General features: G+C 61.2%; 38 protein-coding genes and 2 pseudogenes. 18 read left to right on the plus strand and 22 right to left on the minus strand.

The annotated features are described in order from the left end of the window. Positions 1 to 489 (minus strand): arginine deiminase family protein (locus ACTQV4_RS08980; RefSeq protein WP_441569673.1); only part of this gene is annotated, 489 nt, incomplete at its 3' end. Between the two features lie 557 nt (positions 490 to 1,046). On the opposite strand from ACTQV4_RS08980, the gene ppk1 reads away from it, so the two are divergent. Together ppk1 and rlmD are read left to right on the plus strand one after the other, a co-directional pair. Further along, positions 1,047 to 3,449: a polyphosphate kinase 1 gene (gene ppk1, locus ACTQV4_RS08985; RefSeq protein ID WP_441569674.1), complete on the plus strand. Its 2,403-nt coding sequence runs from the start codon at positions 1,047 to 1,049 to the stop codon at positions 3,447 to 3,449. 86 nt (positions 3,450 to 3,535) lie between these two features. Next, the gene (gene rlmD, locus ACTQV4_RS08990; protein ID WP_441569675.1) at positions 3,536 to 4,864 is read left to right on the plus strand and encodes a 23S rRNA (uracil(1939)-C(5))-methyltransferase RlmD; all 1,329 of its coding nucleotides are present in this window, start codon (positions 3,536 to 3,538) and stop codon (positions 4,862 to 4,864) included. A 219-nt stretch (positions 4,865 to 5,083) separates the two neighbouring features. On the opposite strand, the gene ACTQV4_RS08995 is transcribed toward rlmD, so the two are convergent. The 3 genes from ACTQV4_RS08995 to ACTQV4_RS09005 all read right to left on the minus strand — a co-directional run bounded on the left by ACTQV4_RS08995 (position 5,084) and on the right by ACTQV4_RS09005 (position 9,098). Beyond that, positions 5,084 to 6,532: a PTS transporter subunit EIIC gene (locus ACTQV4_RS08995; protein WP_441540631.1), complete on the minus strand. Its 1,449-nt coding sequence runs from the start codon at positions 6,530 to 6,532 to the stop codon at positions 5,084 to 5,086. A gap of 31 nt (positions 6,533 to 6,563) precedes the next feature. Beyond that, entirely contained in the window at positions 6,564 to 7,994 is a 1,431-nt protein-coding gene (locus tag ACTQV4_RS09000) for a 6-phospho-beta-glucosidase (RefSeq protein ID WP_441044763.1), read from the minus strand. A 123-nt stretch (positions 7,995 to 8,117) separates the two neighbouring features. Then, on the minus strand, positions 8,118 to 9,098 hold the full coding sequence (locus ACTQV4_RS09005; protein ID WP_441569676.1) for an EamA/RhaT family transporter: 981 nt from the start codon (positions 9,096 to 9,098) through the stop codon (positions 8,118 to 8,120). A 580-nt stretch (positions 9,099 to 9,678) separates the two neighbouring features. Between ACTQV4_RS09005 and ACTQV4_RS09010 the strand changes: the two genes are divergently transcribed. The 3 genes from ACTQV4_RS09010 to ACTQV4_RS09020 all read left to right on the plus strand — a co-directional run bounded on the left by ACTQV4_RS09010 (position 9,679) and on the right by ACTQV4_RS09020 (position 11,901). Then, positions 9,679 to 10,221, plus strand: coding sequence for a DJ-1 family glyoxalase III (locus ACTQV4_RS09010; RefSeq protein WP_427718432.1), 543 nt, complete (start codon positions 9,679 to 9,681; stop codon positions 10,219 to 10,221). Next, entirely contained in the window at positions 10,218 to 10,799 is a 582-nt protein-coding gene (locus tag ACTQV4_RS09015) for a Maf family protein (RefSeq protein WP_427748205.1), read from the plus strand. The genes ACTQV4_RS09010 and ACTQV4_RS09015 overlap by 4 nt, the downstream gene beginning before the upstream one ends. Positions 10,800 to 10,899: 100 nt before the next feature. Next, positions 10,900 to 11,901, plus strand: coding sequence for a P1 family peptidase (locus ACTQV4_RS09020; protein WP_441569677.1), 1,002 nt, complete (start codon positions 10,900 to 10,902; stop codon positions 11,899 to 11,901). Positions 11,902 to 12,263: 362 nt separating this feature from the next. Here ACTQV4_RS09020 and ACTQV4_RS09025 read toward each other — a convergent pair whose 3' ends face one another. Beyond that, the gene (locus ACTQV4_RS09025) at positions 12,264 to 13,295 is read right to left on the minus strand and encodes a glycosyltransferase family 2 protein (protein WP_441569678.1); all 1,032 of its coding nucleotides are present in this window, start codon (positions 13,293 to 13,295) and stop codon (positions 12,264 to 12,266) included. Then, the gene (gene glf, locus ACTQV4_RS09030; protein WP_441015723.1) at positions 13,288 to 14,490 is read right to left on the minus strand and encodes a UDP-galactopyranose mutase; all 1,203 of its coding nucleotides are present in this window, start codon (positions 14,488 to 14,490) and stop codon (positions 13,288 to 13,290) included. The genes ACTQV4_RS09025 and glf overlap by 8 nt, the downstream gene beginning before the upstream one ends. Before the next feature lie 231 nt (positions 14,491 to 14,721). On the opposite strand from glf, the gene pta reads away from it, so the two are divergent. After that, positions 14,722 to 15,702 (plus strand): phosphate acetyltransferase, encoded by a 981-nt coding sequence (gene pta, locus ACTQV4_RS09035; protein ID WP_427718446.1) that lies wholly within the window; start codon positions 14,722 to 14,724, stop codon positions 15,700 to 15,702. Positions 15,703 to 16,251: 549 nt separating this feature from the next. On the opposite strand, the gene ACTQV4_RS09040 is transcribed toward pta, so the two are convergent. The 7 genes from ACTQV4_RS09040 to rnd all read right to left on the minus strand — a co-directional run bounded on the left by ACTQV4_RS09040 (position 16,252) and on the right by rnd (position 23,363). Beyond that, positions 16,252 to 17,430, minus strand: a complete 1,179-nt coding sequence (locus tag ACTQV4_RS09040; RefSeq protein WP_441569679.1) for an acetate/propionate family kinase — start codon at positions 17,428 to 17,430, stop codon at positions 16,252 to 16,254. A gap of 163 nt (positions 17,431 to 17,593) precedes the next feature. Further along, positions 17,594 to 18,772 (minus strand): acetate/propionate family kinase, encoded by a 1,179-nt coding sequence (locus tag ACTQV4_RS09045; protein WP_006234305.1) that lies wholly within the window; start codon positions 18,770 to 18,772, stop codon positions 17,594 to 17,596. 147 nt (positions 18,773 to 18,919) lie between these two features. Then, entirely contained in the window at positions 18,920 to 19,255 is a 336-nt protein-coding gene (locus ACTQV4_RS09050; RefSeq protein WP_035137921.1) for a histidine triad nucleotide-binding protein, read from the minus strand. 155 nt (positions 19,256 to 19,410) lie between these two features. Further along, a complete protein-coding gene (xseB, locus tag ACTQV4_RS09055; protein WP_006234311.1) occupies positions 19,411 to 19,677 on the minus strand; it encodes an exodeoxyribonuclease VII small subunit in 267 nt (88 codons plus the stop codon). Between the two features lie 42 nt (positions 19,678 to 19,719). Then, the gene (gene xseA, locus ACTQV4_RS09060) at positions 19,720 to 21,171 is read right to left on the minus strand and encodes an exodeoxyribonuclease VII large subunit (protein ID WP_441569680.1); all 1,452 of its coding nucleotides are present in this window, start codon (positions 21,169 to 21,171) and stop codon (positions 19,720 to 19,722) included. Between the two features lie 115 nt (positions 21,172 to 21,286). Then, the gene (locus ACTQV4_RS09065; protein WP_427727878.1) at positions 21,287 to 21,991 is read right to left on the minus strand and encodes a zinc metallopeptidase; all 705 of its coding nucleotides are present in this window, start codon (positions 21,989 to 21,991) and stop codon (positions 21,287 to 21,289) included. A gap of 238 nt (positions 21,992 to 22,229) precedes the next feature. Then, a complete protein-coding gene (gene rnd / locus ACTQV4_RS09070) occupies positions 22,230 to 23,363 on the minus strand; it encodes a ribonuclease D (RefSeq protein ID WP_154517283.1) in 1,134 nt (377 codons plus the stop codon). A gap of 98 nt (positions 23,364 to 23,461) precedes the next feature. Here rnd and ACTQV4_RS09075 point away from each other — a divergent pair, with 98 nt between their 5' ends. The 5 genes from ACTQV4_RS09075 to ACTQV4_RS09095 all read left to right on the plus strand — a co-directional run bounded on the left by ACTQV4_RS09075 (position 23,462) and on the right by ACTQV4_RS09095 (position 30,436). Then, entirely contained in the window at positions 23,462 to 24,379 is a 918-nt protein-coding gene (locus tag ACTQV4_RS09075) for a diacylglycerol/lipid kinase family protein (protein ID WP_427727874.1), read from the plus strand. A gap of 409 nt (positions 24,380 to 24,788) precedes the next feature. After that, positions 24,789 to 26,744, plus strand: coding sequence for a C69 family dipeptidase (locus ACTQV4_RS09080; RefSeq protein WP_441569681.1), 1,956 nt, complete (start codon positions 24,789 to 24,791; stop codon positions 26,742 to 26,744). 412 nt (positions 26,745 to 27,156) lie between these two features. Beyond that, positions 27,157 to 27,732, plus strand: coding sequence for a hypothetical protein (locus ACTQV4_RS09085; RefSeq protein WP_441569682.1), 576 nt, complete (start codon positions 27,157 to 27,159; stop codon positions 27,730 to 27,732). Positions 27,733 to 27,945: 213 nt separating this feature from the next. Next, on the plus strand, positions 27,946 to 29,697 hold the full coding sequence (locus tag ACTQV4_RS09090; RefSeq protein ID WP_441569683.1) for an ABC transporter ATP-binding protein: 1,752 nt from the start codon (positions 27,946 to 27,948) through the stop codon (positions 29,695 to 29,697). Beyond that, positions 29,690 to 30,436, plus strand: a complete 747-nt coding sequence (locus ACTQV4_RS09095; RefSeq protein WP_441569684.1) for an energy-coupling factor transporter transmembrane component T family protein — start codon at positions 29,690 to 29,692, stop codon at positions 30,434 to 30,436. The genes ACTQV4_RS09090 and ACTQV4_RS09095 overlap by 8 nt, the downstream gene beginning before the upstream one ends. 123 nt (positions 30,437 to 30,559) lie before the next feature. Here the strand turns inward: ACTQV4_RS09095 and ACTQV4_RS09100 are convergent, their stop codons facing one another. Beyond that, a complete protein-coding gene (locus ACTQV4_RS09100) occupies positions 30,560 to 31,306 on the minus strand; it encodes an aspartate/glutamate racemase family protein (protein WP_229770678.1) in 747 nt (248 codons plus the stop codon). A gap of 85 nt (positions 31,307 to 31,391) precedes the next feature. Beyond that, positions 31,392 to 32,648: a carboxylate--amine ligase gene (locus ACTQV4_RS09105; RefSeq protein ID WP_441569685.1), complete on the minus strand. Its 1,257-nt coding sequence runs from the start codon at positions 32,646 to 32,648 to the stop codon at positions 31,392 to 31,394. A gap of 257 nt (positions 32,649 to 32,905) precedes the next feature. Here ACTQV4_RS09105 and ACTQV4_RS09110 point away from each other — a divergent pair, with 257 nt between their 5' ends. Next, a complete protein-coding gene (locus ACTQV4_RS09110) occupies positions 32,906 to 33,202 on the plus strand; it encodes a hypothetical protein (RefSeq protein ID WP_441569686.1) in 297 nt (98 codons plus the stop codon). A 235-nt stretch (positions 33,203 to 33,437) separates the two neighbouring features. After that, a complete protein-coding gene (locus ACTQV4_RS09115) occupies positions 33,438 to 34,571 on the plus strand; it encodes a coiled-coil domain-containing protein (protein ID WP_441569687.1) in 1,134 nt (377 codons plus the stop codon). 37 nt (positions 34,572 to 34,608) lie between these two features. On the opposite strand, the gene ACTQV4_RS09120 is transcribed toward ACTQV4_RS09115, so the two are convergent. From ACTQV4_RS09120 to ACTQV4_RS09150, 7 genes are all read right to left on the minus strand, one after another. Next, a complete protein-coding gene (locus tag ACTQV4_RS09120; protein WP_441569688.1) occupies positions 34,609 to 35,988 on the minus strand; it encodes a serine/threonine protein kinase in 1,380 nt (459 codons plus the stop codon). A 98-nt stretch (positions 35,989 to 36,086) separates the two neighbouring features. Beyond that, positions 36,087 to 36,509: an XRE family transcriptional regulator gene (locus ACTQV4_RS09125; RefSeq protein WP_154517313.1), complete on the minus strand. Its 423-nt coding sequence runs from the start codon at positions 36,507 to 36,509 to the stop codon at positions 36,087 to 36,089. A 39-nt stretch (positions 36,510 to 36,548) separates the two neighbouring features. Further along, complete coding sequence (locus ACTQV4_RS09130) at positions 36,549 to 37,091, minus strand: DUF4352 domain-containing protein (RefSeq protein ID WP_427795827.1); 543 nt, start codon at positions 37,089 to 37,091, stop codon at positions 36,549 to 36,551. 261 nt (positions 37,092 to 37,352) lie between these two features. Next, the gene (locus ACTQV4_RS09135; RefSeq protein ID WP_441569689.1) at positions 37,353 to 38,654 is read right to left on the minus strand and encodes a tyrosine-type recombinase/integrase; all 1,302 of its coding nucleotides are present in this window, start codon (positions 38,652 to 38,654) and stop codon (positions 37,353 to 37,355) included. Position 38,655: 1 nt separating this feature from the next. After that, the gene (locus ACTQV4_RS09140) at positions 38,656 to 38,853 is read right to left on the minus strand and encodes a hypothetical protein (protein ID WP_441569690.1); all 198 of its coding nucleotides are present in this window, start codon (positions 38,851 to 38,853) and stop codon (positions 38,656 to 38,658) included. A gap of 5 nt (positions 38,854 to 38,858) precedes the next feature. Continuing rightward, positions 38,859 to 39,245, minus strand: a complete 387-nt coding sequence (locus tag ACTQV4_RS09145) for a helix-turn-helix domain-containing protein (RefSeq protein ID WP_441069035.1) — start codon at positions 39,243 to 39,245, stop codon at positions 38,859 to 38,861. 90 nt (positions 39,246 to 39,335) lie between these two features. Beyond that, positions 39,336 to 40,022 carry a helix-turn-helix domain-containing protein gene (locus ACTQV4_RS09150; RefSeq protein ID WP_441569691.1) on the minus strand — a complete coding sequence of 229 codons (687 nt, stop codon included), beginning with the start codon at positions 40,020 to 40,022 and terminating at the stop codon, positions 39,336 to 39,338. Between the two features lie 269 nt (positions 40,023 to 40,291). Here ACTQV4_RS09150 and ACTQV4_RS09155 point away from each other — a divergent pair, with 269 nt between their 5' ends. From ACTQV4_RS09155 to ACTQV4_RS09175, 5 genes and pseudogenes are all read left to right on the plus strand, one after another. Beyond that, complete coding sequence (locus ACTQV4_RS09155) at positions 40,292 to 40,495, plus strand: helix-turn-helix domain-containing protein (RefSeq protein WP_441569692.1); 204 nt, start codon at positions 40,292 to 40,294, stop codon at positions 40,493 to 40,495. 142 nt (positions 40,496 to 40,637) lie between these two features. Then, positions 40,638 to 41,213 carry a hypothetical protein gene (locus ACTQV4_RS09160; RefSeq protein ID WP_441569693.1) on the plus strand — a complete coding sequence of 192 codons (576 nt, stop codon included), beginning with the start codon at positions 40,638 to 40,640 and terminating at the stop codon, positions 41,211 to 41,213. Then, a pseudogene (locus ACTQV4_RS09165) lies at positions 41,214 to 41,270 on the plus strand (phage NrS-1 polymerase family protein); the annotation flags it as partial. It abuts the gene before it with no gap. 11 nt (positions 41,271 to 41,281) lie between these two features. After that, positions 41,282 to 42,199, plus strand: coding sequence for a phage NrS-1 polymerase family protein (locus ACTQV4_RS09170; protein WP_441569694.1), 918 nt, complete (start codon positions 41,282 to 41,284; stop codon positions 42,197 to 42,199). 132 nt (positions 42,200 to 42,331) lie between these two features. Beyond that, positions 42,332 to 42,733: pseudogene (locus ACTQV4_RS09175) on the plus strand (IS21 family transposase); the annotation flags it as partial.

Below are 42,733 nucleotides of genomic sequence, written 5' to 3' on the forward strand. Positions count from 1 at the left end.
GTAGAGGTTGGGCATCGGGTCGATGATCAGGTCGGACTCGGACTCGGAGTTGACCAGGGAGTCGAGGGTCGTGGAGGCCGTGAGGGGCATCTCGATCTCGGCCTTGGTCATACCGGCCATGGTCTTCTTGACGAACTCGAGGTTGTCCTCGATGGAGTCCAGCTTCTCGCGGACGATCTGCGGCATGTGCTTCCCGCGGATGCCGGCCTCGGCGATGTACTGGTCGGTGAACTCGTCGCGGGCGCCGGGGACCTGGTCGAACACCTCGGCGACGAGGTTCTCGAGGTAGAGCACCTCGACGCCCTGGTCCCTCAGGATCTGGGCGAAGGTGTCGTGCTCCTGCTGCGCGACCTCCAGGAACGGGACGTCGTCGAACAGGAGCCGCTCGAGCTCGTCGGGCGGCAGGTTGAGGAGCTCGTCGCCGGGACGGTGCAGGCAGACCTTCCTGAGCTTGCCGATCTCGGAAGGCACGTGCAGACCTTTCGTCATGGCCTCCTACCTTTCTTTCGGGCCCTTGTCAGGGCCAAATGTATCAGCGCCCCTCCGTATGGAGCGCTGCTTGCTGACAGCTCTAGTTATATCCAAATTTCAACCGCAATTCCACCTCGCCCCCGAACGGTCAACAAAGTACGATGAACGGTATATCGCATATGATTTCCCATGATGCACTTCAGTTTCGTAAAGCAGATTTTCCTAGGTAAACGTTATTTTTCTAGGAAATCAAGATTGAACACTCAAAGTTATCCATGATTCAAAATTGCATAGCGAAAACGGTTTTCTGCATATAAATGACGCTTGTCCTCGATTCGACCTAAATTCGATTATATTCAGCTTGCTATCATTCTTATTCATACATTCTCACCAGTTGAGTGAGGATGTAGATCGCTTGTTCAAAGCACCGGACGTTAGTGCTTCGGATCGTCAGCGTAATAAGTAGGTAAAGATACCGTTCGCGCGATACGTCCGCGCCATAGGTCGACTAAATTGAGACAATAGCAAACAGTGTTAGGCTACCGTCCCTTTGGGGACTGAACGGACAGATGCATATGCCGAGCAAAATCGAAAAGAAGCAGAACGTCGCCAAGCTGCGCAAGAAACCGCGCGATTTCTCGTATACGCAAAATCGAGAGCTTAGCTGGCTGCGCTTTGATAACCGCGTACTCGACGAAGCCTTCGATGAGTCTGTGCCACTGTTCGAGCGCCTTAAGTTCGTCTCGATCTTCGAGTCAAACCTCGACGAGTTTCTCATGGTGCGCGTGGGCGGCTTGTCCGATCTGGCGGAGCTCAAAAAACAGCCCGTCGACAACAAGAGCAATATGACCGCCTCCGAACAGGTCGATGCTGTCATGGCAGAGCTGCCCGGGCTCCTTACCCGCTGGGAGTCGATCTTTAAGAGCATCGAGGACAAGCTCGACACTCTGGGCGTTCACCGCGCCCGCATCGATTCGCTTACGCCCGAGGAACATACCTTTGTAACCCGCTACTTCCAGGCCTACGTATCACCGGTCATCTCGCCGCTGGTCATCGACCCGCGCCATCCCTTCCCCAACCTGCGCAACGGCGCGCTCTATCTGGCTTGTGGCCTGGACGGCATCACCGACGAGGAGAGCCTGCTGGGCCTTATCGAGATTCCCGCCTCGATGAACCGCGTGGTCGAAATCCCCTCGCCCACCGGCACCTACTCCTACATTCTGCTCGAGGACGTCATCCTCGCCTGCCTGGACAGCTGCTTCGGCTCCTATAAGCCGCTCGACCGCGCGCTCATCCGCGTCACCCGCAACGCCGACATCGATCCGGACGGCGAGGGCGTCGAGGAGGAAGAGGATTACCGCCAGCACATGAAGCGCATCCTCAAGAAGCGCCTGCGTCTGCAGCCGGTGGTGCTCGCCGTATCGGGCTCGCTCGAAAAGCCAACGCTCAAGACCATCCGCAAAGCGCTCGAGCTTTCGCGCCGCTCGGTTTTTACCTGCGATATCCCGCTCAACCTGGGCTATGTCTTTGGCATTGAGGGCAAAATACCCGAGCATCTACGAAACGAGTTGCTCTTTACGCCGTTTAGGCCGCAGCCCAACCCCACCATCGATATGACCCGCTCCATCCGCGATCAGGTGCTGCAGCACGACAAGCTGCTCTTTTACCCTTACGAGACCATGAATCCGTTCTTGGACCTGGTGCACGAAGCAGCCTACGACCCCGAGTGCATCTCGCTTCGCATCACGCTCTACCGCGTGGCCAAACAAAGCCGCCTGTGCGAGTCGCTCATCGATGCTGCCGAAAACGGCAAAGAGGTTACAGTGCTCATGGAGCTCCGCGCCCGCTTTGACGAGCAAAACAACATCGAATGGGCCGAGCGGCTGGAAGAGGCCGGCTGCACCGTTATCTACGGCTCCGAGGGCTTTAAATGCCATTCCAAGATCTGCCAGCTCACCTATCGCGAGGGCATGGCGCTTACCCGTCTGACGCTTTTGGGTACCGGCAACTTTAACGAGAAGACGGCCAAGCTCTACAGCGACTTTATGCTCATGACCGCGCATCCCGGCATCGGCGAGGACGCTAACCTGTTCTTCCGCAACCTGTCGCTGGGCAACCTGCGCGGCGACTACCGCTTCCTGGGCGTGGCGCCCGTGGGCCTCAAGCCGCTCATCATGCGCGGCCTGGACCGCGAGATTCAGCGTGCCCTTGTCGGCGAGCCCGCCCGCGTGTTCTTTAAGCTCAACTCGCTTACCGACCGCGAGGTCATCGACAAGATCGCCGAGGCATCGTGTGCCGGTGTGCGCGTGGACATGATCATCCGCGGCATCTCGTGCCTCAAGCCCGGTGTTCCGGGCAAGACCGAGAACGTGCACGTGCGCTCCATCGTCGGACGCTTTTTGGAGCATGCGCGCGTCTATGCCTTTGGCGTGGACTCGGATATGATCTACCTGAGCTCGGCAGACATGATGACGCGCAACACCGAGCACCGCGTGGAGATCGCCTTCCCCGTGCTCGACCCCACCTGCCGCGCCCAGGTGCACGAGTACATGGGCATGCAGCTGCGCGACAACGTGAAGGCACGCAGTCTGACGAGTGACGGCACCTGGATTCCCGTGGAGCGCAAAGAAGGCGAGAAGCCCTTCAACTCGCAGGAAGCTCTGCTGGAGCGTGCCTATCGCAACGCCGGGGCCGTCGCCAAGGCAGAACCTACGCTCGCATCCAAGCCTGAGCTCGAACCGCAGCCGGCCGCACCCGAGGTCCAGAAGGTCCAGGCAACCGTCATAGAGCCTGAGTCCGAGCCTGCTCCTCGGCCCCAACCGCAGACGGCCAACCCCGCGTCCGAGAAGGGCGCCCGCCGCGAGAAGCCCGCTGGCAAGACCAAGACCATCGAGCGCCATCGCCCCGGTCGCGTGCGCATGGGACTGGGCCTGATCGGCCTAGGCCTTAAGACGCTCATTACCGGCAAGACGAAATAGACGTTTGTAGAAGCGCCCCGTATTTGAGGAATACCCCAAATACGGGGCGCTTTTCACTGCTACCATGGTTGCGAACAATACCGCGAATGACAGGCAGGAACATGAAGCTCACCATAGAATCGATGACCTACGGCGCCGACGGACTGGCGCACGCCGACAACGGCAAGGCCGTCTTTGTGCAGAGCGCCGTGGCAGGCGACACCGTCGAGGCCGAGATCGTGCAGGACGGCAAGTCGTTTATGCGCGCCCGCACGACCGAGATTCTGGAGCCGGGCCCCGATCGCATTCAGCCCCCCTGCCCCTTCGTGGGCGTCTGCGGCGGTTGTTCGTGGGGCAATCTCTCGCGCACCGCGCAGCTTGCCGCCAAAGAGCAAAACCTGCGCTCCACGCTCGAGCGCATTGGCAAGTTCGCCCCCGAGCAGGTCAACGATCTTGTCCAGCCCATCCGCCACACCAAGGACGACTGGGGCTACCGCAACAAGATTGAGCTGGAGCCCACCCTCGTTAACGGCCGCGTTCGCCTTGGCATGCACGGCGTCGATCCCAGCAAGATCGTCACCGTAGATTCGTGCCCGCTGTTCGATAAGCGTTTTCCCAAGGCGCTCAAATCGGTCGTCGGCGCGCTCAACTATCTGAGCGGCAGTCACGATCTGGGTCTGGAGCGCGTGGGCATTCGCGCTTCGCGTCGCACCAAGGCGCTCGAGGTCGCACTTTGGACGCCCACGGGCTCCTTCCCGCGCTCGCAGGTCTCGCGCGTGTTGGCAGACGCCGCTCGCCCCACGAGCGTAGTGCGCGTCATGAGCAAGGGCGAGAAGAAGGCCCGCCGCGTCTCCAAGGTGGAGATGCTCGCCGGCGAGGGCTCCTGGACCGAGAACATCGCCGACGGCCAGATGCGCCTTTCGGCCCCATCGTTTTTCCAGGTCAACACCAAGGGCGCCGAGATTTTGATCGAGCTTGTCATGGAGGCGCTCGACCCGCAAGAAGACGAGCTTGCCATGGACCTGTACTGCGGCGCCGGCACCTTTACCCTGCCGCTCGCCCGCCGCTGTGATTTTGTTGCCGCCGTCGAGGCCTACGGCCCGGCCGTGCGCGACCTGCGCCGCAACCTCGAGATCAACAAGCTCGATAACGTCGATGTCATCGGCGGCGATGCCGTGCGCGAGTTCCCCGACCAGGATGCCGATGTCCTGGTGGTCGACCCGCCGCGTGCAGGTCTGGCACCCGAGGCAATCGACCTCATCGCCAGCACGAGCGCCCGCGACGTGGCCTACGTGAGCTGTGATCCGGCGACTTTGGCACGCGATCTTAAGCGCTTTGTCGAGGAAGGCACCTTCTCCCCCGTCAAGATCACGCCGGTCGACCTGTTCCCGCAAACCTTCCACTGCGAAACCGTCGCCCATCTCAAGCGCAACTAGACTGTTTGCCCAAGACCACACCCGATGATTTTTCTGGGACGGGGATAAAAATAAATTTGGGGACTGCGGACGATTTCTTGGACATTGAACTGCCTCCCGAGAAAGCTAAACGCCTTCTGGCAGGTTGTCCCGGGCCGAGGGCGGCCGCCTCGACCGCCCTCGGCCCTCACCCACCTCAACTGCCCTCAACTACATAGAGCTGGTCGAGAAGGGCCCAAGCTAGCGGGCGCCTTCCTCGTCGTCGTTGGGCCGGTAGGTGATGAACTCGATGACGAAGGCCAGGACGGCAGAGACGAGCGAGGCGATGATCGCGAAGATCATGTGGGAGATTCCGGCGCCACCAGGGGTCCCGTCGATGAAGTTGAGCAGGTTGAAGACACCGAGGCCACCCGAGATGTACATGAGGGCGCCCGTCATTCCCACGATGGCGCCGCCCACGGCGGAGCTCAGGCATGCCACGACGAACGCGCGCTTGTTGGGGAGGGCGATGCCGTAGATGCCCGGCTCGGTGACGCCGAAGAAGAAGGCGGAGATCATCGCGGGAAGGGCGATGCCGCGGAAGCGCTCGTCCTTGTTTCTGAGATACATGGCAAAGATAACCGCTCCGAGCGCGAACCCGTGGCCGACGGTGGCGGCGAGCACGCTGTCGTGGCCGAGGGTGTTCAGGTTCATGATGGAGATGGGGATGAGGCTCCAGTGGAAGCCAAAGATGACGAGGCACATCCACAGTCCGCCGACCAGGGCGCTGCCCAAGACGGAACCAACCACGGGAAGCTGGAAGATGAACGAGAACGCCACGCTCAGCAGGTTGGTGATGAGGGTGGCCACCGGGCCGATGACGAGGTAGCCCAAGACGATGGAGACCGTCATCGTGGCGAGCGGGACGAGGAACATCTTGAGCGCAGCCGGCATCCAGCTCTTGAGCCAGCGCTCAATGATAGAGCCGAACCACACCATGAGAAGGACGGGAATCACCGAGCTCACGTAGCCGGACACGGGCATGATGATGGGGACCCCGAGGGCGGTGGCGTACCACGAGAACGTGCCGGCCACGCCGAGGTCGATGCTACCGAGCGCCTCGCCTGAGGTCAGGGCGACCATCGTCGGGTAGAGGAGCGCCACGCCGATTGCCACGCCGGTGAACTCGTTCATGCGGAACTTGCGCGCGGCACTGAACGCCAGGGCGACGGGAAGGAAGTAGAAGAAGCCGTCAGCCACGGTGTAGAGCAGCGTGTAGAGGCCGTCGTTTGCAAAGGCCGGGACGAAGTAGGTGATGAGGGCAAGCAGTCCCTTCATGATACCTGCGGCGGCAAGCGGTCCCAGGATGGGCTGGAAGATGCCAGAGATGAGGTCGATGATGACGGAGGCAACGGTCTTATCGCCCTGGGGCTCGTCGTCGGCGCTTGCGCCGCCCGAGAAGTTACCGGCCTCCAGGACCGCGTCGTAGACGTCCTCGACGATGTTACCCACGACCACCTGGTACTGGCCGTTGGCCTGGATGACCTGGATAACGCCCTTGAGGGCCTCTATCTTGGCCGTGTTGGCGCGGGACTCGTCCTTGAGCTTGAAGCGCACACGCGTGATGCAGTGCGCGACGCTGGCGACGTTCTCGGCGCCGCCTACGTTCTCGAGTATGGATCTGGCCAGATCGTCGTATTTTTCAGCCATTATTTTCTCCTTAGTGATATTGCCCGGGCGGCTAGCCCAGGTCGCCTCCGTTGGTGGCGATGGCCTGTCGGTACCAGTAGAAGCTCTTCTTGCGCCTGCGCTCGAGCGTGCCGTTGCCCAGGTTGTCGCGGTCCACGTAGATGAAGCCGTAGCGCTTCTCCATCTCGCCGGAGCCCGCGCTCACGAGGTCGATCGGCCCCCAGGTGGTGTAGCCGAGCATCTCGACGCCGTCCTGCTCGATGGCGTCGCGCATGGCCTCGATGTGCTCGCGCAGGTAGGCGATACGGTAGTCGTCCTCGATCGTGCCGTCGGGAAGCACCTCGTCATAGGCGCCGAGGCCGTTCTCCACCACAAAGAGCGGCTTTTGGTAGCGGTCCCAGAGGTCGTTAATCGTGATGCGGAACCCCAGCGGGTCGATGACCCAGCCCCAGTCGCTCGTGCGCACGTAGGGGTTCTCCACGCCGGCGAAGGCGTTGCCCTCGGCGACGCCGCCCACGGAATCGGGGTCGCCCGCGGTGCAGCGCGAGGAGTAGTAGCTAAACGAGATGAAGTCGACGGTGTTCTCCGCAAGGATGCGCTCGTCCTCGGCGGTCATGCCCACGTCGATGCCCTCGCGCTCGAGCATCTTGAGCGCGTAGCCGGGGTAGTGCCCGCGCGCCTGCACGTCCACGAAGAAGAGGTCCTCCTGGTTCTTAACCTGCGCCGCGCGGACGTCCTCGGGGCGGCAGGAGTAGGGGTAGTAGCTTCCCGCGGCGAGCATGCAGCCCACCTTGTTCTCCGGGTCGACCTCGTGGGCGATCTTGGTGGCCCAGGCGCTGGCCACGAGCTCGTTGTGCGCGGCGCGGTACTCGGCCTCGCGGGCATTCTCCCCGGGCTCGAGGACGATGCCGGCACCCATGAAGGGACGGTGCAAGATCATGTTCATCTCGTTGAACGTGATCCACCAGCGCACGAGGCCGCGGTAGCGGTTGAAGAGCACCGTCACGAGCCGCTTGTAGAGTTCAATAAGGGTGCGGTTTCGCCAGGCGCCGTACTTCTTGACGAGGTGGATGGGGCAGTCGAAGTGCGTGATGGTCACGAGGGGCTCGATCCCGTGCTCGCGGCAGCAGCGGAACACGTCCTCGTAGAAGGCGAGCCCGGCCTCGTTGGGCTCCTCCTCGTCGCCGTTGGGGAAGATGCGACTCCAGGCGATGGAGAGGCGAAAGACCTTGAAGCCCATCTCCGCGAAGAGGGCTATGTCCTCGCGGTAGCGGTGGTAGAAGTCGATGCCCGTCTGGGCCGGGTAGTAGTACCCGGGCTCGAAGTCGAGCATGCGCCTCAGGCCGCGGCTCACGTCGTTGCGCTCCGGCCCGTGTGGAATGACGTCGACATTGGCAAGGCCGCGGCCGCCCTCGTCATAACCTCCCTCGCATTGGTTGGCGGCGGTGGCTCCTCCCCAAAGGAACCCTTTTGGAAATGGCATGGTGCCTCCTTCTCTCTGGCGTCCCCACCTCTGCGGGGGACGCTTTAATAACGTCCTTGCGACCTCACGCGCCGGGCCCGTGGCCCTTTCCCTGATGCGCGCGGGCCGCCTGTGAAGGGATGACTAGCTGACGGCTTGTCCTGCGGCGGCGCGACGTGCCTCCCGGCCTCCAAGCAGGGAGGGGACCTGCGCCAGGCACACGCCGGCGAGGATGATGGCGACGCCCAGCCACTCGACGACGCCGAGCGGCTCGCCGAGGACGATCATGGCGATGAGCAGGCCGGCGGGGAGTTCCGCGGCGGCCATGACAGTGGAGAGGCCCGCGGGCAGGTGCGGAGAGCCCATGCCGAAGAGCAGGACCGGGCAGAGCATGCCAAAGAAGCCGGCGATGACGGCAAAGGGCAGGATGCCCTGGGCGAGGACGCCCGAGACGACGTAGTCCGGGCACACCGTGAGTGACATGACCACGGAGCCCGCGCATACGATGACGCCACGCTGCTCGGACGAGCAGGGGGCCTCGACCTTGCCGGAGAGGGTGACAAAGAGGGAGCAGGACACGGCCGCCCCCAGCGCGCAGAGCAGGGCCACGGGGTCGTACCCGGTGATGCCGGTCTTGTAAACGCCGCTGGCGAACACCGTTCCGAAGACGATGACCAGGGCGGAGACCACTTGGAGGGCCCTCGGCGGTCGGCGCGTCATGACGGTCTGCCACAGGAGCCCCAGCCACGTGAACTGGAAGAGGAGCGTGAGCGCCACCGGGGCGGGCAGCACGCTCATGGCGTAGCAGTAGAGGATTGAGGTGAGGCAGGTGAGGGCTCCCAGGCCCATGAGCTTAAGGGCGAGCTTCCAGCCCACGCGCTGCCATCGGTGCCCGAGTGCGTGGCCCGCGAGTGTGGCGAGGGCGAAGAAGAGGCAGCCGAACCACGCCTGGCTCGCCACCACCTGCGCCGAGGTGAAGCCCGCGGCGTAGGCGAGCTTGTAGGTCGTGGCCATCGCGCCGTAGCAGGCGCCGCCCGCAAAGACCTGGAGCGCCGCCTTGGCCTGTCCCGCGCCCGTGGCTCCTGCCCCGGCGGACTGTTGCTTGATTGTGTTTGTTCCTGCCATTAGGCTCCCTTCCGTCTGCTGTCTTGCAGATGCACGTCTCGTGCGTCTGTTCCCTGCAGTCGGAAGGTGGGCTCGTGCGGTCTTCTGGCGGTGCATGTGGCACCTGCTGCCAAGACGAAAAAAGCCACGCAACCGACTGCTCGGTTGCGTGGCAAAAAGGTGGCTAGCGCCCAGAAAAGTCCACGCGTTTTTAGACTGAGACAAAGTACTACAACAGGTGAGATTCCGTCAAGAAAAACCGAGAAAAAAGTGAGTCTCTGCCCGCCGTACCTGTGGCGGTCGTTCCCCGAACGGGACGGTGCGTTGGGGACTGTCTCGATCTGTAACAGTAAGACCCGGTTTTGGTCCGTAGATGTTACAGATTTAGACGTTTTGTCGGGGCGGTTTCCGTTTGTCTTGATCTGTAACAGTTAGGGGTCAAAAGTGGGTCTAGATGTTACAGATTGAGATTGTTGAGGATGGGTGAGGGTAGCTAAAATAGCCCCGTCCCTTTTTAAACATTGGGAAATCGAGCGTGGCAAGCATGGGTCTTCGGGGTATAAGACGGCTAATTGTATGCCGCCTTACGAAAGGAATTCTCATGCCCAGCGTTGCCGTTCTCGCCGCCGATGGTTTTGAAACTATTGAATGCCTGACCATGGTCGACGTCATGCGTCGCGGCGGCGTGCGTGCCACGCTCGTCTCGATCATGCCCACACGCGAGGTCGTGAGCTCGCTGCAGATTCCCGTGACCTGCGATGCGCTCTTTGATGAGATCAACTTTGAGGAGTACGACTGCATCGTGCTGCCCGGCGGCCTGCCCGGAGCCACCAACTTGCGCGCCGACCAGCGTGTCTGCGATGTAGTCTGCGAGTTCGCCGCAACCAAGCACGTTGCCGCCATCTGCGCCGCCCCGTTTATCCTGGGCGAGCTTGGTCTGCTCGAGGGACGCCGAGCCACGTGCTTCCCCGGCTTTGAGAAGAGCTTCCCCGAGGGTGCTTATACCGGCGAGAAGGTCACGCAAGACGGCAACATCATCACTGCCAGCGGCATGGCACAGTCACTTCCCTTTGCCTTGGAGCTGCTGCGCACACTCGCCGGCGACAAGGCCGTCGAGAAGGTTGCCGAGGGCATCCAGCTATGATTTTGGCTTCGCAATCGCCGCGCCGCATAGAGCTGATGCGCGAGGCGGGCTATGACGTTCGCGTAATTCCCGCAGATATCGACGAAACACCTTTTGATGGCGAAGCTCCGCTTACGCTTGTCGAACGCTTGGCACGCGCCAAAGCCGCTGCCGTTGCCTCCGAGCACGCCGAACCCAACGAACTGACTGTCGCAGCCGATACCATTGTCACCTTTGACGGGCAAATTTTGGGCAAGCCGGCAGACGAGAACGAGGCACGCACCATGCTCCGCGAGCTTTCGGGCCGCACGCACCAGGTGGCAACCGGCGTCTGCATCGTTAAAGCCGGCGACGCTGCAGCTCCGCATGCCGCCGAAAGTCTGTCGTTTGTCGATGTGACCGACGTGACGTTCTATGAGCTTACCGAGGAGCAGATCGGGTACTATGTTGCCTCCGGCGAACCCATGGACAAGGCCGGAGCCTACGGTATCCAGGGCACAGGCGGCCGCATGCTCGTGCATGACATTTCGGGCGACTTCTACAACGTGGTGGGCTTACCCATCGCTCGCGTCGCACGCGCGATTCAAAAACTCTCGTAATTGCATCTGGCGCTGGGTATCCCCCGGCGCCTACAATTTTGCCGTACCGTACGGATCCCGACCGAGCATAAGGCCCGGCGGAAAACCGATAGGAGAAAACATGGACACCCTGCTCGAAGCCATTGACGTTTGCGATGTCGATGGCTTTTGCTTTGGCAACTATACAGACGAGGAGGCCGGCACCGGCTGCACCGTAATCGTGGCGCCCGAGGGTGCCACCGGCGGCGTTGACGTGCGTGGTGGTGCTCCCGCTTCGCGCGAGACCGATCTGCTGCGTCCCGAGAACACCGTCGATAAGGTCCACGCCGTCTGCCTTTCGGGCGGTTCGGCCTTTGGTCTCGAAGCGGCAAGCGGCGTGGCCCGCGAACTCGAGAGCCGCGGCATCGGCCTGCCCGTCGGCCCCACGCAGGTGCCCATCGTGTGTTCCAGCTGCATCTTCGACCTCGCCTTTGGCGATCCCACCGTGCGTCCCGACAATGACGCCGGTATCGCCGCCGTGCGCGAGGCGCTCGACCATACCCCCACCACACTCGAGCAGGGCAATGTAGGTGCCGGCACCGGCGCCACCGTAGGCAAGCTCATGGGGCCCGCCACCTGCATGAAGGCTGGCCTGGGAGCTGCTGCCGTGGCACTCGGCACCGTCAAGGTAGGCGCCGTGGTCTCGGTCAACGCCTGTGGCAACGTGGTCGACCCGACCACCGGCGAGTGGGTGGCCGGCATGCGCGCCGCAGCCGATAGCGACCAGATCGTCGACATGGAGCTCGCCGCCCTTGCCGCCGCCGGCTCTATGAAAATGCCACTCGACCGCACCAACACCACCATCAGCTGCATCGTCACCAACGTGGAGCTCACTAAGGCCCAGGCCACCAAGGTCTCCCAGATGGCCGCAGACGCCTATGCACACGCCATCCGCCCCACACACACCACCAACGACGGTGACACCATCTACACCCTTGCCAGCGGCAAGCTGGGCAGCCAGGCAAGCGCCGCCGTTCCCCTAGACCTGCTGGGCATGCTCGCCGTAAGGGCCCTGGAAACCGCCATCGTAAACGGAGCCAAAACCGCCAAAACATCCCACGGCATCCCCGGCGCCGCGAAGTAAACTAGCTCGTCCGGTTACCCGGTTGGTCTTGGTTATGTTTGCTGCTCTACAGTCCTGGCTCGCACGAAGAGCACATTAAGTGCTCTTCGGCTCGTGCGGAACTCGCGACAAACATAACCAAGACCAACCGGGTAACCTACTCAACAAGATCTCTTTCAGCCCAGGCCCCTGTGTACCGCGCGTCCAAGATCTTCAAATTCAGCTTGCTGACATAAAGCGGGACATAGCAGAGGGCCCCTGGTCCTTAACTTGATACGAGTTCCGCACGCAAAGGAGGCGCCAGTGGCGCCTCCGTCTTGCGCAGGACTGTTCGAAGTAGCAAGTTAAGGACCAGGGGTCCCCGTTACCCGAGCGTTTATGCACTAGTTGAATTTGAAGATCTTTGAGGCAAGACGGTATAGGCCGAGTGTGGTTTTGTCTCCAGCCCGCCCGTGCAGGTTGGTAAAGAAGCCGACCACGCCGTAGCGAGCGCGACGATACATGCGCTCGTCGTAGGCCTTCAAATCACTCCACAATGTCGTCAGGCGCTCGTCGGCGCAATCCTCATCGGAAAGCTTGGTTAGCACCGAACAAATTGCCATCATCATGGTGAAATAGCCCATCATGTACGCGCGCAGACGCGACGACTCGACATCGCTATACAGATGGAACGCCTCCATCATAATGCGCGTCACGCGAAACTGCTGGTCCAGACGTTTGACCATCGTGGCCTCGTTGACGCTCTGGCCCTCGCGACCGATAAAGTAACGATAGAGGTCGATGTCGGCGTAGTACATGGTCTTGCAGCGCGGCAGCGGCACATAGGCGTAGATATTGTCGACATAGAACGTGTGCGGCGGCATAGGCAGATTGGACGCGCGCAGCACATCCGTGCGATAACACAGGCTGTGCATGAGCAAATTCTGGTCCGGGCGGAAATGGCCAATCTGGTCCCAGGTAAAGATCTTTTTGCGCGGCAGGGCAAACTTGTAACCAATAGCGGTATGCGTACCCTCGTAAACCTTCTCGTACACATAGTTCGAGATAAACAGATCGACGCGCTGGTCGCGCTCCTCAAAGCCACGCAGAATCGAAAGCATGGTCGAAAGCGCCGTACCGTCGAGCCAGTCGTCCGAGTCGACAACCTTGTAGTAGGTGCCCTGTGCCTCGCGCAGGCCCGAGAGGACGGCCATGCCGTGACCGCCGTTCTCCTGATGCACCGCGCGGATGATACCGGGGTAACGCGCCTCCCACTCATCGGCCTTAGCTGCCGTCTCGTCCTTGGAACCGTCATCGACGATGATGATCTCGATATCGGTGGCGTAATCGCTCCCCTCCAGAATGGAGGTGATGCAATGGTCCATGTCCTTGGCGGCGTTATACGAGGGAATACCGAATGATATGACTTTATGCATGGCAGGCGATAATCTCATCCGAAAGATCGAGGGCAGAGTTGGTCACGGCATCCATATCGTAGTAACGATACTCGGCCAGGCGACCCACCGGGTGGAAGTTCGTCAGGTTCTGGACGCGCTCAAGATAGCGCTCATAGAGCTCGCGGTTCTCGGGCTCCAGAATGGCGTAATAGGGCGTCTCGCCCGAGCCGGGCGTATAGGACTTGGAATACTCCTTCATGATAGTGGTCTTGCCGGGCAGGACCTGACCAGTCATGTTCTTGAACTCGGTGATACGCGTGTAATCCTCGCTCGTGGTGTAATTGACGGTGCCCACGGGCTGGAACTGGTCCATATCGAGCGTCTCGAACTTCATGTCGAGCGTACGGTACGGCAGAGCGCCCAAGTCGAGGTTGAACAGCTCGTCGAGCGGACCGGTGTAGACGATCTCGCCGCCATAGACCTTGCCGTCGATCTTGACGGTGGTCTCGTCGATCTCAAAGAGGTCGCGGGCGTCCACGTCGCAGAACACATCAATCAGATCGTGGTCGAGCATATGCTCGAACAACGCGGTATAGCCGTCCTGCGGCATGCCCTGGAAGGGAGCCTGCGGGAAATAGCGGTCATCGTCGCCCACAAAGACGGGAACGCGGCCGGTGATCGAGGGATCGATCTGGTCGGGCGTCTGGCCCCACTGCTTCATGGTGTAATGCAAAAAGACGTTCTCGTAGACATAATCGGCGACCTCGGCAAGATCCGGGTCGTTCTTCTTGCGCAGCTCCATGATGGGCACCTTGACGTCCTTGCCAAAGGTCTCCACGAGCTTCTGATACAGCTCCTCGCCGCGCTCATCGCCAAAGGCGAGCTTGAGGCTCGCGTGGTTAAAGGGCACGGGCATAAGGGTGCCGTTGATGTTGGCGAGCACCTTGTGCTGGTAGTCCGTCCACTTGGTAAAGCGCGACAGAAAATTGTGGACGCGCTCGTTAAAGGTATGGTAAATGTGCGGACCATACTCGTGGACCAGGATCCCGGCCTCATCAAAGCAGTCGTAAGCATTGCCCGCAATGTGGCCACGGCGCTCCAAAACGGCAACGCGATAGCCGATGGTCTCGGCAAGACGGCGGGCACAAACGGCACCGGCATACCCGGCACCGACGACAATCATGTCATATGCGCCGGCGTTAAAGCCTTCAGGCAGGCCTGAGGTAATCTGCATCGATACTCCTTGTCAAAAGCCACGGGCTCGTTAGCTGGGCTTTTCTCGAACATTCTTCGAGACATATTTATCAGAGCGATTATAGCGCTAATGCGTCCTATAATGAGCTTGCCACACAAGGAAAGCTCAAGCACCCCGGCGTACATATTTGAAAGGTAAACCCGCTAGCAGCGGGTTTATTCGTGGACAGCCGGACGCCTGGAGCTTAGCGAAACGCTTGTAAGGAGTAACATGAGCGATTTCCTAAACCGTATGAAGTCTGCCGCCAAGGCCGACCTTAAGACGATCGTCCTGCCCGAGGGCGAAGATCCGCGCACCATCATCGCAGCTACCAAGATCATCGAGGAGGGCTTGGCAAAGATCGTCATCTTGGGCAACCCCGACGAGATCAACGTTCCCGGCGCTACCGTCATCGACCCGCGCAATGCCGAGAAGCACGAGGAGTACGCGCAGAAGTTTGCCGAGCTCCGCGCCAAGAAGGGCGTCACCATCGAGCAGGCTCGCGCCCAGGTGATGGACGCCACCTACTTTGGCACCATGATGGTCAAGATGGGCGATGCCGATGGTCTGGTCTCCGGCGCCTGCCACTCCACCGCCGACACCCTGCGCCCCGCGCTGCAGATCCTCAAGACCGCCCCGGGCACCAAGCTGGTCTCGGCCTTCTTTGTGATGTGCACCGACACCCCGCAGTTCGGCACCGACGGCACGCTGATCTTCGCCGACTGCGGCCTCAACATTAACCCGTCCTCCGATGAGCTCTCCGAGATCGCCATCGCCTCCGCTCACTCTTGGTCCACCTTCATGGGCAACGTTGAGCCGCACGTGGCCATGCTCTCCTACTCCACTATGGGTTCCGCCGGCGGCGAGGTCGCCAAGAAGGTCCAGGAGGCCGTGAAGTTCTGCAAGGAGAAGGCTCCCGAGCTCGCCATCGATGGCGACCTGCAGCTCGACGCCGCCATCGTCCCCAACGTCGCCCAGCTCAAGGCTCCCGGCTCCTCCGTTGCCGGCAAGGCCAACGTGCTCGTGTTCCCCGACCTCGAGGCCGGCAACATCGGCTACAAGCTGGTCCAGCGCTTCGCCGGCGCCGACGCCTACGGCCCCATCCTGCAGGGCATCGCCAAGCCGGTTAACGACCTTTCGCGCGGCTGCTCTGCCGACGACATCGTGGGTGTCGTAGCCATCACCGCCGTCCAGGCTCAGATGGCTGAGTAGCGGACGTATCCCCTCGGGACCCTACAGGGTAAAGCTCTGAAAACGTCCTCGGACATGCATGAAACCCCCGCTGCGCACTTCGTGCGGCGGGGGTTTCATGCGTCCTGCGGAATATTTTCAGAGCTTTACCCTGTAGGGTCCCTGCCGCCACGTGGTGCTCAGGGGATCTGGAGTGGACGGCGGCTTGGCTACGAGCAGGGGCTGGGAATCTGAATGATTGGATGCCGTTGCTGGGGGGCAAACGATGCGGATATGGTCACTTTGGATTTGAAAGGCTGATAGGGCCTCGGCGGTTGTTGTGCCGGAAAGTGTGTCCCGGTTTGAAGGCGGATTGCGGGATGTAGCTTCCACTTGGGGGCTGTTTGGGAAACTGTGGGACGGAATTTTGCTTTATTGTGGGTCGCACTTTCCGCAACGCGCCTCAACCGGAAAGCGTGTCCCAGAATTTGTGCTCGAAACGGGATGGAGTTTCCGCTGTCCTTCTGCTAGTAAAAAAGGCCTCCGGAGCTGTTACTTCGGAGGCCTTTCGTTTAAATGCAAAAACGCGCGTTAGTTGTTCTTGGTCAGACGCTCGACGTCGTGGGCGATCATGTATTCCTCGTCGGTGGGGATGACCATGACGGTGACGGCGGAACCGGCGGCGCTGATGACCTGCGGGCCGTTGCCCACGGCCTCGCGGTTCTTGTTGTTGTCGATGCGCACGCCCAGCCACTCAAAGCAGTCGCAGAAGGCCTTGCGGATCGACCAGTCGTTCTCGCCGATGCCGGCGGTAAAGGTGATGGTGTCCACGCCCGCCATGGATGCGATCATGGAACCGGCCTGCTGCATGGCCTTGTAGGCGAACATGTCGAAGGCGAGCAGGCAGCGCTCATCGCCCTCGGAGGCGCGCGTGCGGATGTCGCGGGCGTCGTTGGAGATACCCGAGATGGCAAGCAGACCAGACTGCTTGTTCATCATGTCATCGACTTCCTGATAGCTGTAGCCGCCCTCGCGCTGGAGGTAGCACACGGTAGCCGGGTCGATGGAGCCGCAGCGGGTTCCCATCATCAAACCATCGAGCGGCGTGAGGCCCATCGTGGTGTCGCGGCACACGCCGTCCTCAATGGCGGCAAGCGAAGCACCGTTGCCCAGATGGCACGAAAGCAGACGGTGGCAGCGCGAGCCCAGGATCTCCTTGGCCATCATCCACTCGTAGCGGTGGCTCGTACCGTGCGCGCCGTACTTGCGCACGTGGTACTTGTCGCACACGTCCTTGGGCAGCGCGTAGGTGTAGGCAACCTCGGGCATGGTCATGTGGAACGAGGTATCGAAGACGGCCACGTTGGGCAGCTCCGGATACTTCTCACGGCAATACTCAATCGCCGCGGCCTCGCCGTAGTTGTGCAGCGGAGCAAGCGGTGCCACCTCAAGAATCTTGGCCATAACCTCGTCGTCGACAACTGCGGAATCATCGAAGTGCCAGCCGCCCTGAACGATACGATGCCCAATGCCATCAATCGTAAAGTCGGTCTTCTCAAGCTCCTCGAGCACACGAGCGATAGCAGAGCGATGATCGGGGAAGGGAACCTCCTCGGTCTGCTTGGCGCCACCGTTCTCGGAGTGGCCAAAGACGCCCATGTCCGATCCGATACGCTCGCAGTTGCCCTTGGCGAAAACCTCTCGGGTATCGGTATCCAAAAGCTGATATTTAAGGCTTGAGCTGCCGGCGTTGACAACAAGTACGTTCATGAGACTCCTTTGCAGTGCAATACGGTCGGCGCAAACCCCTTAAGGCGGCCGTATGTTAATAAGAAGTTATCATATCTTGATAAATAGCTATCAGCATATCGCCCAACGAGCACAAGAGAGGGGCCGAACGGCGCTCGGTCGCCCAGCCCCTCCCCTCTTGCAATTACTTGCCGTTGACGATGCGCTCGACGTCGGAAGCGATCATGAACTCCTCGTCCGTGGGGATGACGAAGATCTTGACCTTGGAATCCTTGGCGGACAGGCACCAGGCGCCGTCGCCACGCAGGGCGTTGCGGGCATGATCCATCTTAACGCCCATAAAGGCCAGACGATCGGCCACGCCGGCGCGAACGGCCGGAGCGTGCTCGCCGATGCCGGCGGTAAAGACCAGGGTGTCCATACCGCACATGGAAGTGGCCATCTCGGCAGCCTTGGCGGCAATCTTGTAGACGAACATATCAAAGGCGAGCTGAGCCTCGGGGTCACCAGCAGCGGCGAGCTCCTCGACGTTGCGGCAGTCGTTGGTCTTGCCGCCGGTCACAGCCAAAAGGCCGGACTTCTTGTTCATCATCTCGTCGACCTCGTCGAAGGTGTAGCCACCCTCGCGCTGCAGGTAGCACACGGTAGCCGGGTCGATGGAGCCGCAGCGGGTGCCCATCATGACACCGTCGAGCGGCGTCAAGCCCATGGTGGTGTCCATGCACTTACCGTCCTCGATAGCGCACAGGGAAGCGCCGGAACCGATGTGGCACACGACGACCTTGCGAGCCTCGCCGTTGGTCATCTCGGCAACCTTCTTGGAGATGTAGCGGTAGCTGGTGCCGTGAGCGCCGTACTTACGGATGTGCAGCTTGTCGCAGACGTCCTTGGGCAGGGCGTAGGTCTTGGCGACCTCGGGCATATTGAAGTGGAAAGCAGTGTCGTAGACCGTGACGTTGGGCAGGTCGGGATACTGCTCGAGGCAGTACTCGATAACGTTGGCCTCGGGGTTGTTGTGCAGCGGGGCGAGCGGAGCGACCTCGCGGATCTTGGCGAGGACGTCCTCGTCGACGAGGGAGGAATCGCCGAAGTACCAACCGCCCTGAACGATACGGTGGCCGATGCCCTCGATCTTGACGCCGTTGGCCTCGAGGTCCTTCAGGACGACCTCGATGGCGACCTTGTGGTCGGGGAACTCGATGTTCTCGGTCACCTTCTTGGAACCGTTGGCAGCGTGGGTGAAGGTACCGCCGGTAAAGCAGACGCGCTCGCAGGAGCCCTTTGCGGACACCTTGTGGGACTTGGTATCGATGACCTGATACTTAAGGGTCGAAGATCCTGCGTTGACGACCAGAACGTTCATGTGTCTCCCTACTAACAGGCGGTGTGGCGCCGCCAGGTTACATACGCTTCAATAATAAACCCAAACGCCCTCGCGCTCGGGTTTATTGCGTTGATATATAAGTTATCGATGCCCAAGCTTTCGCCTCATCCCACGGAAGAAGCGCCCTCAGATGAGGTTCTCGCCCAGGTTTTTGCCGCCGAGGACGTGCATGTGGAAGTGCATGACGGTCTGGCCGGCATTGACGCCCTTGTTGGAGATGACGCGGAAACCGTCCTCCAGGCCCTTGGCCTTGGCGACCTCCTGAATGGCGTGGGCCATGGCGCCCATGGTCTCGGCAGGTACGTTGTCGGCGATGTCGCTGTAGTGCTTCTTGGGAATCACGAGGGTGTGGACCGGCGCCTGGGGGTTGAGGTCGTCGAAGGCGATGACCTGATCGTCCTCGTAAACGACGGTCGAGGGGATCTCATGGTTGGCAATTTTGCAGAAGATGCAATCACACATAGTTGGTTCCTTTCTCACAGACCAAGGTAGTCTTTTTGGGACGGGGCTTTTTTGACTACTTTTTCGCAAGCGCAGGCACCTGGCGAGCCGTCGCGCAAGGGTAGTCAAAAAAGCCCCGTCCCAAAAAGACTACCCCAAAGTAGGCTGCGAGGTGGTTAGAACGAGAGGTTGTCGTCGGTGTTGGCGGCTTCGCCGTCGGCGAGCACGTCGTTGCCGTCGACGTCCTTAAGGAGCACCGAGACCTTCTGCTCGGCATCGGACAGGCGGGTGCGTAGGCTCTTGAGGAGCTCGACGCCGCGGGTATAGCTCTCGAGCGACTCCTCGAGCTCCATGTCGCCCGACTCCAGGCTGCGGATGATGAGCTCCAGCTCCTGCGAGGCCTGCTTGTACGTAAGCTGCTCGACCGGGGTCTTCTCTGCCATATCTGTTTCCTTTCCTAAGGGTCTATCACTGTGAAACGCGGCCTACTCGACCGTATTGACCGTTGCCGCCACGTTGCCGTCCGCCATGCGCACGCGAATGGCGTCGCCCGGCTTAAAGGTCTTGGCGCTCGTAGCCACACCGTCCTCGCTGTACGCGATGGAGTAACCGCGGGCAAGCACCTTGAGCGGCGACAAGGCATCGAGCGACGCAGCAGCTCGGCCCAGGTCGGACGCGGGCTTGCTGAGCATCGTGCGCCCCTGATGCTCCAGACGGGAGCTCGCAAGCGTGAGCGCATGGCGTTTGCCATCGAGCCCCGAGGTGCTTGCGATCAAGCGCTCGGGCAGACGCTCGAAGTTGGAGCGGAAGGCCCCAACCGAACGCGTTATGGCGCCGGACAGGCGATCGGCCGTCAGGGCAAGCTCAGACTCGCGACGCTCGACCATAAATGTGGGATCGTTGAGGCACGGGCGGCGTGCGGCCGCATCGAGCGCGTCGCCCAGACGAGCCGTATAGGTGTCCCAAGCGCGGCGACCACGCTGATCGAGCATTTCCAGATCGACCTGATCCGACCCAATCATCGATGCCATCGCGGCGCCCAGACGCTGATGGCGCGTCTCGAGCACGTCGGCCAACTCCGTCATAGCCGGCGCCACCGATTCTGCCGCCGCCGTGGGCGTGGAGGCGCGACGGTCGCTCACCATGTCGCAAATCGAGGTATCGGGCTCATGGCCAATGCCGGTCACCACGGGCACAGGACAAGCCGCCACCGCGCGGGCAAGCTCCTCGTCATTAAAGGTCATGAGGTCCTCGAAGGAGCCGCCGCCGCGCACCAGCAAAATACAGTCAGGCGCCGGCGTAATGGAAGCGGCGCGACGCAAACCCTCAATGAGCTCTGCCGGCGCACCCTCGCCTTGAACCTTGGCACCCACGCAAACGAGCTCGACGAGTGGGTTGCGACGACGCAATGTGCGCTTGACGTCATCGATTACGGCACCCGAAAGCGAGGTGACGACCGCCACGCGTGAACAGAACACCGGGATGCGGCGCTTGCGCGCTTCGTCCATCAGGCCCTCGCGGCTCAGCTTTTCGGCCAGTTGCGCCACTTGTTGACGCAGCAGACCCTCCCCCGCCAGCGAAAACGAGCGGGCGACAAAACTCATGCGGCCCGTGGGCTTATAGAGATTGAAGCTACCCTTAAAGCTCACCTGCATGCCGTCGCGCAGATCGAACGTGCGCTTGAGATAGGCGCCCTTCCAAATGATGCAGTCAACGGCGGCCGAATCGTCCTTAATCTGGAAGTAGCAGTGACCGCTTCGGGCATTGGGGCCACGAAAACCCGTGACCTCGCCCAAAACACTCAGCTGCGGAATAGCATCGAGTGCACCGGCGGCGATCTCCACCGCCTGGCTCACGCTGAGTTCCTTGCGCTCCCGATCGCCCGAGCCGTCAAACTCGGCGGAAACAGCATTGCCGGTTAGATTCCAGCCTGCCACGCAGCCTCCTTTCGTTATCGTGCACAAAGGCTCCAGCCCTGCGCAAATTCAAGTCCAACACATAGTACAGCGCCGCGGGGACACAAATCCCCGCGGCGCCTGTCAAGCCAATTTGTTATCGGTTGGAGTTTCTGTTGTAGCGAGCCATCAGGTAGAGCAGCTGAATGATCGAGGTGAGCGCTGCGGCAACATAGGTAAGCGCGGCTGCCGTCAGGACCTTCTTGGCACCGTTGACCTGCTTGGAGCTCATCCCCGACTGCTCGATGTACGCCACGGCGCGGCGGCTGGCATCAATCTCGACCGGCAGCGTAACCAGCTGGAACAACACACTAAACGAGAAGAAGATCAGCGCGAGGGTCGTGAGTCCCGCGATGTTCATGAACAGGCCCATGAGTAGCACGATGGTCCAGGTGTTCTGGGTAAAGTTGACGACCGGGACCAGGGCAGTGCGCACCTTCATCATGGCATAGCCGCTTTGGCGCTGGGCGGCGTGGCCCGCCTCGTGGCAAGCGACGGCAACGCTTGCGACCGATCCGCCCGAACGGTTGGCATCCGAGAGATACAGGTTGTTATCCTGCGGGTTGTAATGGTCGGTGAGCTCACCGGCGACGCCTTTGATACCCACGGCATTGCAACCGCTGGCGTCGAGCATGCGGCGCGCGACCGCAGCGCCCGTGTCGCCGTCCGAGCGAACCTTGGACCAGGTTTTATACGTCGAGTTGATATAGCTCTGCGCGGCAAGACCGAGCACCGTACAAACAAGGACGACCAGCAGGTACAGCGGGTCGATGCCAAAGCCGTAACCATAGTAATAGGGCATGCGAATTCCTCCGAATCGAGTTACACGTTGGAGGCATTCTACCCACTCGCCCAGCCAACGAGACAGCATCGATGTTTTGGCAATGTCAGCGAAAACGGCCGAGAGCGAGCAAGGTGACGTGAAAGAGAAGCGACGCGTACTTTGGTACGCGAGCGACGATTGAACGTCAGATTGCCGCTCTCGGCCGTTTGCAGCGTCGAGCTGTTACGCGGTTTGGTAAAACCGCGTAACTATATACCTACAGGAGCTCGATTTTGCCGTCCTTCACCGTCAACCCCATGTTGCCCGAGAGCAGATCGTCCAGGCGCGAGCCCACAAGCTCAAAGCGCCAACCTTCGCGCAAAGGGCTCTGCTCGGGATGCTCAATATAGTCGGCCAGGTCATCGCGCGAGGCAATGACCGAGGTCGCCACGCCCGAACGCTCGGCAACCAGGCGAATGAGCGCGTACATGAGATCCGTCACGCTCTCCAGCTCCGGAGAGATCTGGCGATGTCCGCGCACCATGAGCGGCAGGCGATCGTGCGGGCAGCTCGCGCCACGCTTGATGGCCATGAGCGCGCCGTCCACATCGCGCTCCCCCAGTTGATCGGTGCCGCGGATGCTGCGGAACTCCTCAACGCGCACAGGATTGCGCTTGACGAGCGCCAGCAGCGTATCGTCGGACATGACCCACTTGCGCGGGATGTTGCGGCGCTCGGCGCGGTCCTCGCGCCAGGCGGCAAGCTCGCGCGCAATGCCCAGCTGATGGCGGCTACACGAGTTGATGCGCTTGACCTTGCGGAATGCCTCATGCCGGTCGGCGCGGTAGTGCGACTCGTCTGCCAGCGGGCGCAACTCGTCGAGCACCCAGTCCACGCGGCCCAGCTCGCGCAGGCGGCTCATCATCTCGGTATAGGCGACGATCAGATACTTGACGTCATCGATCGCGTACTCAATCTGCTTATCGCTCAGCGGGCGGCGCGACCAATCGGTCAGCGACTCGGTCTTGGGCAGCGATACGCCGCAGAACGTCTGAACGAGGGCGCCGTAGGAAATCTGCTGGCGCTCACCCAAAAAGGCGGCGGCGACCTGCGTGTCAAAAATCGGTCGCGGCAGCGCGCCCACGGTGTGGAGCATGACCTCCATATCCTGCGAGCAGGCGTGGAAGACCTTGACCACGCTCTCGTCGGCCATAAGCTCGGCCAGCGGCGACAGGTCGTCGATCACCAAAGGATCGACCGCGACGCTCTCGGCGGGGGTGGCAATCTGAACCAGGCACAGGCGCGGATGAAACGTGCGCTCGCGCAAAAACTCGGTATCGACGGCAATCGCGTCGAACTCACGAGCGCGCTGACAAAAGTCGAGTAGAGCCTGATGTGTGGAAATGTACATATCAACCCATCGAATAAGGTTAGGCCCGAAAAACACGGGTAGGATATCGGCATTGCCCTACAACTATACTCGGTTAGTCACAGAACGGGAACGTAAGTATGCGCTGCCTTATCATCCACAACCCGGCATCGGGTCCCAGCTCCGATGAAATCTACGCATTCACGCACGCTCTTGCACAGGGCGGCGACGAGGTCGTAATGCGCTTTATCGGCGATGGCATGGAGCCCGAGGACGCGGTAGCAGACGTTCGTGAGTTCGACCGCGTAGTCGTTTCGGGCGGCGACGGCACCGTCTCCAACGTGCTCGACCAGATGCGCGGGTGCGGTGTCCCTACGCTCATCTTCCCCTCCGGCACAGCCTGCCTGTTCTTTAACAACATCGGTAATGCCCCCGAGGCGGCGGCGCTTGCCAAGGCTTGCCGCGCCGGCCGCACGGTCAAGGTGGACATGGGTGAGCTCTTTTGGATCGACGAGAACGGTAACGAGAAGCGCCACGGCTTTATCATCATCGCCGGCTCGGGCTTCGACGCCGAGATCATGATGAAGGCCGCCCCCACCAAAAACGACATTGGCGAGATCGCCTACTTCCTCTCCGCGCTCGCCACGCCCAACCCCACGGTGGCGCACTTTACCATTGAACACGACGGCATGGTCGAGGAGCTCGACGGCATCTGCTGCATGGCGGGCAATACCTCAGTCATCCAAAACGACATCAACCTGTTCCCCAACTGCCGCATGAACGACGGCATGGTCGACATCGTCGTTATTGAACCCGTGCGCACGGTGCAGCTGCTCCCCACGGTGATCACCGCCGCGCTCGACCCCGCCGGCAAGGTGCTCGGCCGCCCGCAGTTTAAGATTATCCAGACCAAGGAAGCCAAGATTACCTGCACGCCGTCGCTGGGCATGCAGTTCGATGGCGAGATCATCTCCAGCAACTCCGGTGTCTTTGGCGCCCGCGCGCTTCCGCAATGCCTCGACCTCATCGTCGACGAATTCTCTCCACTCGGAAAATAGGAGGACCCCGTGAACGACAACCCTATCATTGGCTTTATCGTCATCGTTCTGGCCATGCTCGTGGGCTACGCGATTAACGTAATCCACCGCCGGAAGAAGTAATTCCACATTGGTATGATATTCATCCAATCATCGTCTCCCCCGTTGTTTATGCATTTGCCAAACAGTGGGGGATTGTCTTCGCGCCCTGTGCAAGGCGCTTTATTCAGGTACAGTAATTACAGGGTGCCTTTATTTAAGTAAAGCTACATAATGAATACGATTTACCGCTCATCGCATATTTCACCACGCTTATCGAATAAGTTTATTTCACACATGATTAATATTTCCATTTCGTTATGCTATGGAAGATGTTTTTATTGACTGAAGCCCTCTGGCGACAGAGGGCTTTCGCACGCTGGGAGGGAAAATGAGGAAAGCTCACCCCGTCAACGCGCTCAAGAAGCTAGGCATAGGCCTCGCCTTTGGAGCTGCAACCATCATGTCCATGCCGACATCTGCGCTCGCCTGCACGCAGATGTACATGGGCAAAAACCTTACGGCCGACGGCAACACATATTATGGTCGCGCCGAGGACTTTGCCCCGCGTTACCTCAAGCACTTTGGCATTGAGCCGTCGCATGCCCCCGGGTATACCTACGGCTCAGACGAGTCCGACTTCTCATACAGGTCGACCAAGACTACATATCGTTATAGCTACGTGCGCGATCATCCTTCGCAGTGGCACGGGCGCTATGATGCCTACTCTGAGGCAGGCATCAACGAGAAGGGCGTGTCCTGCTCCGCAACGCTGACCACCAACATGAACGATAAAGCCGCCAAGGCAGACCCCCTGACCGACACTGGCATTGGCGAGTATAGCTACGGCAGCGTTATCTTAGGCGAAAGTGCCAAAGCACGTGAGGGTGTCGAGCTCCTCGGCAAGATCATCGACGAGCAGGGCGCCAACGGCAACGATCAGATTATCATCGCCGACAGCAACGAGACTTGGCTGTTTGCCGCACTTTCCGGGCATCAGTGGATTGCCATGAAGCTCGCTGATGACGTCGCGTCGCTCAACCCTAATATCGGGAGCCTCAACTACGATGTCGACCTTAATGACGCCGAGAACTGCCTCCACTCCGAGGGCATCCAGACCATGCCCGAGGAAAATGACTTCGCCGAGTACACCGACGGCAAGTTTGACGTTGCCAAGACCTATGGCGAAAGCCTCGCCGATTCCGGCATTCATCAGTGGACTCGCTATGTCCAGGGCCGAGACTACTTCATGAACCCGCTAATCAAGGACAAGGACTACACCATCGTTAAAGACAAGAACGGTACCGGCGCATCCGTCAGCGAGATCCAGCCCTTGTTCTTCAAACCTGGCAAGTCTGGCTGGAGCACCTTTGAGCTGATTCGTGCCTTTGGCAACCGCGGCGAAAATGTCCCCGGCCTCAACGCCACCACCGACGGTGTCTACGCCATCGGCAGCGAAAACAACAGTGAGACCAATCTCTTCCAGATTCGTCGTGGCCTCGATCCCGAGATCGCAACCATCCAGTGGGAGATGCTCTCTCGTGCCGCCTACTCCGTCGCTATTCCTCTGTACTCTGCACTGCTCACCGAGGTCACCCCCTACTTCAGCAATCAGGATGTCTCCTACGATCACTGCGAAGAGACGGACATCGTGAACAACGAGGAGCCCGAGAACTCCATCAACTACGTCCTCATGGACATCAGCTCGCTCTGCTTTGAGAACCCTGACACTCTTGGCACCGGCGTCCGCGCCTACCTCGACGCACTCCAGAACGAGCTCATCGAGCAGAACAAGGAAGTCGACGCCGCCATGCTGGCCGAGACTACCCATGAGGGCCGCACCGCCCTGGCAAACAAGGCCGGCAACGCTGCCGCCGAGAACACCTACGTCAAGTGCAAGGCCCTGCTCCAGGAGATGCGCGCTTATCTGAAGGCTAGCGACTTTAGCAAGCCCTTTACCCCGAGCGACCTGAACACCGAGACCCGTGGCCTTAAGCAGTCCATCACCTACGCCAAGGATGCCCTCGCCACCGAGGCCCCCGAGAAGCCCGAGCAGCCCGGCACCCCCGAGCAGCCCGAGCAGCCTTCTACCCCCGAGCAGCCTTCTACCCCCGAGCAGCCTTCTACCCCCGAGCAGCCTTCTACCCCCGAGCAGCCTTCTACCCCCGAGGAGCCGACCAAGCCGAGCACCTCTACCACGGTGACCACCAACAAGAAGAACACCAAGGGCAACCTGCCCACCACCGGTGACCGTTTTGATGGCCGCGTGGTTGCCGCGTTCGCCGCTGCTGGCGTCGTCGTCATCTCCGCTGGCGGCTATGCCCTCTATCGCCGCAACAAGGAGTAACACTCCTCGCAGGAAGTAACACTTCCCAGGGCGCGGGCGGGACAGCACAAGCTGCCCCGCCCGCTCTTCTTAACAGGAGGAAACGCCGCGAAATTCTTTTCAAAAAAGATTCCCCCGCACACACTTCGCTGTGCTATAGTGCAGCGCAACAGCAACTGGGCGCGACCGCGCCATGGCATCACGAAAGGAGCCACCAACATGAAGAACACGATGACGTCTCTCAACAACTGGTGGTGGCGTGATGCGAATACGATCGGTCGACGGTGAGTCCCTCATGCCTGTTTTTGCGCTCTAGGTGATTGGAAGGCCTCCGGTTTCGACCGGGGGCCTTTTTCTATCTCGAGCCCGATCGCATTCGCATCACGCGCCTCCGCTTTTCTCTTATACTCCCCTTTCTGAAAGGACCTTCACCATGTCTCAGAACACCACCGCCGGCGCCCAGCCCCGCACCGTCCAGACCGCCGACCGCGGCAAACTCGATGTTCGCGCCCTTGTCCTGCTCGCCATCCTGCTTGCCGCCGGCTTCATCCTCAACTTTACCGTCGGCAAGGCAATCTCGGGTATCTCCGGCGGCATGATTAGCCCCGAGTTCATCATCTCGGCCTTCTGCCTCACCATCCTGGTCGTTCGTCCCAACATTGGTCAAGCACTCGTCATCGGTCTCATCTCGGCGGCCGTAATCCAGATCACCACTACCTCGCCGTTTGTCGATTTTGCCGCCGAGGGCATCGCCGCCATGCTTATGGCCGTCATTGTCAACACTGCCGCCAAGGATGGCCAAGTTAAGCCTGCCGTCGCCATCGTCGCTACGTTCATGACCACCTTTGTCTCGGGCGTCATCTTCATGGTCATCAAGATGGCCATGCTCGGCGTAGTGGGCGAACTCGCCGCAGCCATGCTGCCCGTCGTCGCCATGACCGCTGTGTTCAACGCCATTCTGGTCGGCGCGCTCTATCTGCCCATCCAGAAGGCCCTTAGGCTTAACTAACCCGCTCGGCTTTACGAGCCACCCCATCTTGGCGTTCATTCGTCGCTCGCGTACCCAAAGTACGCTTCGCTCCTCTTTCGCGCCAACCTGGGGCACCTCGTAAAGCCGTCTCCGTGCTTCACCAGCAAAGACTGTCCCAGACAACGAGCTTTTGGGGACGTCCTTAAACGACTAGTCATGTAAGAACGTCCCCAATGACTATGAAAGGTATCCATGGAAACGATCATCAACGTCGACGATGTCTCGTTCTCCTATGGCACGCAGACCGAGCAGGCGCTTAGCCACGTTTCGCTCAGCGTGAACAAGGAAGATTTCATCGGCATCATCGGGCCTTCGGGTGCCGGCAAATCAACACTTACCGCCTGCCTGTCGGGCGCCGTGCCCCACCACTACAGCGGAACCTTCTTTGGCTCCGTGTTCGTTGACGGGCACGACACCTGCGAGGTCTCGCTCACCGACATATCGCAGATCGTCGGCAGCGTGCTGCAAGACATCGACACGCAGATGGTCGCTTCGGTCGTTGAGGACGAAATGCTCTTTGGCCTGGAGAACTTTGGCGTTCCGCATGACCAGATCGAGCAGCGCGTGAGCGAGACGCTTAAGGCCGTCGGCATTAGCGACCTGCGCGACCGCGAGATAGCCACGCTTTCGGGCGGCCAAAAACAAAAGGTGGCCATCGCCGCCATCCTCGCCATGCGTCCGCGTGTGCTCGTGCTCGACGAGCCAACCGCGGCACTCGATCCCGCCAGCTCCACGCTAGTTTTCGAAACGCTGCGCGAGGCAAACCGTAACCTCGGCATCACCATCGTCGTCGTTGAGCAAAAGGTCGCCCTGCTTTCGGAGTACTGCAACCGCGTGCTCGTGCTCGATCACGGCCAGATCGCGCTGCAAGGCGAGCCACATGAGGTCTTTGCGCACACCGACAAGCTCCGCGCCATCGGTGTCGATTGCCCGCGCGTCACACGCATCTTCAACAGCCTCGAGGCCGATGGCCTGGCCAGCGGCACTCCCTGTTTGGATGTTGATGAGGCCGAGCGCCTGATTACGGGCATCGTCGACCCCGACCGCGCGACAAGCGACGCCCAGGCGCCCACAGGCTCCCCGCACGCACCGTCGCTGCGCCCGCATGCGAAAGAAGCCGAGCCGGTGCTCACGTTTGACCACGTTGAGTTTTCCTACCCCCATGGTGGCGCCGCCGTCCACGACCTCAACCTGACGCTCTATCCCGGCGAGCTCGTGGGCATTGTCGGCCAAAACGGAGCCGGCAAGACCACGCTCACCAAGCTGCTCACGGGTCTGCTTAGGCCTGCATCGGGCAGCGTGCGCGTTACGGGCTTGGACACGGCATCGGTTCCCACGAGCCGCATCGCCCGCGAAGTCGCAACCCTCTTCCAAAACCCCGACCGCCAGATTTGCAAGGACACCGTGCTCGACGAGGTCGCCTTTGGCCTGGAGCTTGCCGGCATCGACCGCGCCGAGGCGCTGCGTCGCGCCCAGCTCGTCATCGACCGCTTTGGCCTGCCGGCCGACGAGGCGCCCTTCTCGCTCTCGCGCGGTCAGCGCCAGATGGTGGCACTCGCCTCCGTCGTGGTCGTAGAGCCCAAAATCGTAGTGCTCGACGAGCCCACGAGCGGCCTTGACTACCGCGAGTGCATGACCGTCATGGAAACGGTGCGCACCATGGCCGAGCGCGGCTGCGCCGTTATCCTGGTCTGCCACGACATGGAAGTCGTCTCGGACTTTGCCGAGCGCATCGTGGTGATGGCCGACGGTCGTATCCTCGATCACGGCCGCGCGCACGAGCTGTTCTCGAACATCGAGCTCATGCAGCGTGCCTATGTTGAACCGCCCCAGGTTATTGAACTCTCACGCCGTCTGGCATCTTCCGTCTCGCCCGCCTTTGCACAGGTGAGCGAGGTCACCGATATCGTTCGCATTACCGAGGAGATGGTCCGCCGTGGTTAATGTCATCGACTATATGCCGGGCGACACGCTGCTGCATCGTCTGAATCCCGTCATCAAACTGGGCCTCGCCGCTGCCATCATCATCGGCATCTTTTTGTCCGACACCTACGTGGCGCTGCTGGGGTTTCTGGCGCTCACGCTCGCGCTGGGAGCCTACGCCGGCGTCGTCGACCGCCTGTTCTCGCTGCTCAAGCTGCTGATTCCGCTCGCACTCATCATGTTAGCGCTGCAGCTGGCCTTTATGCGCGATGGCAACGTGGTGTGGGGCTTCGTCACCGACGAAGGCCTCATCACCGGCTCGAAGGCCTGTCTGCGCCTGTTGGGCGTAGCGCCGCCACTCATCCTGATGCTCATGGTGACCAAGCTCAACGACCTTGCCAATGCCTGCGTGGAGGTGCTGCACGTGCCGTATCGCTACGCCTTTACCTTTACCACGGCGCTGCGCTTTGTGCCGGTGTTTGGCCAAGAGATGAACGCCATCATGGAGGCACAGACCGCACGCGGCGTCGAGTACGACACCAAGAATCCCATCAAGAAACTCAAGCTCATGCTGCCGTTGTGCGTGCCGCTATTGATCTCGAGCGTGGGCAAGACCGATGCCACCGCGCTTGCCGCCGAGCAGCGCGGCTTCTACCTGCGCACGCGTGCGAGCTCGTACAAGCGCTACCCCATCAAAGGCTTGGACATTGCCGTACTTATTGTCAGCATCGCCCTTATCGCCATCGGCTTCCTGTTCTAGCAATCGCTGGCAGCAACCGCAAAATGCAAAAGGCCTCGGCTCGCACAAACGAGCCGAGGCCTTTACTGTTTTCCCAGATAAAACCTACCAAAATAAACCTGTCCCTTTTTGGCAGGTCGAGAGCTACAGGCGGTAGGGGGCGCCGCTGCGGATGATGGACTCGCGTACCAAAACGTCCATGGCGTCGAGGGTGATCTCGGGCATCTCGCGATACTTTTGCAGCACCGAAAGCTCCGTGCAGGCCAGAATGACGCGGTCGCAGCCGCTGCGGGCAAACTCCCACATCACTCGGTCAAACTTATCCATATCGGGCTCGCGTCCTGCCTTCACATCGTCGTAAATAAGCGACATCACATCGGCCTGGCGCTTCTCGCTGGGATAAACGACTTCGACGCCCGCCGCCTCGCACTCGCGACCGTAGACGCCGGCACCCACGGTGCCATCGGTACCCATGATGCCGATCTTGCGCACCGGCTCGGCCGGCATGCTCAAGTTGGGGTCGAACTCACACTCCCCCATCACCACGCCGGCAAGCGCATAGCGCACCGACTCGCGCGGCATATGGATGATGGGGACCGAGGTAAACGACTGAATCTGATCGTAGAAGTAGTGCGACGTGTTGCAGGGAATGGCAATGTGCGCGCAGCCCAGCGTCTCGAGCGCCTGCGCGCATTCCTTCATGGTCGCCAGCAGCTCGGTATGGTCGCCGGTCTTAATGGCCAGCGTGCGGTCGGGCATGGTCGACTTAGAGAGCACCACCATGTCGATATGTTCCTGATCGCGGGCGGCTGCCGTGTGACGCACCACCTGGTCGTAGTAATACGACGTGGCCTCGGCGCCCATACCGCCGATAACTCCCAGCTTTTCCATCGCCGCCTCCTTGGTGACGCTCGCAGCATTGCGCGTATCATACCCGCGCCCGTCCGATACAAACCGGGCGGGCGCGACGTTCATCCTATTTGTAATACGTCTTAAACAGCTTAAAGTGACGCAGCTTGGTGTGCCACATGCGCAGCCAGCGGTTAAAGACAAAGTCGCCCTTCATAAACGAGGGGTCGGCGGCCTTACCCTCCTTGACCAGGCGATGCGCCTTAGCGCGCAGCTCGGGATCCTTGACGTATTTATCGACCACGCCCATGGGGACAACCATCCACAGCGCCTCGTTCTGCGCCGTCACAAACTCGGGCTCAAACGGGCGGTTGTACACATACTCGTCCACTACGTACTTGGCAACGTTAAAGCCACTGTTGGTGACGTAGTAGTTACTGCGGCCCTGGCGAGTGTTGAAGTCGAAGAACTTGAAGGAACCGTCGCGCTTGTCGTATTTGACGTCAAAGTTGGAGAAGCCCGTAAACTTGAGGTCCTCGAGCAACTTGCGCACGCCGCCCATGAGCTCGTCATTGGGCTCGGTGATGATGCAGGCGTGGTTGCCAACGCCGTGAGGCTGGTGCTCCTCGAGCAGCACGTGGCCCAGGCACATCATGCGCACCTTGCCGTTGCGGTCGGAATAGCTGGTAAGCACGCGCATGTACTCGTCGTTGCCGGGCACGCGATCCTGCAGGATCAGATCATCGGTGTAGCCACTCGCATATACATCGCGAATGACCTGCTCCAGCTCGGCGCGATCGGCGATCTCGTAGGCCTTCTTCTGGCCCTCGAACTCGTGCTCCCACCACATGATGCCGTCGGAAGGCTTCAGGATCATCGGGAAGGGAAAATCGATCTGGTCGAGCACCTCGGCAGGAGCCTCGTCCTGGGCGTTGAGCATGGCCATGGTAAAGGTAAACGTATGCGGATAGGGAACACCGTGCTTCTCGCACAGCTCGTAGAAGATTTCCTTCTTCTGGCACTGTTCGAGCATGCTGTAGGGCGCATAGGGCGCGATGACGTTTGAGGCGAGCTCGCCGGCGTCCTGAGCCTGTGCGGCAAGCGCGACATAGTTGTCGCCGCAGCCCATGAGAATAATCTTCTTATCGGGATTGGCCTGCGCGACACCGTTAATGGTCTCGATCATGACCGGCATGGTGTCGATATCCACATTGGGCGTGTAGTCGATAATCTGGCTGCGATACGCAGGACCGGTCTGGTACTTGCCAAAGACCAGGCTCTTGACCTGATACTCCTCGTAAAAGGCGCGCGCCACCGAATAGGCGTTGATGTCGCCGCCGAGCAGCACGGGGATAAACTCGCGCTCTGTAAACTGCAATGCCATGGAAACTTCCTATCTAGAACTGCCCACGACGGGCGGTCTTTATGCAACCTGTTTATTTTAGCGTGCCGGACCGTTTCCTCCTAAAGCTCCACTGTATCTATGACAATCAACGCAATTATCCAGCATGAAGGCCGCACTCACCGCCGTATGACAAACGGCAATGAACCCACCGTTGTTGTAGGGTTCAGCATATTGATACCCCCGAGTGAAAGGCGCACGCGTGCTCCAGGACCTTCCAACCGATAACCCCATCCTCGATGCCGCAAAACGCGAGTTGGCGCAGCGCGCAAGCGACTGCTCCTCTGCGCACCGCAAACGACGCTTACGACGATGCCGCCTACATCGCCTCCATCGATACATCGGCGCACAAAGGCACGCGCAAGACGCCCGTCGCCGGCGGACACGATACCGCCATCGAGCAGTTTGGCCTCGTCTCCGATGCCCACGCCGGGGACAACATCAGGGTAATCAAACTCGGCGACGGCACCTGTTCGTTCACCCCCGCCCAGGCGCTCAACGAAGTAGGGCAAGCTCGCCGCAATGGGACCTTATAGCCACAAACCCCCAACGTTGAGATAGCTTTCACAGTCCAAAGCCCGTGCCAAGCAGGCCCGCGTAACGTTAAAGTTGAACTCTATGGTTTCTCAACAATTCGATATAACTGCAGGTCAAAGCCAAAGTCTCAAGTTCAACTTGACCCTTTAAAACCTTTAAGGTTCAAGTTGAGGTCGAAAGCAGTAGTAGAATACCTGAGGAACAATAACCTACGATTGATTGCAGAGGGACTGGATGCAGCATTCGAATCATCGCACCGCAGCGCTCATCGCGTCGAAGCCGGCTCGTATCATCACGAGCACCGCGCTCGCCGTTGCGTTGACGGCCACGCCGATGCTCTCCCCCGTCGCGGCGTATGCCGCCTCGCAGGCAACGCAGGATCAGCTTGCCGCCGCCCAGCAGAAGATCGAAGCCGCCACGAGCGCCTACAACGATGCCCGCACCAAGCTCGGCGATCTGCAGAAGCAGATTGACGCCAACGAGGCAAGTATCGAAAAGATCGAGGCGAAGCTTCCCGATCAGCAGGAAAAGGCATGCACCGCCATGCGCGATCTGTACAAGTACCAGAAGGGCACCAACCCCATCGTGAGCTTCCTGGTCAACGCACAGAGCCTGGGTGAGTTCATCACGACCTGCAAATACACCAACCAGATCACAAGCTCGAGCGTCGACGAGATCGAAGAGCTCAATAACATGCAAACCGAACTCGAGCAGAACAAGGTCGAGCTCCAGCAGGCCAAGTCTCAGCTTGAGGCAGAGCAGAAAAACGCCGAGGATGCGCTGGCGCAGGCCCAGCAGCTCCGCAGCGAGGCACAGGCAAAAGCCGAGCAGGAAAATGCCGCCGAGCTTGCCAAGCTTGAGGCCGATAAGGCCGCTGCCGCCGAGAAGCTCTCGGGCGAGGGCGTGAGCGGCAGCAATTCCAGCAGCCAAGCCACCAACGCCAACACCACCATCGACACCACGGTGAACAACGCCAACACCGGTAGTTCCGATTACGATTCGTTCATTAATGAGTGGACGAGCCGCATCGACAATTACCTCGCCGGCTCCCCTATGGCAGGCCAGGGCTATAACTTTGCCGTCGCCGCTTGGAATACCGGTGTCGACCCCCGTTGGTCCCCCGCCATCGCCTGCATCGAGAGCACCAAGGGTGCTTATTGCGCCAATTCTTACAACGCCTGGGGCTGGAGTGCACGTGGCGGCGGTTGGCGCAGCTTTGGCAGCTGGAGCGAGGGCATCTTCGCTCACGTTGCCTATCTGGGCGCCAACTACGGCTCCACCCTTACCCCGGCTGCGGCCAAAAAGTACTGCCCACCCACGTGGCAGGACTGGTACAACAAAGTCGCCGCTCAGATGAACCGCATCTAAGTGCAACTGCAAAGGGCCCCAATGGGGCCCTTTTCTTTTAGGTAGCGGAGGTATCGACGACGCCGGTCGCATTGGCAGCCGCGACTATGACGATCATGCATAGGAGCAGCACACCCAATGCCTTGAGCCAGAGTTTCGCGAGCTTCTTGCCGCGATAGCTGTCGAGCAGTGCGAATCGCCGACGAAGACGGCGCTTATCGAGCAGCGCAAAATGCGTAAGCGCCATAAGGCCATCGACAAAGAAAAAATACTCGATTATGAGAAGCCACGTCGGGTAGCTTTGGTTTGCTCCCGTGGGTTGAAAGGCGGCAAAGTGACTTCCGGCAAAGAACACAAGCAGCGAGAAGCAGACGAGCGTATTCCAAATGCGCCCCAGGGACTCCGGAACGCGAGAGAGCAGACCGCATGCAGCGGAGGTGGCAGGCCTAGGAAGCCTTGCGGGGTTCTGGAGCCCTTGGGGCGTCAACAACGTCTCCGAGGCCGGAGTACGGACAGGCGCAGGCGCAGGAGGCCGCACGGGGCGACTCAGATCGTATGCCGCGCGCGTCGCCCGTCCCAACGCTTCCGCACTCGCAAAACGCTTGGCCGGGTCGAGCGCCATCGCCATGCAAACGATATCGGCAAGTGGAGTGGGAATGCCGCGCACCTCGCATTGCTCGCGCATGTCGAGCCCTGGTTTAGGGTCGACTCCCGTCAAGCAGAAGAACAACAGGGCGCCAAGTGCGTAGACGTCGCTTCGCACGCTCGTCTGCCCAAACCCATACTGCTCGGGCGGCGCATAGGGCCGTGTCCCAAACTTGACAGTATCGGCATCGGCGCCATCGCGCCACACGCGCGCGATCCCCAAGTCGATAATCACCAGCGATGAAAACGTCAGGCCGTCATCAGGCGTATAGTTGGCACCTGTCACGATGATATTCGACGGCTTGAGGTCGCGATGGATCACCGGCGCCGAAGCCTCCCCCGCCATTGCAAAACCGGCATGGAGCTCGCCCACGGCGTCGCAAAGGACAGGATACAATTCACGCGCATAATCGGGAGCGGCTCCCAGACGGTCCACCAGTGCCCCGAGTGTCTCCCCTTCGATGTATTCCATAACCACGTTGAGCTCGTCGCCCGCACGACGACAATCGACGATTCTGGGCAGGTGCTCAAAACGCCCGCCTGCCCGCTGAGCGGCAAACAGACGCTCGTATGCCCCGCCGATTTGAGCCGAAGCATCGATACGTTTACGGACAAAGGGACCGAGCGAACCACCGCCGGTTCCTTCAAAGTACACGAGCTCGGTTGTTTCAACGGACGAGCGCTTAAGTACACGCTCCACGCGATAGCTGTCGTCGCGATCGAGCGACGCCAGGTGCTCGGCAAGCGCTGCGGTCAGCTCGTCATTGGAATATGTTGGGGCCTGAGTATCCATAGCCTCCATCATAGCGCAGGGCGCAGACACCCCATGGCATCCGCGCCCCGTTCGTTTGCATCGTTGTTCGACAGCTCCGCCGGCTCAGATATCAGCGGCTAATTCACCGTCTCCTCGCCAAAGCGATACAGCTCCTCGTTGACCTTTTGGAGGCTGCACCCGCGATCGATGCAAAAGATGATAATCGCATCGCGGCGGTCCTTGCAGTTAAGGACGCTTACCCCGGCAGCCGTCAGCGCACGGTTGGTCTCTTTGAGCGTCAGCGCCATCGCAAAGGCAATCTGCAGCACCTTATTGCGACTCGGATGACGCGCACCGGTAAAGATCTGATAGCCAAAGGTCTCATTGAGATCGGCCATACGAACCACGCGCGAGCGCTCCAAGCCCTTTTCCTGCAGTAGCTGCTTCAGGTAATCCGAAAGCGACGGGGCGGCAAAGTCGTGCTCCCTGATATAGCCATCGATGTTCGGCGCATCGAGAAGCTCATTGAGCAACTCCTCGGTCAGTTTTTTATCGGGCATACGACTTCACCTCCCATCCGGCGCAACGGTAGCGACATGCTAGGCCAGCACCCAGCTTGCAGTGGCAGACTTATCAAACATGTTGGCAAAATACAGTGCCTTCTTGATATCGCCATCAAAGTAGATATTGCCCGCCACGGAGCCACCGGCGGAAAGGGTACCAGACTGCAGCTCATCGGAGCCCTCGCTGTAGTAACCCTGATTCTGTTGGGCGCCGTTGGCGTCCTCGCCCTTCCAGTCGTAGACATTGTAATCTGCGCCCTCATCGCCATTGTTGACGTACGTGACGTGAATGCCCGTCATGGTCGAACCGTCATAATTTGTAAGGCCGGGCTGGACGGAATCGACAACGACGGAAAGACCGGCAGCCGTGGTCACCGTCGTGCCAACCGCCAGGTCAGTCGTAGGCTGCTCTTCCTTCTTCGCCTCTTCCTTCTTGTCGCCATCGCCAGCGTCCTCGGTGACGGTCGCCTTATCGCTACCACAACCGGCAAGAAGACCGGCAGTCCCCAAGGCGACGGTGGCGAATGCGCCAAGTGCAGCGCGACGGCTCAGCAGCACTTCGTTTTCGAGCTTTTTCATTATGCATCCTTCCTACGATCCGGCTACCGCGCCGGTACACAGCACATCGTAGGAAGGATTAAACTTGAATTCATTAGCTGAGAGCTAATGACGTAGGAGGCCGGTTGGTCCGAAAGGGCGAATAAATGCGCAGGTAGAAGGTATCGTTTCTTTTGACCTCCTTTCAGCGGATTGCCACCTGGTACGAATCCGGTACGAATCGTTCTTGGAGTTGCTCTGAGGTACTTTCAGGGGCGTTTTCCACGCGCTCACGAGGTGAGCTTACGAGGGTGAGTCGGCGCCCGCCGTTGATGACGCGGGGCTCGACTTGGACGATCGGAGTGACGGGGGGGCGGCCTCGACGGGTTCGGAGAAGAGGTCGCTCACGACGTCTGCCGCCGCACGCTTGGCCTCCATGTTCACGTGGGTGTAGATCTCCATCGTGATCTCGCTCGAGGCGTGGCCGGCCAGCTCCTGCATCACCTTGGGGTGCACCCCCCTCAGGGCGAGCGTGGAGAGGTAGGAGTGGCGAAGCTCGTGGAACGCCCAGCCATTGAGGCCGAGCGTCTCGCGGGCGCGCAGCCACCATGCCTCGAGCACGTTTGGGCTGAGCCTGCCCATGGTCGTGCTGATAACGACCGGGGTGCTCTCGCTCTGCTCCAGGCGTTTTCCGGGCTTCTCGCCGTTCTTCTTCGCCAGCCTCTCCTGCTCCGCCGCGTACTCGTCAATGCGGGCCTTCTGCGCCTCCTTGTGCATGACGAGGGCGTCTCGGACGGAGTCGGGCATGGGGAGGCGCCGCACGCCGGCCTTCGTCTTGGGGTCCTTGAGGTTCCCGAAGCAGTCGTAGGACTTGTGGATCGATATGACCTGGCTCTCGAGGTCGACGTCGCGCCACGAGAGGCCGCAGACCTCCCCGCGACGCATCCCGGTGCTGACCGCGAGGAAGTACGCGATGTCGGCCTCCCGGGTGAAGTCGAGCTGCGCCATGAACTCCCGGATGGCCTCCGGCTTGAGGGCGCGGCGGGGCTGGGTGTCCCCGCGCGGCGTGTCCATCTCGGTGCAGGGGTTCTTGGCGACGACCCCGTCCTTCACTAGGTCGTCGAACAGCAGCTTGAGCGTCTTGTGGATCTGGTTGAGATAGGTGCCGCTGGCGGGCTTGCCGGAGAGGGTGTCGCCGGAGCGCATGGCGGCGTACATCTTCTCGAGCGTCTCTCGCGTGACCTTCGAGGCGTCGGCGTAGCCGATGTGACGGTTGATTGCCTTGAAGAATCGCTCGTAGGTCACGTTGGTGTTCTCGGTGAACTCGCCGGACGCACGGCGCCTCGTCATGAAGTCCTCTGCGCACTCCTTGATGGTCGTGCCCGACCTCTTGTGCACCTCGTCGTTCTCGATCTCCTTGATGAACTCGCGAAGGGCCTTCTTCGCCTCGGTGTAGGTACCGTTGAAGCGCCTTGTGCGAGTCTTGTACTTTCCCGTGCGGGGGTCGAGGCCCACGGGGACGCGGAGCTGCCACTTGCGGCACTTGCTCTTGGGCTTGTCCTTCTCCATCTGGATGATGGAGCCCTCACCGGTGACCTTGGCCATGCTACTCACCGTCCCCGACTACGACGTAGGGCGGGCGGTAGTGCCACTCGAGGTCGCGGGCGAGCTCGCGCTGCCAGGGCTCGTCGAGGCGCAGGGCCTCGCCGGGCGCGGCGACGAGGGCGACGACGGGGACCTCGTTTCCGGCGTCGTCCGTGATGGAGTAGGACACGACGCGAAGGTTCTTCTCGCTCTTGGTCATGGCGCTCACCGCCTGCCCTGGGAGCGCGCGGCGCGCTCGCCGAGCTCCACGTAGGAGAGGTAGCTGTCCACGAGGGCGCGGCCCTCGGGGCTGAGGGCGTCGTAGCGGGGCTGGATGCCCTCGGGCTCGGGCGCGTCGATGTCCTCGCGGCCGATGACGAGGTCGATGGAGCAGCCCAGCTTGTCGGCTATCTGCCATGCCGCCGGCAGCGGGATGCCGCAGTCGGCGCCGTCTCCAGCGCGCTCGTAGCGCGCGTAGGTTGAGCCGGGGATGCCGAGCGCCTCGGCGAACTCCTTCGCAGAGCGGAAGCCCGCCTGGCGGCGGAGCCTCTGGAGTGTTCTTTTGCCGCTTATGGGCCTGTAGGGGGTTTGGGCGGGATTGATGGATGACATATACTTGTCACCGTCCCTTCTGGATTTGCCTCTGGACCGGACGCCGGGCCCGTGGGAGTGCCAGCTCCCACGGGCCCACCTGTTTTCCTTCTACGCCTTGGCGCCACCTCCCCTCTGTCCCATGCCGGAGTCGAACTCGACCGCCACACGGGCGTCGACGGTACTCCACAGCACGCGCGTGCCCTCGTGGTCGAACTCGCCGTGGGTGCGGTCGTACGCCTCCATAATCTTGTCGATGGTCTGGTTGTCGATGAGCTCCTGAGCCTTGATGGGGAACTTGCCGCGCTTCTTGGCGGCCTGCTTCTGGAGGAAGGACTCGAAGGCCGAGCGGGCCTCCTCAGCGCTCTCGAACGCGACGAGCTCGCCGAAGGCGGCGCCCTCGCCCATCTCGGCGAGCATCTGGCGCTCGTACTGGTAGCAGAGCGCGTCCCAGGGGCGCTCTTCCTCCCTGCGCTTCCGCTCACGGATCTTGGCGTCCTTCATGAGCATGAACTCGCGCATCTCGTCCGCGAGCGCGCGGGCCTCGGGCGTGAGGCCGTCGTACTCCAGCTGCACCTCGCCGCGCGCGGTGCCCGGCGCCGGGGTCTCGCGGCCGACGATTGCGTCGATGGTGGTGCCCAGGATGTCCGCGAGCTGCCAGGCCCGCTCCATGGGGATCTTGTCGGGGTTGGACTCGTAGCGCGCGTAGGTCGACGAGGGGATCTCGTGCGCCTCGGCGAAGTCGTTGGCGTTCTTGTAGCCCGCTGCCTTGCGGAGCTCTTGGAGGTTGCTCGCCATGGCGTCCACCTTTCTCGAATGTGTTCGTCCTGTGGAGGGAGACTGCAGGCGCCCTCCGTTGACTTGTTACGCTTCGCAACAGATTCTATCACTCACTGACAAGCCATTCAATGCTCAAGAGCTATCTTACCTCAAATCTTGCAAAGAATCTCATTCTTTGACATTTCCTGTGATATTCTACGGCTGCACGGCGACGGAAGGTGCCACTTCGTGACAGTCGGTTCGCCGGCGTGCGGTCCAAAGGCAAATCGGATGAGAGGGAGCGAGAGATGAGTTTCGAGGAGCTGCCGTACTTCATGACCCCCAAGCAGCTCGCCGACGTGACCGGCGAGCACGAGGGATCCATCACCTGCGGCATACGCGAGGGGCAGATCCCCGCCGACAAGGTGAACGGTCGCTGGCGGATCTGCCGCGACGTGATCTTCAAGAACGCGAAGAAGGGGGCCTCGGATGACGGAGAGGGCCGCGAGTAGCCCACGCGGGGCGGGCTCCCTCGCCGACGCGCTGGCACGCGTCCCTGCGGAGCTCAAGGCCGAGGCACGCTGGGTGTGCTGGCGGCGCGAGGAGCGGAACGGCGGGGCGACGAAGCTGCCCGCGGACGCCCGTACCGGACGCATGGCCAAGAGCACCGACCCTGCGACCTGGGCGACCTTCGAGGATGCGGTGGCGGCCGTGGGCCGCTGGCGCTGCGACGGCGTGGGGTTCGTGTTCGGGCCGGACCGCGCCTTCACGGGGCTCGACCTCGACCACGTGATTTCGGATGGCGCCCTCGACCCGGCGTACCGCTGGGTGGTGGACGAGGTGGGCACCTACACGGAGGTCTCGCCCTCCGGCGACGGCCTGCACCTGATCTTCCGGGGCTCGAAGCCCGACTGGGCTCAGCGCTCGAGGAAGGGGCAGCCCGGCGGGCGCGTGGTGGAGATGTACGACCACGACCGCTACTTCATGGTGACGGGGGACGTCTTCGAGGGTCGCGGTGCGCTGGGCTCCAACCCCGAGGTCGTCGAGAGGGCGTACCGCACCTGGATCGAGCCGGGGCGGGCCGCCGCGCAGCCGACGCTCTCGGAGGCGCCCACGGCCGGCGCGGACATGGACGACGAGGCGCTGCTCGAGCGCATGTACGCCTCCCGCAGAGGCGACGCGATCCGCGCCCTCATGGCCGGCGACTGCTCGGCGCAGGGCGGCGACTGATCGGCGGCGGACATGGCGCTGTGCTCGCACCTCGCGTTCTGGTGCGCGGGCGACGCCGCCCGCATGGCATGGACCGGATCTTCCGGCGCTCCGGCCTCATGCGCGACAAGTGGGACAGCCGCCGGGGCGACACTACCTACGGGGCGCAGACGATCGAGAGGGCCATAGAGGGCTGCACGGAGTTCTACCGGCCGAGGGCCGCACGTCCTTCTCGCCATATGCGTCCTTCTCGCGCCAATGACAAGAACATGTGTTCGACCGCTGCGCCGGACACGGACGGAGGAGGCTCTTCGGACGAAGAGGCGCCGGACTTCGAGACGGCGCCGTCTGTGGAGGGATGGTTCGTCGACACTCGCGGGCGGCTGTGGGCGCGCGGACGCGACGGGGAGCTTTCGCGCTCGGTGACGTCGACGGCGCCCTGGGTGGCGGCCGACCTCGTGGACGTGGACATCGGCGACGTGCGCGCCCTCGTGCGCGTGACGGTGCCCGGCGGCGTGCGCGAGCGGGCGCTCGACCGCGAGGTGCTGCTCAACCAGAACAAGGTGATCGGCGCGCTCGCGCCCCTCGGGGCCAACGTGTCGTCGGCCAACGCCAAGGACGTCGTGCTCTACCTGACCGACGTGGAGCGCCGCTGCGGATGGGCGCGGCCGCGCGCGAGGAGCGTCGTGCACCTGGGGTGGGCGGACGGCCCGCTCTCCGCCTTCATGCCCTACGACCTGGGCGCGGGCGGCGTGCGCTTCGACCCCAGCCCGGACGAGGCGGTGAAGGCACGCCCCTTCATGGAGCCGGCGGGCACGCTCGCGGCGTGGGTGGAGGGCGTGGCGCCGGCGCGGGCCGCCTCCATGGCGTTCCGCTGCGTGCTGGCGGCGAGCTTCGCGTCGCCCCTGGTGTCTCTCCTGGGCGCGCAGACCTTCATCGTCTACCTCTGGGGGCGCTCGCGCTCCGGCAAGACGCCGACCCTCAAGGCCGTGTTAGCGCTAATCTAAAATTGACCACTTTCGCAAACGCATCTCGCCGAATGCGCTAACGCGCTTTCGCCGACCCCGCTAACGCACTTTCACCAACTGCGCTAACGGAACTATGCTCCGATCGGGTATCCGACCCGGGAGGAGCGGGATATGGAGCGAAACGTAATGGGAGAGCTGAACGTCTACAGGGGGTCCGGCGCGAAGCCGAACTTCAGCGAGATCGCGAGGAGGCACGGCATGGACCGGCACACGGTCGCCAAGTACTGGCGGGAGGGCGAGTCCGCCGCCGACGGCAGGTCCGCGAGGGGCAGCGCCTTCGACCCGCTCGAGGAGGTGATCCGCTCGAAGGCCCAGCTGCCCGGGATGACCAAGATGGCCGTCTACGCGTTCCTGCGCGAGGGCCGCGGGGAGGGGCTGCCCGGGTACGGCGCCTTCACCGCCTGGTGCCGGGCCCGCGACGTGCCCTTCGGGGGCGCGGGCGGCCGCGAGCCGCACCCGCGGTTCGAGACGCCCCCGGGCAGGCAGCTGCAGTTCGACTGGAAGGAGGGCATG

The organism is Collinsella sp. LCP19S3_B11 (genome assembly GCF_052121915.1).
Taxonomy (GTDB): Bacteria; Actinomycetota; Coriobacteriia; order Coriobacteriales; family Coriobacteriaceae; genus Collinsella.

Bases quoted from the DNA above. Each gene is read 5' to 3' on its own strand.
- ppk1 (WP_441569674.1), top strand. From the start codon at position 1,047: ATGCCGAGCAAAATCGAAAAGAAGCAGAACGTCGCCAAGCTGCGCAAG.
- rlmD (WP_441569675.1), top strand. From the start codon at position 3,536: ATGACAGGCAGGAACATGAAGCTCACCATAGAATCGATGACCTACGGC.
- ACTQV4_RS08995 (WP_441540631.1), bottom strand. From the start codon at position 6,532: ATGGCTGAAAAATACGACGATCTGGCCAGATCCATACTCGAGAACGTA.
- ACTQV4_RS09000 (WP_441044763.1), bottom strand. From the start codon at position 7,994: ATGCCATTTCCAAAAGGGTTCCTTTGGGGAGGAGCCACCGCCGCCAAC.
- ACTQV4_RS09005 (WP_441569676.1), bottom strand. From the start codon at position 9,098: ATGGCAGGAACAAACACAATCAAGCAACAGTCCGCCGGGGCAGGAGCC.
- ACTQV4_RS09010 (WP_427718432.1), top strand. From the start codon at position 9,679: ATGCCCAGCGTTGCCGTTCTCGCCGCCGATGGTTTTGAAACTATTGAA.
- ACTQV4_RS09015 (WP_427748205.1), top strand. From the start codon at position 10,218: ATGATTTTGGCTTCGCAATCGCCGCGCCGCATAGAGCTGATGCGCGAG.
- ACTQV4_RS09020 (WP_441569677.1), top strand. From the start codon at position 10,900: ATGGACACCCTGCTCGAAGCCATTGACGTTTGCGATGTCGATGGCTTT.
- ACTQV4_RS09025 (WP_441569678.1), bottom strand. From the start codon at position 13,295: ATGCATAAAGTCATATCATTCGGTATTCCCTCGTATAACGCCGCCAAG.
- glf (WP_441015723.1), bottom strand. From the start codon at position 14,490: ATGCAGATTACCTCAGGCCTGCCTGAAGGCTTTAACGCCGGCGCATAT.
- pta (WP_427718446.1), top strand. From the start codon at position 14,722: ATGAGCGATTTCCTAAACCGTATGAAGTCTGCCGCCAAGGCCGACCTT.
- ACTQV4_RS09040 (WP_441569679.1), bottom strand. From the start codon at position 17,430: ATGAACGTACTTGTTGTCAACGCCGGCAGCTCAAGCCTTAAATATCAG.
- ACTQV4_RS09045 (WP_006234305.1), bottom strand. From the start codon at position 18,772: ATGAACGTTCTGGTCGTCAACGCAGGATCTTCGACCCTTAAGTATCAG.
- ACTQV4_RS09050 (WP_035137921.1), bottom strand. From the start codon at position 19,255: ATGTGTGATTGCATCTTCTGCAAAATTGCCAACCATGAGATCCCCTCG.
- xseB (WP_006234311.1), bottom strand. From the start codon at position 19,677: ATGGCAGAGAAGACCCCGGTCGAGCAGCTTACGTACAAGCAGGCCTCG.
- ACTQV4_RS09065 (WP_427727878.1), bottom strand. From the start codon at position 21,991: ATGCCCTATTACTATGGTTACGGCTTTGGCATCGACCCGCTGTACCTG.
- rnd (WP_154517283.1), bottom strand. From the start codon at position 23,363: ATGTACATTTCCACACATCAGGCTCTACTCGACTTTTGTCAGCGCGCT.
- ACTQV4_RS09075 (WP_427727874.1), top strand. From the start codon at position 23,462: ATGCGCTGCCTTATCATCCACAACCCGGCATCGGGTCCCAGCTCCGAT.
- ACTQV4_RS09080 (WP_441569681.1), top strand. From the start codon at position 24,789: ATGAGGAAAGCTCACCCCGTCAACGCGCTCAAGAAGCTAGGCATAGGC.
- ACTQV4_RS09085 (WP_441569682.1), top strand. From the start codon at position 27,157: ATGTCTCAGAACACCACCGCCGGCGCCCAGCCCCGCACCGTCCAGACC.
- ACTQV4_RS09090 (WP_441569683.1), top strand. From the start codon at position 27,946: ATGGAAACGATCATCAACGTCGACGATGTCTCGTTCTCCTATGGCACG.
- ACTQV4_RS09100 (WP_229770678.1), bottom strand. From the start codon at position 31,306: ATGGAAAAGCTGGGAGTTATCGGCGGTATGGGCGCCGAGGCCACGTCG.
- ACTQV4_RS09105 (WP_441569685.1), bottom strand. From the start codon at position 32,648: ATGGCATTGCAGTTTACAGAGCGCGAGTTTATCCCCGTGCTGCTCGGC.
- ACTQV4_RS09110 (WP_441569686.1), top strand. From the start codon at position 32,906: ATGCCGCAAAACGCGAGTTGGCGCAGCGCGCAAGCGACTGCTCCTCTG.
- ACTQV4_RS09115 (WP_441569687.1), top strand. From the start codon at position 33,438: ATGCAGCATTCGAATCATCGCACCGCAGCGCTCATCGCGTCGAAGCCG.
- ACTQV4_RS09120 (WP_441569688.1), bottom strand. From the start codon at position 35,988: ATGGATACTCAGGCCCCAACATATTCCAATGACGAGCTGACCGCAGCG.
- ACTQV4_RS09125 (WP_154517313.1), bottom strand. From the start codon at position 36,509: ATGCCCGATAAAAAACTGACCGAGGAGTTGCTCAATGAGCTTCTCGAT.
- ACTQV4_RS09130 (WP_427795827.1), bottom strand. From the start codon at position 37,091: ATGAAAAAGCTCGAAAACGAAGTGCTGCTGAGCCGTCGCGCTGCACTT.
- ACTQV4_RS09135 (WP_441569689.1), bottom strand. From the start codon at position 38,654: ATGGCCAAGGTCACCGGTGAGGGCTCCATCATCCAGATGGAGAAGGAC.
- ACTQV4_RS09140 (WP_441569690.1), bottom strand. From the start codon at position 38,853: ATGACCAAGAGCGAGAAGAACCTTCGCGTCGTGTCCTACTCCATCACG.
- ACTQV4_RS09145 (WP_441069035.1), bottom strand. From the start codon at position 39,245: ATGTCATCCATCAATCCCGCCCAAACCCCCTACAGGCCCATAAGCGGC.
- ACTQV4_RS09150 (WP_441569691.1), bottom strand. From the start codon at position 40,022: ATGGCGAGCAACCTCCAAGAGCTCCGCAAGGCAGCGGGCTACAAGAAC.
- ACTQV4_RS09155 (WP_441569692.1), top strand. From the start codon at position 40,292: ATGAGTTTCGAGGAGCTGCCGTACTTCATGACCCCCAAGCAGCTCGCC.
- ACTQV4_RS09160 (WP_441569693.1), top strand. From the start codon at position 40,638: ATGGCCAAGAGCACCGACCCTGCGACCTGGGCGACCTTCGAGGATGCG.
- ACTQV4_RS09170 (WP_441569694.1), top strand. From the start codon at position 41,282: ATGGACCGGATCTTCCGGCGCTCCGGCCTCATGCGCGACAAGTGGGAC.